Annotated in this window: 40 protein-coding genes, 2 tRNA genes and 1 pseudogene; 5 read left to right on the top strand and 38 right to left on the bottom strand. The window is 64.4% G+C overall.

Annotated elements, in window-relative coordinates:
* The 25 genes from HMPREF2944_RS03860 to rpsB form a co-directional block, all read right to left on the bottom strand.
* The coding region (locus HMPREF2944_RS03860; RefSeq protein WP_083313065.1) for a polyribonucleotide nucleotidyltransferase at positions 1 to 1,384 on the bottom strand (1,384 nt) is incomplete at its 3' end.
* 405 nt (positions 1,385 to 1,789) lie between these two features.
* A complete protein-coding gene (rpsO, locus tag HMPREF2944_RS03855) occupies positions 1,790 to 2,059 on the bottom strand; it encodes a 30S ribosomal protein S15 (RefSeq protein WP_049332781.1) in 270 nt (89 codons plus the stop codon).
* Positions 2,060 to 2,326: 267 nt separating this feature from the next.
* Positions 2,327 to 3,727 carry an amino acid permease gene (locus tag HMPREF2944_RS03850; protein WP_049332782.1) on the bottom strand — a complete coding sequence of 467 codons (1,401 nt, stop codon included), beginning with the start codon at positions 3,725 to 3,727 and terminating at the stop codon, positions 2,327 to 2,329.
* Between the two features lie 231 nt (positions 3,728 to 3,958).
* Entirely contained in the window at positions 3,959 to 4,297 is a 339-nt protein-coding gene (locus HMPREF2944_RS03845) for a hypothetical protein (protein ID WP_049341701.1), read from the bottom strand.
* 220 nt (positions 4,298 to 4,517) lie between these two features.
* Complete coding sequence (gene mtnN, locus HMPREF2944_RS03840; protein ID WP_049346335.1) at positions 4,518 to 5,417, bottom strand: 5'-methylthioadenosine/S-adenosylhomocysteine nucleosidase; 900 nt, start codon at positions 5,415 to 5,417, stop codon at positions 4,518 to 4,520.
* Entirely contained in the window at positions 5,417 to 5,875 is a 459-nt protein-coding gene (locus HMPREF2944_RS03835) for an S-ribosylhomocysteine lyase (protein WP_049332787.1), read from the bottom strand. Before HMPREF2944_RS03835 ends, mtnN begins: the two co-directional genes overlap by 1 nt.
* A gap of 168 nt (positions 5,876 to 6,043) precedes the next feature.
* Positions 6,044 to 7,084: a bifunctional riboflavin kinase/FAD synthetase gene (locus HMPREF2944_RS03830; RefSeq protein WP_070680659.1), complete on the bottom strand. Its 1,041-nt coding sequence runs from the start codon at positions 7,082 to 7,084 to the stop codon at positions 6,044 to 6,046.
* A 164-nt stretch (positions 7,085 to 7,248) separates the two neighbouring features.
* Positions 7,249 to 8,025 (bottom strand): DUF4345 domain-containing protein, encoded by a 777-nt coding sequence (locus tag HMPREF2944_RS03825; protein ID WP_070680656.1) that lies wholly within the window; start codon positions 8,023 to 8,025, stop codon positions 7,249 to 7,251.
* 163 nt (positions 8,026 to 8,188) lie between these two features.
* The gene (truB, locus tag HMPREF2944_RS03820; protein ID WP_070680652.1) at positions 8,189 to 9,280 is read right to left on the bottom strand and encodes a tRNA pseudouridine(55) synthase TruB; all 1,092 of its coding nucleotides are present in this window, start codon (positions 9,278 to 9,280) and stop codon (positions 8,189 to 8,191) included.
* Complete coding sequence (rbfA, locus tag HMPREF2944_RS03815; protein ID WP_049332795.1) at positions 9,281 to 9,721, bottom strand: 30S ribosome-binding factor RbfA; 441 nt, start codon at positions 9,719 to 9,721, stop codon at positions 9,281 to 9,283. It abuts the gene before it with no gap.
* Positions 9,722 to 9,982: 261 nt separating this feature from the next.
* Positions 9,983 to 12,790, bottom strand: a complete 2,808-nt coding sequence (infB, locus tag HMPREF2944_RS03810; RefSeq protein WP_070680649.1) for a translation initiation factor IF-2 — start codon at positions 12,788 to 12,790, stop codon at positions 9,983 to 9,985.
* A 200-nt stretch (positions 12,791 to 12,990) separates the two neighbouring features.
* Positions 12,991 to 13,350 (bottom strand): YlxR family protein, encoded by a 360-nt coding sequence (locus HMPREF2944_RS03805; RefSeq protein ID WP_049332798.1) that lies wholly within the window; start codon positions 13,348 to 13,350, stop codon positions 12,991 to 12,993.
* A gap of 235 nt (positions 13,351 to 13,585) precedes the next feature.
* The gene (gene nusA / locus HMPREF2944_RS03800) at positions 13,586 to 14,692 is read right to left on the bottom strand and encodes a transcription termination factor NusA (RefSeq protein WP_070680645.1); all 1,107 of its coding nucleotides are present in this window, start codon (positions 14,690 to 14,692) and stop codon (positions 13,586 to 13,588) included.
* 109 nt (positions 14,693 to 14,801) lie between these two features.
* Entirely contained in the window at positions 14,802 to 15,473 is a 672-nt protein-coding gene (rimP, locus tag HMPREF2944_RS03795; protein WP_070648937.1) for a ribosome maturation factor RimP, read from the bottom strand.
* A gap of 2 nt (positions 15,474 to 15,475) precedes the next feature.
* Positions 15,476 to 17,308, bottom strand: coding sequence for a proline--tRNA ligase (locus tag HMPREF2944_RS03790; RefSeq protein ID WP_070680642.1), 1,833 nt, complete (start codon positions 17,306 to 17,308; stop codon positions 15,476 to 15,478).
* Positions 17,309 to 17,455: 147 nt separating this feature from the next.
* Positions 17,456 to 18,523: a GNAT family N-acetyltransferase gene (locus tag HMPREF2944_RS03785; RefSeq protein WP_246826247.1), complete on the bottom strand. Its 1,068-nt coding sequence runs from the start codon at positions 18,521 to 18,523 to the stop codon at positions 17,456 to 17,458.
* Between the two features lie 312 nt (positions 18,524 to 18,835).
* Positions 18,836 to 19,978 carry a flavodoxin-dependent (E)-4-hydroxy-3-methylbut-2-enyl-diphosphate synthase gene (ispG, locus tag HMPREF2944_RS03780; protein ID WP_049332807.1) on the bottom strand — a complete coding sequence of 381 codons (1,143 nt, stop codon included), beginning with the start codon at positions 19,976 to 19,978 and terminating at the stop codon, positions 18,836 to 18,838.
* A 174-nt stretch (positions 19,979 to 20,152) separates the two neighbouring features.
* A complete protein-coding gene (locus HMPREF2944_RS03775) occupies positions 20,153 to 21,508 on the bottom strand; it encodes a M50 family metallopeptidase (protein WP_070680638.1) in 1,356 nt (451 codons plus the stop codon).
* Positions 21,509 to 21,936: 428 nt separating this feature from the next.
* A complete protein-coding gene (gene dxr / locus HMPREF2944_RS03770) occupies positions 21,937 to 23,262 on the bottom strand; it encodes a 1-deoxy-D-xylulose-5-phosphate reductoisomerase (protein WP_070680635.1) in 1,326 nt (441 codons plus the stop codon).
* 183 nt (positions 23,263 to 23,445) lie between these two features.
* Positions 23,446 to 24,033 carry a DivIVA domain-containing protein gene (locus tag HMPREF2944_RS03765; RefSeq protein WP_070680633.1) on the bottom strand — a complete coding sequence of 196 codons (588 nt, stop codon included), beginning with the start codon at positions 24,031 to 24,033 and terminating at the stop codon, positions 23,446 to 23,448.
* A gap of 227 nt (positions 24,034 to 24,260) precedes the next feature.
* Positions 24,261 to 25,106: a phosphatidate cytidylyltransferase gene (locus HMPREF2944_RS03760; protein WP_070680630.1), complete on the bottom strand. Its 846-nt coding sequence runs from the start codon at positions 25,104 to 25,106 to the stop codon at positions 24,261 to 24,263.
* Positions 25,107 to 25,185: 79 nt separating this feature from the next.
* Positions 25,186 to 25,743, bottom strand: a complete 558-nt coding sequence (frr, locus tag HMPREF2944_RS03755; protein ID WP_049332817.1) for a ribosome recycling factor — start codon at positions 25,741 to 25,743, stop codon at positions 25,186 to 25,188.
* Positions 25,744 to 26,008: 265 nt separating this feature from the next.
* Positions 26,009 to 26,752 carry a UMP kinase gene (gene pyrH / locus HMPREF2944_RS03750; protein WP_049332819.1) on the bottom strand — a complete coding sequence of 248 codons (744 nt, stop codon included), beginning with the start codon at positions 26,750 to 26,752 and terminating at the stop codon, positions 26,009 to 26,011.
* Positions 26,753 to 26,939: 187 nt separating this feature from the next.
* On the bottom strand, positions 26,940 to 27,770 hold the full coding sequence (tsf, locus tag HMPREF2944_RS03745) for a translation elongation factor Ts (protein ID WP_049332821.1): 831 nt from the start codon (positions 27,768 to 27,770) through the stop codon (positions 26,940 to 26,942).
* A 150-nt stretch (positions 27,771 to 27,920) separates the two neighbouring features.
* A complete protein-coding gene (gene rpsB / locus HMPREF2944_RS03740; RefSeq protein WP_049332822.1) occupies positions 27,921 to 28,718 on the bottom strand; it encodes a 30S ribosomal protein S2 in 798 nt (265 codons plus the stop codon).
* 524 nt (positions 28,719 to 29,242) lie between these two features.
* Between rpsB and HMPREF2944_RS03735 the strand changes: the two genes are divergently transcribed.
* A complete protein-coding gene (locus tag HMPREF2944_RS03735; RefSeq protein ID WP_083313068.1) occupies positions 29,243 to 29,845 on the top strand; it encodes a M23 family metallopeptidase in 603 nt (200 codons plus the stop codon).
* Between the two features lie 167 nt (positions 29,846 to 30,012).
* On the opposite strand, the gene HMPREF2944_RS03730 is transcribed toward HMPREF2944_RS03735, so the two are convergent.
* The 10 genes from HMPREF2944_RS03730 to HMPREF2944_RS03685 all read right to left on the bottom strand — a co-directional run bounded on the left by HMPREF2944_RS03730 (position 30,013) and on the right by HMPREF2944_RS03685 (position 43,398).
* Positions 30,013 to 32,292 (bottom strand): flagellar motor protein, encoded by a 2,280-nt coding sequence (locus HMPREF2944_RS03730; RefSeq protein ID WP_070680627.1) that lies wholly within the window; start codon positions 32,290 to 32,292, stop codon positions 30,013 to 30,015.
* A 10-nt stretch (positions 32,293 to 32,302) separates the two neighbouring features.
* Entirely contained in the window at positions 32,303 to 33,235 is a 933-nt protein-coding gene (locus tag HMPREF2944_RS03725; RefSeq protein ID WP_070680624.1) for a hypothetical protein, read from the bottom strand.
* Positions 33,236 to 33,501: 266 nt separating this feature from the next.
* Positions 33,502 to 33,575 (bottom strand) — tRNA-Ile (locus tag HMPREF2944_RS03720).
* A 179-nt stretch (positions 33,576 to 33,754) separates the two neighbouring features.
* Positions 33,755 to 34,960 carry a glycosyltransferase gene (locus tag HMPREF2944_RS03715; RefSeq protein WP_070680621.1) on the bottom strand — a complete coding sequence of 402 codons (1,206 nt, stop codon included), beginning with the start codon at positions 34,958 to 34,960 and terminating at the stop codon, positions 33,755 to 33,757.
* A gap of 327 nt (positions 34,961 to 35,287) precedes the next feature.
* The gene (locus HMPREF2944_RS03710; RefSeq protein ID WP_049332834.1) at positions 35,288 to 36,160 is read right to left on the bottom strand and encodes a phage holin family protein; all 873 of its coding nucleotides are present in this window, start codon (positions 36,158 to 36,160) and stop codon (positions 35,288 to 35,290) included.
* 740 nt (positions 36,161 to 36,900) lie between these two features.
* A tRNA-Asn gene (locus tag HMPREF2944_RS03705) sits at positions 36,901 to 36,973 on the bottom strand.
* 242 nt (positions 36,974 to 37,215) lie between these two features.
* Complete coding sequence (gene dnaG, locus HMPREF2944_RS03700) at positions 37,216 to 39,312, bottom strand: DNA primase (RefSeq protein ID WP_070680618.1); 2,097 nt, start codon at positions 39,310 to 39,312, stop codon at positions 37,216 to 37,218.
* Between the two features lie 91 nt (positions 39,313 to 39,403).
* Positions 39,404 to 40,576, bottom strand: coding sequence for a tRNA dihydrouridine synthase DusB (dusB, locus tag HMPREF2944_RS03695; protein ID WP_070680616.1), 1,173 nt, complete (start codon positions 40,574 to 40,576; stop codon positions 39,404 to 39,406).
* A gap of 248 nt (positions 40,577 to 40,824) precedes the next feature.
* Complete coding sequence (locus tag HMPREF2944_RS03690; RefSeq protein ID WP_070680614.1) at positions 40,825 to 41,802, bottom strand: GNAT family N-acetyltransferase; 978 nt, start codon at positions 41,800 to 41,802, stop codon at positions 40,825 to 40,827.
* Between the two features lie 216 nt (positions 41,803 to 42,018).
* Positions 42,019 to 43,398 (bottom strand): glycine--tRNA ligase, encoded by a 1,380-nt coding sequence (locus HMPREF2944_RS03685; RefSeq protein WP_070648924.1) that lies wholly within the window; start codon positions 43,396 to 43,398, stop codon positions 42,019 to 42,021.
* A 232-nt stretch (positions 43,399 to 43,630) separates the two neighbouring features.
* Here HMPREF2944_RS03685 and HMPREF2944_RS03680 point away from each other — a divergent pair, with 232 nt between their 5' ends.
* Positions 43,631 to 43,846: an RNA-binding S4 domain-containing protein gene (locus HMPREF2944_RS03680; protein WP_005508828.1), complete on the top strand. Its 216-nt coding sequence runs from the start codon at positions 43,631 to 43,633 to the stop codon at positions 43,844 to 43,846.
* A gap of 346 nt (positions 43,847 to 44,192) precedes the next feature.
* On the opposite strand, the gene HMPREF2944_RS09245 is transcribed toward HMPREF2944_RS03680, so the two are convergent.
* From HMPREF2944_RS09245 to HMPREF2944_RS03670, 3 genes are all read right to left on the bottom strand, one after another.
* On the bottom strand, positions 44,193 to 44,348 hold the full coding sequence (locus HMPREF2944_RS09245) for a hypothetical protein (RefSeq protein ID WP_168165817.1): 156 nt from the start codon (positions 44,346 to 44,348) through the stop codon (positions 44,193 to 44,195).
* 81 nt (positions 44,349 to 44,429) lie between these two features.
* Entirely contained in the window at positions 44,430 to 46,454 is a 2,025-nt protein-coding gene (locus HMPREF2944_RS03675; RefSeq protein ID WP_070680754.1) for a copper-translocating P-type ATPase, read from the bottom strand.
* Between the two features lie 248 nt (positions 46,455 to 46,702).
* Complete coding sequence (locus HMPREF2944_RS03670) at positions 46,703 to 47,029, bottom strand: heavy-metal-associated domain-containing protein (RefSeq protein ID WP_070680612.1); 327 nt, start codon at positions 47,027 to 47,029, stop codon at positions 46,703 to 46,705.
* A 233-nt stretch (positions 47,030 to 47,262) separates the two neighbouring features.
* On the opposite strand from HMPREF2944_RS03670, the pseudogene HMPREF2944_RS09005 reads away from it, so the two are divergent.
* The 3 genes and pseudogenes from HMPREF2944_RS09005 (at position 47,263) to HMPREF2944_RS03655 (ending at position 49,593) form a co-directional block, all read left to right on the top strand.
* Positions 47,263 to 47,593: pseudogene (locus HMPREF2944_RS09005) on the top strand (sensor histidine kinase).
* 189 nt (positions 47,594 to 47,782) lie between these two features.
* Positions 47,783 to 48,052, top strand: a complete 270-nt coding sequence (locus HMPREF2944_RS03660; RefSeq protein WP_210398451.1) for a CueP family metal-binding protein — start codon at positions 47,783 to 47,785, stop codon at positions 48,050 to 48,052.
* 71 nt (positions 48,053 to 48,123) lie between these two features.
* Positions 48,124 to 49,593, top strand: coding sequence for a multicopper oxidase family protein (locus HMPREF2944_RS03655; RefSeq protein WP_070680606.1), 1,470 nt, complete (start codon positions 48,124 to 48,126; stop codon positions 49,591 to 49,593).
* Positions 49,594 to 50,073: the final 480 nt, after the last annotated feature.

Below are 50,073 nucleotides of genomic sequence, written 5' to 3'. Positions count from 1 at the left end.
AAACCTGGCGGATAGCGTAGGGGAATTCTTCGCGCGAGGGCAGCACCGGGGTGATTGCACGCTCGGCCAGGGCGCCGTGACCGATTTCGCGGCGCTTGGGCGAACCCACACGGCCGGTCTCACCGGTGGAGTACGGCGGGAAGTTGTAGTGGTGGATGTAGCGCTTGGACTTGAGCGGGTGCAGGGAGTCCAGCTGCTGCTCCATCTTGAGCATGTTCAGGGTGGTGATACCCATAATCTGGGTCTCGCCACGCTCAAAGAGGGAGGAGCCGTGCACGCGGGGCAGGACCTCAACCTCGGCGGTGAGCTGACGGATATCGGTCAGGCCGCGGCCGTCGATACGCACCTGATCGGTGAGGATGCGCTGGCGCACGATGTGCTTGGTCAGGGCGGCGAATGCCACGTCGACCTCGTCTGCACGCTCTTCGAATTCCTTGCCCTCGCCGGTCAGAGCCTCCTTGAGGTCTTCCTTCAGCTCGGTTGCGGCGGCTTCGCGCTCCTGCTTGCCGGCGATGGAGTACACCTCGACCAGGCGGTCTGCGGCGAATTCCTTCACGGCTGCGTCCACGTCCTCGCCGTGGCCGCCGAAGAAGGGCAGCTCGAGGGCGGGCTTGCCGGCGCGGGAGGCCAGGTCGGACTGAGCCTTGCACAGGGCGGCGATGAAGGGCTTAGCGGCCTCCAGACCCTGAGCGACGACCTCTTCGGTGGGGGCGGTCTGGCCGTCCTCCTTGATGAGCTTCCAGGAGTTGTCGGTGGCCTCAGCCTCGACCATCATGATGGCGACGTCTTCGGTACCGTCGGCCTTGGTGACGATGCGACCGGCCACGGCCATGTCGAACACGGCGTTCTCGAGCTGGGAGTACTTGGGGAAGCAGACCCACTGGCCGTCAATCAGGGCCACGCGCACGCCACCGATGGGGCCGCTGAAGGGCGCACCGGAGAGCGTGGTCGATGCCGAAGCCGCGTTAATCGCGAAGGTGTTGTAGATTTCGTCCGGGTTGTAGGTCAGGACGGTCACGACGACCTGCACCTCGTTGCGGATGCCCTTGGTGAAGGCGGGGCGCAGCGGGCGGTCAATCAGGCGGGCTGCCAGAATGGCCTCGGTGCTGGGGCGGCCTTCGCGGCGGAAGTAGGATGCCGGGATCTTGCCGGCTGCGTACATGCGCTCTTCCACGTCCACGGTCAGCGGGAAGAAGTCGAAGCCCTCGCGGGGAGACTTGCCGACCACGGTTGCGGAGAGCAGGGTGGTCTCGTCATCGATGGTGACGAGCACCGAGCCGTTAGCCTGCTTGGCGAGACGGCCGGTTTCAAAGCGCACGTGGCGCTTACCGTAAATGCCGTTGTCGATTTCGACTTCGGCAAACTGGATTTCGGGACCTTCCACGGTTCCTTCTTTCTCTTGGTCAGCCGGTGCGTAGCGCACGAGTCGGCCTTCGATAGGAAACCACGGCACCGCTCCCCCGCCGTCATCGCGCCGGTTGGCTCCGGCGGTTCCGGGCAGAGTTCCGCACCGTTCGCTATGTGCTGAGGGGTGTTATTCCGTAATTCGCTACCGAGGACCGCGGCGTGTGCGCTCGCGGCTGGTTTTCTGTCATGGTTGGTGGGGTGTGCCCACCGGACGGTCCGGGCCGTCCGACCCGCGACCGGTTGGGGTGAGCGCCCCCGAACGCGGCAGTACGGACGTGCCGACGCCCGCGCCTTACGAAGAAGGCGAGGAACAGCTACAGCACGTCCGCACGAACCGCCGCGGGGCGGTTAATCACCGCGTGAAGCGTCAAACGCTCCCGTTTTATCGGCGCAGGCCCAGGCGCTCGATCAGCGAACGGTAACGCTCGATGTCGACGCTCTTGAGGTAGCCGAGCATGTTGCGGCGACGACCAACGAGGATCATCAGGCCGCGACGGGAGTGGTGATCGTGCTTGTGGAACTTCAGGTGCTCGGTCAGGTCGGAGATACGACGAGACAGAACTGCAATCTGAACCTCGGGCGAACCGGTGTCACCCTCGTGGGTTGCGTATTCCTTGATGATTTCCTGCTTGATAGCGGGATCCAGTGCCACTTTTAACTCCTAGAGTTAGTACCGCATACGTCCCGTACGGACGGTTGCCGCCGGGTGGTGGGCTTGCGCCCTCAATACACGACGTCTGCTGCGGACTGCAGACGCGTTCTTCCCATTCTACGCTACCGGGACGCGTTCGCGGAAGAGCGCACAAAAGCCCGGCGGCAGGTAGCTCATCACACTACCGGCCGCCGGGCTTTCGAGGCGAACGTTCACACGGGCGCTACCCGACAGCCGCTACCGCCGGGTGCCCGATGGCTTGAGTGCCTACGCCGCGGCGCGAGCGCGCACCACCACGAGGCGGTAATAGCCCAGCAGGAACAGGCACCAGAGTGCGCCCATCACCAGCGCCAGCTGGGTGTCGGCGAAGAAGCCGAAGAGCACCACGATAAAAATCATGAACGCCAACGCCAGGTAGCTCAGCCACAGGGGCTGGCGTACCGGCTGTGCCTCGGCGTCCGCGCCGCCCCGCTTGAACGCGATGTGCGCCAGCAGAATCATGACCCACACGAACACGGTCGCGAAGGTAGCCAGGGAGGCAACCACCTCAAAGGCGTTCTCGAAGAGAACGTTCACAATCACGCCGACCGCCATGACCAGCACCATGAGCAGGGTGGTCATCCAGGGAGCGCCGTTCTTGGTGACCTTCGCGAAGGATGCGGGGGCCAGCTTCTGCTTGGCCAGACCGTACATCATGCGGCCGGCACCGTACACATCGGCGTTCAGGGCCGAGATGGCGGCGGTAATGATGACCACGTTCAGAATCGAAGCGGCCGCGGGGATGCCCAGGCCCTCAAAGATCTGCACGAACGGCGAGTTCTCCTTCGAGACCGAGTACCAGGGGTACAGGGACATGATGACCGAGAGAGTCAGCACGTAGAAGATGAGGATGCGGAACGGCACCGTGCGAATCGCCTTGGGAATCGAGGTGCGCGGATCCTTCGCCTCCCCCGCAGCGATGCCGATGTTCTCGATACCGCCGAAGGCAAACATCACCACGGTGAAGCAGGCGAGGAAGCCGGTAAAGCCGTTCGCGAAGAAGCCGCCGTCCAGGGCCCAGAGGTTCGTGACCGAAGGGCCGACTTCCTCGTGCGCCTGCACGCCCACGAAGAGCAGGGCGATGCCGCCGACAATCATGGCGATAATGGCGCTGACCTTCACGAGCGTAAACCAGAATTCTGCCTCGCCGAAGGCCTTGACCTTCGCCAGGTTAATGGCGAGCAGGATCAGCAGCACCGAGACAATCCAAATCCACGAGGGACTGTTCGGGAACCAGAACTTCATGTACACGGCGAAGGCGGTCACGTCCGCGACGGCCACCAGCGCCATCTCTAGGGCGTAGGTCCAGCCGGTCACGAAACCGGCCCAACGGCCCAGGTAGAGGGTCGCGTACTCGGAGAACGCGCCGGCGACCGGGTGTGCCAGGGCGAGCTCACCCATCGCGCGCATCACCATGAACACCGCCGCGCCGCCGATGACGTAGGCCAGCAGTACGGAGGGGCCGGCCAGCTGAATCGCGGAGGCGGAACCGTAGAACAGGCCCGTGCCGATGGCCGAGCCGAGGGCGATGAACATAATGTGGCGCAGGGAGAGGCCTCGCGAGAGCTGTCCGCTCTCGGGGCTGCTCAGCGTTACCGATGCGTCCGGGGTCGGGTTGGTTTGTGCCATTTTCCTTTACCTCGTGGGGTTTGCCCGCTTGTGGCGGGTATGTCTTGCGTGTTACGTGCGGCGCCGGATCGACGTCGCGGTATTCACTCCCCATCGAGTGATGGGGCGTTGCGAGAAGGTGTTGCCTTCGCGCGTCGCCCCGTCGCATCCCCACCCAACCGGTACGGTGGGTGGGAATACAAAAGACGGCGGGAAGGCAACGTTGCCTTTCCGCCGTCTTTTATTCAAAGACTACTTCTGTCGCTTACGTCCAATGACGATAGAGCACAGAGCGGTTGCAGCAGTCACAGTGTAGACTGCAGGCCACGCGCCAAGCTTCTTGGCGAGCGGATGAGCGGCGCCGAACGCGCCGAGGTAGACAGCGGTGAGGAAGGTGGCACGGCCTGCGCCAGCCTTACGCTTCCAATTCTTGTAAGCCACGGCACCGCACAGTGCCAGGACAGCGCCACCGAGCGGGCGGATGCCGGTGCTAGATGCAACCTTGTAGCCACCGAGCAGACCGGTGACGGAGGCGAGAGTCGGGCAGAACTTCACGACATACTCCTCTGTGAGATCGGATAGTTTCCTCATTCATAGTACTCCACGACACACAGAATGTATATTCACCGCGGTTAATATTTCTGCATTTCTTACGGACCGGATACATCAGGTGCCTGATCGCAAAAAGACTGGGACGCAAAAGGACCAGTACAAAAATACCGGCACAAAAGAACCGGGGCGCAAACCCGTCAGGTTCACGCCCCGGCACTTGCCGCATGCGAGCTCACATCGTGCCGCATGCTCTAGAGCTTTAGAGAGCCAGCTCCAGGTCCTCCAGCTCGGCCTCAGTCCACAGCTCTGCGGCCAGCTGCAGGGCGTAACGCGCCGAGCGGGGGGCCACAACATCCACGGAGAGGTGGAAGTCCTGATCGGCCTCCGGGCCGCACAGATCAGACACGCAACGCACCCCGATAAACGGAATCTCGTAGTTGTGGCAGACCTGCGCAATGGCGGTGGTCTCCATGTCGGTGCTGATGGCGCCCTCGAAGGCCTCACGGGTGTCCTTCACGTTGTGGGCGGTCACGAAGGAGTTGCCCGCAAGCATCTGGCCGCGGCGCACCTGCCACGAGCCCTCGGCCTTCTCGGCGGTGCGCGCAGGCTCCAGGGCGGCCAGGGCGTGCTCCAGGGCATCCTGCCACTCGTCCGCCTGGCCGTCGTAGCTTTCGGGCATGCCCGGAACCTGGCCGCGCGCGTAACCGAACGCGGTCGCGTCCGCGTCAGTGTAGGTGTAGTTCTCGCCAATCAGCACGTCGCCCACGTTAATGCCGCGCGCCAGGCCACCGGCGGTACCTGCGCTAATGACGCCCAGGCAGTTTGAGGCGTAGCTAATCGCCTCGGTGACGGCGCTCGCCGCGTTCACCAGACCAATCTTGGAACGAACCAGCAGCAGGGGCACCTGGTCCTCGCCCACCTGCAGGTAACGCGGATGGAATACCGCCGCACCCTCGGTGAAGGAGGGCTGCAGCTCCTCGGTCACCTTCAGGAAGGGTGCGAGCTCCTCGTCCATGGCAACCTGAATGATGATGGCGTTGGACATGCCGTCCATCAGCTCAAACATGCTGTTGAACGCCTCAGCCGGGTCAAAAGCGTTCGGGTCAAAGTCCACCGGGTTGAAGGCGGCGGTGAAGGCCTCGGGAATCTGCTCGCTCACTACGCCATCACCTGCGCCCACTCATCGCGTGCCGCGAGGAACTCGCGGGCCGCAGCCTGCGCACCCTCGAGGGTGTGGTTGGCGCCCCAACCGCACTGCACCTCGTTCGCCGCCGGAACCTCGGTCGCGTTGAGGATGTCGTTGAGGGTTGCCTCCAGAATCGGGAAGAACTCCTCGGGCTCCAGGCCCAGGGTCAGCGCGTAGAAGCCGGTCTGGCAACCCATCGGGGAGAAATCAATCAGGCGGTCGGTGTGGTTGCGCATGTGCTCGGCGCTCAGATGCTCGATGGAGTGCACGGTCGGCATCTCCAGGTGCGCGGTGTTCGGCTGGGTGAAGCGGATATCGTACTTGATGAGGGTGTCGCCACCGGGCAGCACCTTACGGTCGGCGATGCGCACGTAGGGGGCCTTAACGGCACGGTGGTCAAGGTTGAAGGATTCGACGTTCATTTTTTCCATGACTCTATCTTCTCTTAACTTTGCCGTTTCGCGTCCCCGGGCTCGCGAGGGGCTGAGAACGCTTGAGCACCGGGGCCATGCGGGTACGACAAACCCCGGCGGCAGGTACGAAACCTGCCGCCGGGGTTCAAGCGTTCTACGCGTGAGGTGCCGGATGCGACCCGCAGCCTACGCCTCGAGACTCTCCGTCTCGGACTTCTTCTCGGAATCCTTTTCGGCCCGCACGGAACGCTCCGGCGGGCGGTAGGTCTTCGCGTCCTCCGCCAGCACCTCGCGGGTCTTGGCCACGTCATCGTTAATCTGCTCGATCAGCGCCTCCACGCCGGTGTAGGCCACCATGGGGCGAAGTCGCTTCACGAACTCGATGAGCACGTGCTGACCGTACAGGTTGAAGTCTTCCACGCGTTCCTCGGGGCGGTCGATCACGTGCGCCTCCACCTGGCGGTGCTCGATGCCGTCAAAGGTCGGGTTCGTACCCACCGAAATGGCGGAGGGGTGGCGGGTACCCGCCTCATCCACGAGCCAGCCGGCGTACACGCCGTCCGCGGGCAGCAGGCCTCGCGCCTCAAAGTCCAGGTTCGCGGTCGGGAAGCCCAGTTCGCGACCACGCGCCAGACCGTGCACGACCTCGCCGGCCATCATGTGGTGGCGGCCCAACAGCTCGGTCGCGGCCGGCATGTCGCCCTCCAGCAACAGCTGGCGGATGCGCGTCGAGGAGCAGCGGGTGTTCTCGTCCACCATGAGGTCCTCCACGACCACGACCTCGAAGCCGTACTTCTCCCCCAGCTCACGCATCGTGTTCAGGTCGCCCGAGTTGTTGCGGCCAAAGCGCACGTCGTCGCCAATCACCACGTAGCGGGCATTGAGGCCGTCCACGAAGGTGGTCTTCACGAACTCCTCGGGGGTCTGCTGCGCAAACTCCAGGCTGTAGTGCAGCAGCAGGTAGTCCTCCAGGCCCAGCAGGCACATGTAGTGGCGGCGAGTGCCCTGGCCCATGATGTCGTGGTGGGCCACCTCGGGGCGGTGCACCTGAATGGGGTGCGGGTCGAACGAGACCGCGATGGAGCGCAGACCGTGCTCCTCAGCGAGGGACACCACGCGTGAAATCACGCGGGCGTGCCCACGGTGCACGCCGTCAAAGTTGCCGATGGTCACGACCGAGGGGCCATAGCCGGCGGGGACGTCGCTCAAAGCGGTGTAGAGGGTCACGGGCTCTCCTGAAAAGTTAAATGTACCTCTCCATCCTAGACCACGGGCGGCAGGATGAAGAATTAGCGGGCACTCATCGCTAGAGAATGGAACGGGGGCTCGGCAAGCGCCCCGAAAAAGCCCGGGACGAGCCCCTCTCGGGGCCCTCCCGGGCGCATACGAGCCTACTTGCGGCCCTTGGCAGCCGCGGCGGGCTGGGTTCGGGATGCGTTAAGCATCTCCTGGCGGATTGCGTTGGACTTGTTGATCCAGCCGTACCACACCAGCAGGCAGGGCGGGATGACCAGCTCGGTCACCATCAGCACGATAAGAATCCAGTTCGGAGTGCCGAAGTTCACCCAGGACAGGATGCGGCCCACGCCGCCCAGGAACACCACCAGGCACGAGAAGGCCAGCATGTTCACCCACTTGAACTTCAGGGCGATGAACACGAAGGAGAGGCCCACACCCACGTAGGTCGAGGCGAAGAAGACGTAGTTCGACTGCACCGAGGAGTTAGCGAAATCGGTCGGGGCGTCGGGCACGGCCGACACACCGCCGAAGACCTGCCACAGGCCGTAGGCAATCATGAACAGGCCGTACAGGGCCACGGCCGCACGGAACGCCGCACGGTTCTGAGGCTTAGCCGCCTCCTCAATACTCTTGGGACGGGCGAAAGCCTCGCGGGTCGCCTTCTTCTCGGCCTTCTTGTCTGCCTTCTTCTCGGCCTTGGAGGCGGTGGGCTTCGCGGAGGCCGAAGGGCTCACGCGCACGCCCTCGGGAGCCTTCGCCGCCGAAATATTGGTCTCCTGATCGGCGGCACCGACGGTGCCCTTCACCTGGGGAACCGGGGCGGTGTGCGGTTCGGCCTGCGAGGTCTTCTGCGCGGCCTCGCGCTCTGCGGCCTTTTCTGCGGCGGCCTTCGAGACGTTACGCTCGGAGGGCGTCAGGTTCTCGCTCATGTTCTCTCCTTGAGTTGGGCGCCCCACGCGGGGCGTCTGCGAGTGTTTGGCTGTGTGTAGGGGCCTGGCCCCGAGTGTGAGGGGTTCCCCGAGTGAGCGGGGAGGCGTCGAAAGGCGAGCTATCCGATAGGCGCTCTAGGATAAGCTCCCTAGGATAAGTTTCCTAGTCGAAGGAGCGGTTTGCCTCAAAAACCAGCACCGGGGCGGCCTGCACCTTCCCGCGCTGCTTCTTGTTCTCCAGCAGGGCCACCAGGGTGCCGTCAGGGGCAAAACCCGCCACGATACCCTCGACGCTGGCGTGCTGAATCGCGCCCTGCTCGTCGGGGCTCGCGTGGGCGGAACGCTTGACCACGGTGCCATCGCCGCTGGGGGCGATGCGCCGCCCGTAGGAGATATCGCTCGCCTCGGCTGCACTGAGCTCGCGGGCCCCGAAAATACGGCGGGCGGCCTCTTCCAGCGGTAGCAGGGGCAGGTCCTCGAGGGGCCCCTCGGAGGCCTCGCGGCGCGCCGTCAGCTCGGCCAGGTCGGCCGCATCCTGCAGGTGCACCGCGCCCACGCGGGTTCGGCGCAGCGCCGTCAGGTGACCGCCAGTGCCCAGGGCCTTACCCAAATCACGGGCCAGGGCACGAATATAGGTGCCCGAAGAGCACGAAACCGTGACCTCGCAGTCCACGACGGGAACCGAGGTCGCCGCGTGCTCCCCCTCGGGGTCCTCGACGACGTACTCGGCGAAACCGGCAGTTACGGAATGTACCGTGAACTCGCTGATGGTCACCGGGCGGGCGGGAAGCTCAACCTCCTCGCCGCCGCGCACGCGCGCGTAGGAACGCACCCCGTTAATCTTGATGGCGGACACCGCGGAGGGAACCTGCATGATGTCACCGCGCAGGCCGGCCACCGCCTCCAGGATGCGCGCACGCATCTGCTCGGGGCCCATGGCGGTCAGGGCCTCCACGGCCTCGGGGTGGGCGGCGGTGTGCTCGCCCTCGGCGTCCTCGGTCAGCGTCTCGATGCCCAGGCGAATCGTGGCGTCGTAGGTCTTGTCCTGGCCCACCAGGTAGGTCAGCAGCTTCGTCGCCTTATTCACGCCCAGAATCAGCACACCGGTCGCGGCCGGATCCAGGGTACCGGCGTGGCCGACCCGTCGGGTTCCGGAGATGCGGCGCATCCGCGAAACCACGTCGTGGCTGCTCATCCCGGCGGGCTTATCGATAACCATCAGGCCCGAGGGGCCCTGGGGCTGCTTCTTGGCCACTTAGGCGTCCTCGTCCGCTTCGTCCTCGTCCTTCTTGTAGGGGTCGGCGTCGCCGGCGTACTGCGCGCCCTCGGCGGCGGCGGCCAGCTTGGCGTCGCGCTCGCGGGTCTCGCGCAGCAGGGACTCAATGTGGAAGGCGTTCTCGGGCACCTCGTCGGCCACGAAGGTCAGGGTCGGGGTCAGGCGCGCGGTGATGTTCTTACCCACCTCCGAACGCAGAATACCCTTAGCCGATTCGAGGGCCTTCTTGGTGTTGGCGGCGTCCTCTTCGGAGCCGAGCACCGTGTAGTAAATGGTTGCGTGCTGCAGGTCGTTGGTCACGCGGGCATCGGTGACGGTCACGAAACCGAGGCGGGGGTCCTTCACTCGGCGCTCGAGGGCCTTCGCCACGATGACCTTGATGCGGTCTGCAAGTCGTGCCGCGCGGGCTGCGTCAGCCATGTGTTTCTCCTTGTCTGCGGTTGATGGGGCCGCCCGGGCCCCGGTTGGTTCCGGTTGGTTCCGGTGGATTTCGAAGCGGGGTGGGCGGTCGCCTCGAGATGTCGGTATCTCGAGGAGGGAATTCTAGATACAAAAATTCTATGGGTTGGGGGCAGGATGCGGAAAGCGCCCGCCCCCGCTCCCCCCGCTCGCGGGCCTCCGGTCACGGAACCGGGTACCTGCGGGCGGGGTGCGGGTCACGGGCGCATCAGCATGGGAGCCTTAGACGCGCGGCTTCTCGCGCATCTCCCAGGTCTCGATAATATCGCCTTCCTTGATGTCGTTGAAGGAGCCGAGGCCAATACCGCACTCGAAGCCTTCACGCACCTCGGTAGCGTCGTCCTTGAAGCGACGCAGCGACTCGATGGTGAGGTTGTCTGCCACCACGGAGCCGTCGCGCACCAGGCGTGCCTTGGCGTTGCGCTTGATGATGCCGTTCTTGACGATCGAACCTGCGATGTTGCCCCACTTGGAGGAGCGGAAGACCTCGCGGATCTCTGCCGAGCCGAGCTCCACTTCCTCGTATTCGGGCTTGAGCATACCCTTGACGGCCTGCTCGATGTCTTCGATCGCACGGTAGATGACCGAGTAGAACTTCATCTCGACACCCTCGCGGTCGGCCAGCTCGGCCACGCGCTCTGCCGGGCGGACGTTGAAGCCGATGATGACCGCGTTGTCCACGGTTGCCAGGTTCACGTCGTTCTGGGTAATAGCACCCACACCGCGGTGGATGACGCGCAGCTGAACCTCGTCGCCACCGGCGTCGATCTTCATCAGGGACTCTTCCAGTGCTTCCACGGCACCGGAGACGTCACCCTTGATGATCAGGTTCAGGGTATCCATCTTGCCCTCGGCCACGGCGGCGTCGAAGGACTCCAGGGTGACGCGCTTGCGACGCTTAGCCAGCTGGGCGTTACGGTCGGCTGCCTCACGCTTCTCAGCGATCTGGCGGGCGGTGCGCTCTTCCTCGGTGGAGAGGAAGGTGTCACCTGCGCGCGGCACGGTGGACAGACCCAGCACCTGCACGGGGCGGGAGGGGCCGGCTTCCTTCACGGCCTGGCCGTTCTCGTCGAACATTGCACGGACGCGGCCGTGTGCCACACCGGCAACGATAGCGTCGCCAACGCGCAGGGTACCGGACTGAACCAGGACGGTGGAAACCGCACCGCGGCCCTTGTCCAGGTTGGCCTCGATGGCCACGCCGCGGGCTTCCTTGTTCGGGTTAGCGGTCAGCTCGAGCACGTCGGCGGTCAGGGTGACCGCCTCCAGCAGCTCGTCGATGTTGGTGCCGTTACGTGCGGAGACGTCCACGAACATGGTGTCGCCACCGTACTCTTCGGGGATCAGACCGTACTCGGTCAGCTGGCCACGGATCTTGTCCGGGGACGCGCCTTCCTTATCGATCTTGTTCACGGCAACCACGATCGGCACGTTAGCTGCCTGGGCGTGGTTCAGTGCCTCAACGGTCTGGGGCATCACGCCGTCATCCGCTGCGACCACGAGGATGGCCACGTCGGTGACCTTCGCACCGCGGGCACGCATAGCGGTGAACGCCTCGTGGCCGGGGGTATCGATGAAGGTGATGGCGCGGTCTTCGCCCTCGACGGTGGTGTGGACCTGGTACGCACCGATGTGCTGGGTAATGCCGCCGGCCTCACCCTCGATAACGTTGGTGTGGCGGATAGCGTCCAGCAGGCGGGTCTTACCGTGGTCGACGTGACCCATGACGGTCACGACCGGGGGACGAATCTCGAGAACGTCCTCGCCCTCAGCCTCAAGCTCTGCTTCGAGGTTGATGTCGAAGGACTCGAGCAGCTCGCGCTCCTCGTCCTCGGGGGACACAATCTTGATGACGTAGCCCAGCTCGGCGCCCAGCAGCTCGAAGGTGTCCTCGTCGAGGGACTGAGTCTGGGTAGCCATCTCGCCCAGGTGGAAGAGCACCGTAATCAGCGAGGCCGGGTTTGCGCCAATCTTCTCGGCGAAGTCCATGATGGACGCGCCGCGGCGCAGACGAATCTCGGTCGAGCCGTCGCCGCGAGGAACAACCACGCCACCGGGTGCCGGTGCGTTCAGCTGTTCCTGCTCATGGCGGCGAGCTGCCTTGGACTTGCGGCCCTTACGCTTGGAGCCACCGCGACCGAATGCGCCCTGGGCGTTGCCGCGGCCGCCGGGGCCGGGACGACCCGGACCGCGGTTGAAGCCGCCGTTACCGCGACGTGCGCCGCCGCCGTTACCGCCACCGTTGTTAGAGCCGGATGCGCCGCCACCAACGTTGGATACCTTCGGCATCATCGAGGGGTTCGGGCGTGCACCACCGGAGGAACGCTGTGCACCGGGACGTGCGCCACCGGCGGGACGGGGACCGCCGTTACCACCGGGACGTGCGCCACCGGAGGGACGCGGACCGCCGTTACCACCGGGACGTGCGCCGCCCGCGGGACGGGGGCCATCGTTACCACCGGGACGACCGTTACGTGCCGGGCGGGGACCGCCTGAACGCTGCGAGTCGCCACCATTGCGCTTCATGCCCTGCTGGGGTGCGAAGGGGTTGTTGCCGGGGCGCGGGCCGGGCTTGGGGCCGGGCTTCGGAGCGGCAGGCTTGGGTGCTGCCGGCTTCGGAGCGGCCTCGGGGCGGGCCATACCCTGCTGCGGGGCAAAGGGGTTGTTGCCGGGGCGGGGGCCACCGGGCTTGGGTGCTGCAGACTTTGCGGCCGGCTTCGGAGCGGCCGGCTTGGCGCCGGGCTTCGCTGCGGGCTTGGGGGCCGACTGTGCGGCTGCGGGCTTGGGTGCTGCCGGCTTTGCGGCGGCGGGCTTCGCGGCCGGCTTGGGAGCCGGCTTCGCTGCCTTAGCCTCTGCCGCGGGAGCGGACTGCTTGGCGGGGTACGCCGCGCGCAGCTTCTTCAGCACCATGGGGTTCAGGGTGGAGGAGGAGCTCTTAACGAACTCGCCCATCTCCTTGAGCTTGGCGATAACTTCCTTGGAAGGTACGCCTACCTCTTTAGCAAACTCGTGTACTCGAGGCTGAGCCAAATTTTCTCCTATCCCGGTCCGCACCGGGATAGGTGCGGACTCTAATGTATACGGGGTGCGCGCCGAGGGGCGCGCCAATTCGTGAAGTTACCGGTGGGTGAGCACGGGAAGGTACTCATTTCGCGGCACTCATTAGATATCCATCAGTTTTCTGACTCGCTTTCAGATAAGAAGTCGTCAAACTCGTTGACTAACAGGGGCTATACGGTGCCGGGTGCGGCTTCTGGCGAGGACTCGCGCGCCGTCAGGACGGCTCGAATCTGCTCGCAGCAGGCCTTCAACGCGGCGGCGGGTACCGCCCTCTTGAAGGCGCGGGCCAGGCCGTTCTTCTTCTCAAGAGCGGCCACGCACGCTTCGCTCGGGTGAATCCAAGCGCCTCGCCCGGGCATCGTTCCCGCGGTATCGGGTAGATATCGCGGGGTGCCGGCCTCATCGGAGGCGGGCTGAACGCTCACGATGCGCAGCAGATTTCGCCGTTCATCGCGAGTGCGGCACCCAACGCAGGTGCGAATCGGGGGTTCCGGCTGAGCGGAGGCGTCGCTGGGGACCGGTTGGGTCACGGCTCTGCCCTCCTTATGTTCTGTCGGAGCCCGATACGATGCGCGTTTAATGCCTGGGCCGGAGCGAATCCAGGGCGCGCGAGAGCGTCCGGTGTGTTCCGGCACATCTTAATAGTGTATCCCGTTTTTGATTTTTGTGGGTAAAAATGTGAGGTAGGCGCAGGGCGCGGGGTCTCCCCCGGCGCCCTGCGCCTACCTCCCCTCCGCGGTTTACGCGGACGGATGCTAGTCTGCCTTACTCGGCGTCGGCGGCCGCCTCAACGGCTGTTACCTCTGCCTCTTCACCGGCCTGCTCGGCGGCGGCTTCCTCGGCGAGGCTACGTGCCACGCGTGCGGCGACCTCTTCCTCGGCACGCACCTGGGCGTACTTCGATTCGGAGAGAATGTCGATGCGCCAGCCGGTCAGCTTCGCGGCCAGGCGGGCGTTCTGACCCTCGCGACCGATAGCCAGGGATAGCTGGTCATCCGGCACCACGGCACGGGCGGAGTACTCGCGCGGGTTCGCGATGATTACCTCGGTGACCTTGGCCGGGGACAGCGCCGCAGCAATGAAGGTTGCCGGGTCGGTCGAGTAGTCAACAATGTCGATCTTCTCGTCGTTCAGCTCGGCGGCCACGGCGCGCACGCGGGCGCCCATATCGCCGATGCAGGCACCCTTAGCGTTGATGGTCGGGTTCTTTGCCGAAACGGCAATCTTCGAGCGGTGGCCGGCCTCGCGGGCGATGGAGTTAATGGTGACCAGGCCCTCGGAAATCTCGGGGACCTCGTGCTCGAACAGGCGCAGCACCAGGTTCGGGTGCGAACGGGAAATCACGATCGAGGGGCCCTTGGGGCCGCGGCGTGCCTCCACCAGGTAGGCGCGCAGGCGGGTGCCGTGCGGGTACTTCTCGCCGGGAACCTGCTCGTTACCGGGCAGAACGGCCTCGACGGTGCCCAGGTCGACCTGGACCATGCGGGGGTTGTTGCCCTGCTGAACCACGCCGGACACCAGGGTGCCCTCGCGGTCCTTGAACTCGCCCAGCACGGAGGCGTCCTCGGCGTCGCGCAGACGCTGGGACAGCACCTGGCGCACGGTGGCGGCGGCGATACGGCCAAAGTTGTTCGGGGTGTCGTCGAACTCGTCAATCTTCTGGTTGTTCTCATCGAGCTCCGGGGCGAGAATCACGAACTCGCCGGTGGTGCGGTCGATGACGGCACGCGAACCCTTGATGGCGCCGGGCTGCTTCAGGTACGCGAGCAGCAGGGCGTTCTCAACCAGGGTGAAGAGCTCCTCCATGACGAGAGAGCGCTGCTTCGCCAATGCGCGCAGTGCGCCCAGGTCAATAGTTTTAATATCCTCCACGCTTTTCAGCCTTTCCCAGTTAGCACGGCGCCGGGACGCTCTCCGCGCCCCGGCTCCCGAACGGTATATACCCGGCACGGAACAGCCCGTGCCTAGAGCTTTAGTGTCTCTATTCTACCGGTTCAACCGGAGAATTGAAGTCAATTTCGACATGCGCAGAACCGATATTTTCCCACGCAACCAAAGCCGGTTCGTGGTACGACTCCTTCTGCCCCTTTTTGGTGTTCTTCTTACGCGCCAGGACCGGGCCCTCGTCCTGCACCTCGAGGAGGCGGGCCAGGTACTCGGTGCCGTCGGGTGCGGTGACCGCAACCAGGCGGGTGCGGGCGCGCTCCCAGTGGCGGCGCTCCTTCAGCGGGCGGGTTGCGCCCGGCGAGGAGACCTCCAGCTCGTAGGGGAAGAACTCGTCGTTCGCATCCGCACGATCGAGAGCACCCGAAATCGCACCGGAAATCTCCGCGAGGGAATCCAGAGACAGCGAATCGGTACGTTCGGCGGTGTAGTCCACCGTAATCTTCACGGTGCGGTTGGCGGCCGGGCCCGAAATCTTCAGGCCCTCCAGCACGAGCGAGAACTCCTCGAGGACGGGGGCAATCGCCTCGGCGACCTCCTCCTCGCGGATCGCGCGGGTGCCCACGCGCACCGGCGCATCCACCACGGGCTCACGCTCGGCGCGGGTGCGCGAGGTGTTCACACCGTTCGCGGCGCGGGATGCTGCGCGGCGAGCGCGCGCATTGGGGGCGCTCTTCTTGGTTCCGGAACGCTTCGGCTTGTACGCCACGGTTATTCTCCCTTGACCTCTGCGATGACCTCGGCCACCGCGTTCTCAGCGGACACCTCGCGAGCCTCGCCGCTACGGCGGTCCTTCAGCTCGAGCACGCCGTCCTTGAAGCCGCGGCCAATCACCAGGATGGTCGGAACGCCCAGCAACTCGGCGTCGCCGAACTTCACGCCGGGGCTGGTCTTGGGGCGGTCGTCCAGCAGAACCTGCACGCCGGCGGCCTCGAGGGAGGCGCTCAGCTCGTCGGCGTAGGAGTGAGAAGCCTCATCCTTGCCGGTGACGACGATGTGCACGTCGGCCGGGGCCAGGTTGCGCGGCCAGATCAGGCCCTTCTCGTCGTGGTTGCCCTCGGCGACGGCACCCAGCGCGCGGGTCACGCCCACGCCGTAGGAGCCCATGGTCACGGTCTGCAGCTTGCCGTTCTGGTCCAGAACCTTCAGGCCCAGGGACTCTGCGTACTTGCGGCCCAGCTGGAAGATGTGACCCATCTCGATACCGCGGGCTGCCACCAGCTCGCCGGAGCCGTCCGGTGCCGGGTCACCCTCGCGCACCTCGCAGGCCTCCAGCACGCCGTCGGCGGTGAAGTCGCGGCCGAAGACCAGGTTCACCACGTGCTTGCCCTCTTCGTTTGCGCCGGTCACCCAGCGGGTACCGCGTACCACGCGCGGGTCCACGAAGAAGGGGATGCCGGTTGCGGAAGCCGCGGCGTCCTCGTCTTCGGAGTGCGCGCCAAGCAGGGGCGTATCCAGGCTCAGGCCGGGGCCAACGTAGCCCTTGACCAGCTGCGGGTAGGCCTTCAGGTCCTCCTCGCTGGCAGCCTCAACCTCGACCTCGCCGCCGATGCCCAGCAGCGCGCCGATGTTGACCTCGACGCGGCCCAGGTCCACGGAGCGGTCGCCGGGAACGCCCACGGCGAAGACCTTGCGCTCGCCGGAGGGGGTGATGACGGTGCCGAGGAAGCACTTGAGGGTCTGGGAGGCTTCCAGGGTGCCCTCGAGCTTCTCGGAGTGCAGCTCGTTCATGCGCTCGACGAGAGTCTCGATGGTTGCGGAATCGGGGGTATCCACAACGATTGCCGCCGGGGTGGACTCGGTGATCTCGATTTCCTCGGGAACCACGGTGGTCACGGCCTCGACGTTTGCCGCGTAGCCGCCGGCCGAACGCACGAAGGTGTCCTCACCGATGGGGGTCGGGTGCAGGAACTCCTCGCTACGGGAGCCGCCCATCGCACCGGACTGTGCGGTCACGATGACGATCTCCAGGCCCAGGCGCTTGAAGATGCGCTGGTATGCGGCGCGGTGAGCCATGTACGCCTCGTTCAGGCCCTCGTCGTCGATGTTGAAGGAGTAGGAGTCCTTCATGACGAACTCGCGGCCGCGCAGCAGGCCGGCACGGGGGCGCGCCTCGTCGCGGTACTTGGTCTGAATCTGGTACAGGTAGACCGGCAGGTCCTTGTAGGAGGAGTACAGGTCCTTGACCAGCAGGGTGAACATTTCCTCGTGGGTGGGGGCCAGTAGCATGTCGGCGCCCTTGCGGTCCTTGAGGCGGAAGAGGTTATCGCCGTACTCGTCCCAGCGGTTCGTGGCCTCGTAGGGCTCGCGGGGCAGCAGCGCGGGGAAGTGCACCTCCTGCGCGCCGATGGCATCCATCTCTTCGCGAATGATGTTCTCGACCTTGCGCAGTACCTTCAGGCCCAGGGGCAGCCAGGTGTACACGCCGGGAGCGGCTCGGCGAATGTAACCGGCGCGAACCAGCAGCTTGTGGCTGGCGACCTCGGCATCTACGGGATCCTCGCGCAGGGTGCGCACGAAGAGATTGGAAAGGCGAAGTACCACGATTCTCCTTGAAAAGGTCGGTAGGTGAAGTCTGGGTGCCTCTCGCACGGGCGGCACGCCCGCCGGAGGGCACAGTCGTCTTTAATTCTATAGCGTTTTCGTAAAGCCCGGGAACGGCGGCGCGGTGCCCCGCAACCGTCCGAGCGGCTAATTCTCAAAGATGATGGTCGAGAACCGGCCAATCGGCACCCAACCGGTGCCGCTGTACAGGGCCACCGCCGCCGCGTTGTAGTCGTTCACGTAGAGACTCAGGTGCCTGTAACGGCGCTGCAGCACCCGCGAGGCCGCCGCGAAGAAGGGTTTTGCCAGGCCCAGGCCGCGGTAGTCCGGGTGCATCCACACGCCCTGCACCTGCGCGGTGTCCAGGCTCGCGATGCCCGCGTCCGCCTTAAAAATCACGCGGCCGGAGGCGTCCGTCACGATTGCGCACCGCTTCGCGCGAATCAGCCCGTGCAGGCGGGCGCGGTAGCCGTCACCGTAGCGGGCAATCGGGTCGAAGCCCACCTCCTCGGTGAACATGGCGGCCGCCGCGACCAGCAGCCGCTCCTCGTCCTCCACGGTGGCCAGGCGCGCGTAGCCGACGCTCTCGACCGGGCGGTCAAGCTCCAGCGGATCCTGCGGGGGCGGCAGGTTCTCCGGCAGGGAGGGTAGGGGCGCCTCGTAGAGGGCCGTGAGGTCCTCCTCCGGGGGCAGGTAGAGTAGCGGTTGCACGGGCCGTTCCGAAAGCACGCGCGTGCGCGGATCGTAGACATCGCTCAGGCTCGGCTGAATCAGGTGTAGCAGCGGAACGCTCGAGGAAGGCCTCTCCGTCTCTTCCGCCATCTGCTGCATCCGCTCCCACAGGGGCATCACGTAATCGCTCTCGCCAAAAATCGAGTCCGTGCGCGCCCCCACCTGCAACAGCAGCTGGGCCAGGGCGTCACGGTGCAGCGCGCCGATGCTCCCCTCCTCGGCGCAATCACCGCCTCCGGGAACCTCCTCGTAGGCGCAGCACAGGCGCACCGGCACCACGTTCGAGCCCAGCAGCACCACGCAGCACAGCGTGTCGCCGCGGGCGCACCCCACGAACCCCTGGTAGTGCTGCAGGGGGATGGGCGGAGCCGACTTGGGCAGCGGAACGGCCGCGTAGTGCTCGATGGGGTACAGGTTCGGAATCGGGTCCCCGAAGAGAATCTCCTCCAGGCCGTCGCGCCAGTGCGTATCCAGGACGAACACCTGGTGTTTCAAGGGGTCGTGCGGCTCGGGAATGGGAGGGGCCTCCTGTGCGTGCCGCGGCCTGCGGCGGAAGGGAGAGCGGGAGAAAAAATGAGTGAACATGAACGGATAACGGGTGAGAGTGAGCGGATACACGCGTCCAAAAGCGCGTACTCCAAGAATACGCTGTCGCCGCCGGGCAAAGCACCTTCGGCGACCTGGTTTCTTCCACGGGGACGAAGAAAACAGCCGGGATGAAGAAAAACAGCGAAGGCGCCCTCGCGTGGAGGACGCCTTCGCGTGCATGAATTTTATGGGTTGGGGGCTAACCGATTAGCTCACCGAAACGGCCGGGGAACCCTCGGGAACGTACTCGCCCGAAGCTTCCATCTCGGCGGCAATGCGGGTTGCCTCCTCAATCAGAGTCTCAACGATCTGATCCTCGGGCACGGTCTTGATGACCTCGCCCTTCACGAAAATCTGGCCCTTACCGTTACCGGAGGCCACGCCCAGGTCGGCCTCGCGAGCCTCACCCGGACCGTTCACCACGCAACCCATCACGGCCACGCGCAGCGGAACCTTCATGTGCTCCAGGCCCTTGGTCACGTTCTCGGCCAGCTCCCACACGTTCACCTGCGCACGACCGCAGGAGGGGCAGGACACGATGTCCAGCTTGCGGGGGCGAAGGTTCAGCGACTCCAGAATCTTCGAGCCCACCTTCACCTCCTCCACCGGAGGGGCGGAGAGGGACACGCGAATCGTGTCGCCGATGCCCTCGGACAGCAGAATACCGAACGCAACCGAGCTCTTAATGGTGCCCTGGAACGCCGGACCGGCCTCGGTCACGCCCAGGTGCAACGGCCAGTCGCCGCGCTCAGCCAGCTGGCGGTACGCCTCCACCATCACGACGGGGTCGTTGTGCTTCACGGAAATCTTGAAGTCGTGGAAGCCGTGCTCCTCGAAGAGCGAAGCCTCCCACACGGCGGACTCCACCAGGGCTTCCGGGGTGGCCTTGCCGTACTTCTCCAGTAGACGCTTATCCAGCGAACCGGCGTTCACGCCGATGCGCAGAGAAGTGCCGTGGTCCGAAGCCATCTGCGCGATTTCCTTGACCTGGTCGTCAAACTTACGGATGTTGCCCGGGTTCACGCGCACGGCACCGCAGCCAGCCTGAATAGCGGCGTACACGTACTTCGGCTGGAAGTGAATGTCGGCAATCACCGGGATGCGGGACTGCTTGGCGATGATGGGCAGAGCCTCGGCGTCCTTATCGGTCGGGCAGGCCACACGCACGATATCGCAGCCGGCAGCGGTCAGCTCCGCAATCTGCTGCAGGGTCGCGCCAATGTCGTGGGTCTTCGTGGTCGTCATCGACTGCACGGAAATCGGAGATTCAGAGCCAACACCCACGGAGCCCACCTTGAACTGGCGGGTTTTACGGCGCGGCGACAGAACCGCGGGAGCGGGCTTCGGCATACCAAGGCTGACCGACAAGGTTTTCCTCCATACATGAGTTGTGAAAGACGGTTATGCGTCTTTCTTTCAGCTTTTTATTGTGCCACTGACGCGAAAGAAACCACTAATACGGGTACCCTTACCGCGCGTAACATCACATCTTTTAGGCAGTGCGAAGAGAGCGAAACTTCCCCTTTAGAAAAGGGTGATCGGTTTGACGACGTCGGCGATAATCAGCACCACCGACATCAGGATGAACGCGCCCGCCACCACGTAGGTCAGCGGCAGAAGCTTCACCGGGTCGAACGGGCCCGGATCCTTACGCCCGGTCAGGCGCGCGAAGAAGCGACGCACGCCCTCCCAGAGGGCGCCCAGCACGTGGCCGCCGTCCAGCGGCAACAGCGGAATCAGGTTGAACGCGAAAAGCATCAGGTTCATATTCGCCACCAGCGAGACCAGCATCGCGGCCTTCGACTTCAGGTCGATGCGGTCGGTGGCCGTCACCTCACCGGCAATGCGGCTCACACCCACCACCGACACGGGCGACTCGGCGCTACGCTCACCACCGGTCACCAGGGTCACCGCCAGATCCCACACGCGCTGCGGCAGCGACAACATCGACGAACCCACCTTGGCGAGGGTATCCCCCACAATTCCGGGGACCTCGGTAATGGAACCGGGCACCAGCTCGCTCGACGGGGAAACGCCCACGAAACCGCCGCGGGTCGTCGCAATCGAGCCGTCCTCGGCGCGCGCATACTGGCCCTTACCGTCAGAGACCGGGCGAATCATCTCGACCGGAGTCACCGACAGGTCCAGGCGCTGGCCATTACGCTCCACCGTCAGGGTGCTCGGGTGAGAACCCGCCGCACGAATCGCCGAAGACACCGCCTCCCACGAACCCGTCGACGTGCCGTTCACGGCAACCACGCGGTCACCCACCTGCACGCCGGCAGCCTTCGCGGGCGAGGGGGTGGACTTATCCGTGCACTCGCCGTAGCTAATCGAATCATGGGTCACGCTCACGCTCGGCACGCACTCAGACACCGCCGAAACCTTATTCGTCACCTGCGCCGTACCGAAACCGCACACCAAAATAGCCGTGCAGACCACACCAATCAGCAGGTTCATGGTCGGGCCGCCCAGCATAATCACCATGCGCTTGAGCACCGGCAGCTTATAGAACAGGCGGTCCTCATCACCGGGCTTCAGACGCTCAGCATCCGCCGCACGCGCCTCCTCAGCCAGGGACGCGAAGGGGCTCGTACTCCCCGAATGACCCTCCGTATGGTGCTCCTTCACCTCGGTGGGGCTCGGCGGGTACATGCCAATCATCGAAATGTAACCGCCCAACGGGATCGCCTTGAAACCGTACTCGGTCTCGCCGCGACGGAAAGAGAACACGGTCTTACCGAAGCCAATCATGTACTGCGGAACGCGCACATTGAACAGCTTCGCGGGCACCAGGTGCCCCACCTCGTGCAGGGCAATCGAGACGGCAATAGCGATTGCCATGAGGATAATGCCCACAGCGTACAGCAGGATTTCCACGCTTTTTCTCGTTTCGGTTCGGGGATACGAAGCTTCTAGGATACTCGCTTAGCCTGTGAAGGCACCCTCCCCCGCCTCATGTGACCATGCAGGACGGTGTGGGTGGGTACGCTATACCCTTCCCTCCGGTGAGATGCGGGCATGTGGAGGGGCGGTGTTCGTCCTCGTTCTTACAGGGGCACCCGCCCTCGCTTCGCTTCGGGCACCCTGATGTCACTTCGGACGACACCGCCCCTCCGCGCACCCAAGCACTGCCAGAGCGAGCCGGTGCACCTTCCGGAAGCGACATCAGGGTACCCTCTCGGGTGCTCTCCGCAGCGAAGCAAGGAGAGAGCGGAGCGCCCGAGAGGGTGGGTTCCCCTGTAGGAGCGTAGGAAGGTCCGCACCGGCCGCATCCCATAGAAATGCGAATACCGCCTCAGAACCGGCTAGTTGCCGGTCATGCCCAGCAGCTCATTCGCGCGAACGCGAGCCCAACGCTCCGCGTTCAGCACAGCTTCCAGCGTCAAATCAGCGTCAGAAACAGCCTCGGCGCTGCCGGTGTGCTCCTCCAGCACGCGTGCGACCGAATCGACAATGTCGGTAAAGCGAATCGCGCCCGCGTGGAATGCTGCCACGGCTTCCTCGTTGGCGGCGTTGAACACAGCAGGGTGCGTGCCGCCGACCTTACCGGCGTCCTTGATCATGCGCACGGCGGGGAATGCTTCCTCGTCCAGCGGTTCGAAGGTCCAGGATGCGGCCTTCGACCAGTCACACGCGGGCACGGCGCCGGGGATGCGGTGCGGCCAGGTCAGACCCAGCGCGATGGGCAGAACCATGCTCGGCGGCGACGCCTGCGCGATGGTGGAGCCGTCCACGAACTGCACCATGGAGTGCACGATGGACTGCGGGTGAACCGCCACGTCGATACGGTCCAGGTCCACGCCGAACAGGTGGTGTGCCTCAAGCACCTCGAGCGCCTTGTTGACCATGGTTGCCGAGTTGGTGGTGACGACCAGACCCATGTCCCAGGTGGGGTGTGCGAGCGCCTGTGCGGGGGTCACGTCGTGCAGCTGCTCGCGCTTGTAGCCGCGGAACGGGCCGCCCGAGGCGGTGAGGATCAGTCGGTCGATTTCGGCGTCGGTTCCGGAGGCGAGCGCCTGCGCGATGGCGGAGTGCTCCGAGTCGACGGGCACCATGGGAATGTCCAGGGCCGAGGCGTCCACGGCGGCGCGTACGAGCGGGCCGCCTGCGATGAGGGATTCCTTGTTGGCGAGTGCCACGCGGTAGCCACTGTTGAGGGCGGTGAGGGTCGGTTCCAGGCCGATGGAGCCGGTGATGCCGTTCAGGACGGTGTCTGCCGGGTGCGCTGCCGCCTGTACGGAGGCTTCGGCGCCGTGAGCAATCTGCGGGGCGTAGCCGGTGAGGCAGGCTTCGGAGGCTGCCGCCTCGATGAGTTCGCGCAGGCGCTGTGCGTCTTCGGCGGTGCCGCTGGTGGCGACCAGTTCGGCTCGCACGTGCACGGCCTGGCGTGCGAGCAGCTCGAGGGAGCGAGAGCCCGCCGAGAGGGCGACGACCTTCAGCGGTGCGTCGGCTGCGGAGGCGCTGGTGCCCTTGAGCGCGGCGAGGTGGTCGATGACCTCCATGGCCTGGGTGCCGATGGAGCCGGTCGAGCCGAGGAGGGTGACGCGCTGCGGTGCGCGGGTGAGTTCTGTGAGGGCGTCGGTGAGGCGGTCGCGGCTGCCGCCGACGCGTTCTGAGGATCCAAACTTCATGGTTCTAGTGTCTCACGAGCTCGCGGCTTCGCTGCGGCACGCTGGCTCGCCTCCGCATAGACCCTTCCGCGTAGAAGACCTCAATACATAAGACCTCAGCATAGAAGACCTCAGTACATAAGACCTCAGCATAGAAGAATCCCCCACCCTGTCGTCCGGGGCGGGGGATTCAACACATACGTTTTAGAGCAGGTCCTGCAGTAGCTCGATGCAGCGGTCCAAGAAGGCGTCCACCTGCGCCTCGTCGTAGCTGACGGTGCCCGATGCCGGGCGGAACATCGCGTGGCGCACGACCGAAGGGTCGAGGGGCTCTTCGCTGTTGAGCTGGGCATACACGCGGTCGCAGACGGCGTCCACATCGCCAACGAAGTAGCCCATGTAGCGGCGCTTGCTGGGGCGGCGGAAACGCTCACCGGCGGGACGCTCCAGGCGGCCGGCGAGCAGCTCACCGGTCTCCACGAGGGAGCGTTCCCAGTTGTCCAGGCCGTACGCCTCGATGTAGCGGCTGCGCTCGAGCTTGGCGAAGCGCTCCTCAATCTTTTCGAGGGCGCGATCAACCACGTCGAGCTTGTAGCCGCCGGGCTCCTCGCGGAAGATGACCTGACGAATCCGTCGGGAGGTGTAGAGATCTTCGGGGAGCTCGGCTGCTCCGCTGAGCTTTTCGTAGTCCTCGGCGAGGCGGGTGAAGAGGCGGTCTACTTCGCTGCGCTTGTAGCCGGGTTCGGTTTCTCCGGCGCGGGCAAATCCGCCTCCGCGGGTGGTGCTGGCCAAGGTGACTCCTCTCAACGATTGAGCTTTAAGAATACCAACGTCAAGGCCGCATCGTGCAAGAACCTGCGGGCCATGTCTCAGATGCACACCGTGCATCCGCCGCCGCGCGCGCCAACGCCTACCCAGACCGCCCGGATGCGCAGGACCCGGTACGAGCCTTCCGGCACGCAAAGCGGGGTGCCCTTCCCCCGCTGTGGGAGAGAAACACCCCGCTAAACGTCACGCCCTTAGAGGGGCATCACGAAGGCGAAGATGAGGCAGCCGGCGGCGGCCGCGAACAGAACCGAGTCGAGGCGGTCCATCATGCCGCCGTGGCCGGGTAGGATATTCGACATGTCCTTCACACCCATGCGGCGCTTGAAGACGGATTCCACCAGGTCGCCGGCGGTGGAGGCAATCACCATCACCGCGGCGAAGGGAATACCCCAGAACCAGGGCGAACCCATCACGGCAAAAGCGATGGAAGCAACCAAGGCCGAGCCGACGAAGGAACCGGTCAGGCCCTCCCAGCTCTTCTTCGGCGAAATTCGCGGCGCCATGGGGTGCTTGCCCCAGTTCACGCCGGCGATGTAGCCGAAGGTGTCGTTGCTGACGGCCATGAGCAGGATCATGAGGATTCCCTGCACGCCGTGCTCGCTCCGGAAGTACACCATCGCGGTACCCATCATGAGGGGAATCCACAGCACGGCCAGCAGGCCGCCGGCCCAGGACCTCAGCGGCGACACCCTGCGGTCGGCCCGAGAAGCATACGAAGCCAGCAGAAGCAGCAGCAGGGTCGCGCCCACCGCAAGCCACAGTCCGCCGAATCCCGCGGCGTAACCGCAGGCCACCGACACCGTCGAGAGGACCCCCAGCGGGACGGCGGGGATGCCGTAGCCGCGGCGGGTGTTGAAGACCGTAGCCACTTCCCAGACGCCTATCCCGACGGCCACGGCGGCAAAAGCCACCAGGACCGGCTGGATGAAAAGGCCCAGCACCAGGACGAGGCCGAAGCTCACACCCACGCCAATGGCGGCGGGTAGGTTGCGGCCTGCCTTGGAGGCGGGCTTAGCATTCTCAGAAGTAGTGTTCATTCTCTGTCCCCGGTTGGCGGGGCAGAGCGGCGTGCGCTGCTGTCCCTTCCTTCGCTTCGTTGCGTGTCGTGATGAGGATTTAGACCTCGAGGAGCTCGGCTTCCTTGTGCTTGTACAGAGCGTCGATCTGCTCGACGTGCTTCTTGGTCAGAGCATCCAGATCCTTCTCGGCGCGTGCGCCCTCGTCCTCACCAATCTCGCTGTCCTTGACGAGCTTGTCGATGGAGGTCTTGGCATGGCGGCGCACGTTACGGATCGAGATGCGTGCCTCCTCAGCCTTCTGGTTAACGAGCTTGGTGTACTCCTTGCGGCGCTCGGCGGTCATTTCGGGCATGACCACGCGGATTGCGGCGCCGTCGTTGCTGGGGTTAACGCCCAGGTCGGAGTCGCGCAGTGCCTTCTCGATGGCGGCCAGGGCGGTCACGTCGAAGGGAACGATCTTGACGGTGCGTGCGTCTTCAACGTTGAAGGACACCAGCTGCTGCAGAGGGGTGGGAGCGCCGTAGTACTCGGCGGTCAGGCCGCTGAAGATGGCGGGGTTCACGCGGCCGGTGCGGACCTTTGCGAACTCGGTCTTGGTTGCTTCGATGGTCTTTTCCATCTTCTCGCCGGCTTCGGCAAGGATTTCTTCGATCACGGAAGGATCTCCTTAGTCGTAATTCTGGTGTGCAGAATTGTCGGTGGGGCGCGTTCCTCACCCTCCCGTTTCTCTGCCGCACGCACTCCGGGGCGTCAGACCCCAAATATGCGGAGGAGGCATGAACACATACGAAAGATGATGAACGCCGTGGTTTCTATCAGTTTAGACGGTACCGGCGGGCAGGGCGAGTTAGGCTCTACCCGCTCGGTACCGTGACGTTATTGCGCGCCCGAAAGCGCGGTTTGGCGGGCCGGATGCGCCCCTAGCGGGTGACGAGGGTACCCATCTTCTCGCCCAGAATCGCGCGGGTCACGTTGCCCTCGCCCTGCATGCCGAACACGCGCATCGTCACGTTGTTGTCGCGGCACAGGGAGAACGCGGTCTGGTCCAGCACGCGGATGTTGCGCTGCATTGCCTCGTCGTAGGTGAGGTTGTACAGGCGTTCAGCGTTGGGGTCCTTGTTGGGGTCAGCGGTGTAGATGCCGTCCACACCGTTCTTGGCGACCAGCACCTCGTCGGCGTGGATTTCCAGGGCGCGCTGGGCGGCCACGGTGTCGGTGGAGAAGTAGGGCAGACCCGCACCGGCACCGAAAATCACGACGCGGTCCTTCTGCATGTGGCGGATGGCGCGGCGGGGAATGTAGGTCTCTGCAACCTGCGGCATGGTGATGGCGGACTGAACGCGGGTGTCAATGCCCTCCTGCTCCAGGAAGTCCTGCAGGGCCAGGGAGTTCATGACGGTGCCGAGCATGCCCATGTAGTCCGCGCGGGAGCGGTCCATGCCGGCCTGCGAGAGCTCGGCGCCACGGAAGAAGTTGCCGCCACCGATCACGATGGAGGTCTCAACCTCGCCGACGGTTGCGGCAATCTGCTTGGCGATGCTGCGAACCACCTCGGTAGAGATGCCAACTTCACCGCCGCCAAAAACCTCACCGGAGAGCTTGAGCAGCACGCGGCGGCGGCCGGTATCATCACGGTGCATCGGGCGGGGATTCGCTTCAGTCATGGTTCCTCCAGTGGCTTTTATTCGAAGAGTTATGAGGGCGGGTTTAGGCCGCCCGGTCCCTATCAAGGATACAGCAAAGCCGGGTAGCCACCACTGGTGACTACCCGGCTCAACGCTATAATCCAAACCTCAGTTTTCGCCCCTTATCGAAGCGAATCGGTTTAGACGCAGAACGTGCGGTCGTTCCTTATGCACCCACGCGGAAACGAGCGAATGCGGTTGCGGTTGCGCCAGCCTCGGACAGGACCTGTGCAACAGACTTCTTGGAGTCCTTTGCGAAGTCCTGATCCAGCAGGGTGTTCTCCTTGAAGAAGCCCTTCAGGCGACCCTCAACGATCTTGTCCAGAATCTTCTCGGGCTTGCCCTCGGCGATTGCGGTCTCGCGAGCAACGCGCTTCTCGGTCTCAACCTGGTCGGCGGGGATGGACTCGGAGTCCAGGTACTTGGGGCTCATTGCAGCAATGTGGACTGCAACGTCGTGTGCGATCTCGTCGGTGTTCTCACCGGAGACAGCCAGCAGAACGCCAACCTGTGCGGGCAGGTCCTTGGAGGTCTTGTGCAGGTACACTGCAACGTTCTCGCCCTCAACGCGTGCAATGCGGCGGACAACAATCTTCTCGCCCAGCAGTGCGCCAGCGTCGGTGGTCAGCTCCTCAACGGTCTTGCCCTCGTAGGTTGCAGCCTTCAGCTCTTCCAGGGTGGAAGCGTCTGCGGCAATAGCGGCCTCGAGCACGTTCTGGCCGAAAGCGATGAAGGGGTCGGACTTTGCCACGAAGTCGGTCTCGGAGTTGACCTCAACCATGTAGCCAACGCCGTTCTCGACGCGTGCAGCCACCAGGCCCTCAGCGGTTGCGCGGCCCTCGCGCTTGGTGATGCCCTTCAGACCCTTAACGCGGATAATCTCGGCAGCCTTCTGCTGGTCGCCGTTTGCCTCGTCCAGAGCCTTCTTGACGTCGAGCATACCTGCGCCGGTCTTCTCGCGCAGTGCCTTGATGTCTGCTGCGGTGTAGTTCGCCATTGTGAACTCCTTGTGTTGCTGTAATAATCGGGAAATTTCCCGGTGGTACTATGGCGGACGGCGCCGCGCCCAGGTCAGGGCGGGCGCCGTCCGAACGTGGTCCCCGCGGGCGGGGGCCACAAAGCATAAAGCTTAGTGGGCTAAGAAAGCTTACTTAGCGGCCTCTTCAGCCTTTGCAGCCTCGTGCTGCTCCAGGAGCTCGCGCTCCCAAGCTGCCATGGGCTCCTCAGCTGCTTCGGTCTTGCCGTTCTTCTTAGCGTTGCGCTCGATCAGGCCGGCTGCAACAGCGTCAGCAATCACGCGGGTCAGCAGGTTGACGGAGCGGATAGCGTCGTCGTTACCGGGGATCGGGAAAGCAACTTCGTCGGGGTCGCAGTTGGTGTCGAGGATAGCAACAACGGGGATGCCCAGCTTCTGAGCCTCGTTAACTGCCAGGTGCTCCTTCTTGGTGTCAACGACCCACAGGAGGGAGGGAACCTTGGTCAGGTTGCGGATACCGCCGAGGGTCTTCTCGAGCTTCTCGAACTCGCGACGCATCAGGAGCAGTTCCTTCTTGGTGTAGCGAGAGCCCGCCACATCGTCGAAGTCAATCTGCTCGAGTTCCTTCATGCGCTCGATGCTCTTGGAGATGGTGCTGAAGTTAGTCAGCATACCACCGAGCCAGCGGTGGTTCACGTAGGGCATGTTCACGCGGGTTGCCTGCTCAGCGATAACTTCCTGAGCCTGCTTCTTGGTACCCACGAACAGGATGTTGCCACCGTGTGCGACGGTCGACTTAACAGCCTCGTATGCCTTGTCGATGAAGGCGAGGGACTGCTGCAGGTCGATGATGTAGATGCCGTTGCGCTCGGTCAGGATGAAGCGCTTCATCTTGGGGTTCCAACGGCGGGTCTGGTGACCGAAGTGAACGCCGGAGTCCAGCATTTCACGCATAGTTACGACGGGCATGTCGTCTCCTTTGTGGTGCCGCGCGGACCTCCCATTCGGGCTAGCCCAACGCGCGCATAGTAGTTATCAGTTTTTCCTGGCGGCGGTTAGCGTTCACGGTTACCCGTTCAGCTCAGGCCCTAACCACCCCGTATGGGTGGACTGAAGGTCCCTTATCGGCTCCCCGTTTGAGGATGCCGCTCACGCCGCGCGTCGTCAGTGATGCTGTGCGGAATCCCTCGATGAGGGAGAATACCCGCGCAGGCGCACTGCAATACGACATTGTACCGTATATTCCGCGATTAATCCGCAAGAAGAGGCTTAACGCCCTTCCCTGCCGTTCCGCTGTGTTGAGCGGCACTGTGGATCAAGGATTTTCTACCGAAACCGGCGGGTTTATCCACATTTCTCGACGCGGTGTGGCGGCTCCATCGGATACATGATGAGCTCGATCTATGAAGACCGCATTGAAAACCCTAGAGCGAGCGCTACGATGTCTTGCCCTCCTGACCTGCTGCCTGCTGGGTGCGGGCAGCCAGAGCTATATGAACGAAACGGGTGCTGAGGTAGCCGAGGCTGTTGCCGCCTCGGTAACGGAAGCGCCGGGCCCCCACGCTTCGGGCGGTGCAGGTCCACACGCCGTTGAGCTCGTCGCCGGCCGCACGCGCTACCGCTCCCCTACCGCGGACTCCGCCCCGCGGGTTATCCACCCCTTCGAGAAACCCGCCCAGCGCTGGAGCGCCGGGCACCGCGGGGTGGATCTGGCCGTGCCCGACCGCGACCGGCACGTCTACGCGCCGGCGCCGGGAAAAGTGGTGTTCAGCGGTACGGTCGTCAACCGAAAAGTGCTGGTCATCGCCCATCCGGACGGGCGGCGCAGCACCTTCGAACCCATGGATGAGGCGCTCCCGGTCGGCACCGAGGTAACGGCCGGGGATGCCGTCGGCACCGTCGCCGTCCCGGAGAGCGCTGGCGAGAACGGTGAGCGTCCCTACCGGCGATGCTCCACCCCGTGCCTGTACTGGGGCGTGCGTCAGGGAGGTGCCCGCGGGGACGGCAGCGGGCGCGAGGCCGAATACGTGAACCCCATGAGCCTGCTGGGTTCGCAAGATCCCAGTATTTTGCTTCCGGTACCGGGCGGGTACTAGCCCCGGCCGCGGTGATGTTCTCTCTCCCCTCCCCCGGGAGTGGGTGATTCCCGTAGGCTGCTGGATACAGCGATGGCCCGTCGTCTCCCTTTGGGAGACAACGGGCCACAAACCTCGCACTGAACTACGCTCCCGGTGGGGAGCTACGTCCGGAGGTTGGTCGCTACCTATTGGAGCACATCGCCGTCAGTATCGCCGAACTGAGTCGGCTGGGCGGGCTGCTGCTGACCGTACTGCGGCTGAGCAGGCTGCTGCGGAGCATCCTGAGCGGGAGCCTGAGCGGGCATGGCAACCGTAGGGTCGGCCTCGCCCTGCGCGGGCTGGGCCGCACCGGGCTGGGCCGCACCGGGCTGGGCTGCACCGGGCTGGGCTGCACCGGGCTGGGCTACGGCCTGGGGGCTGAAGACCTGCGTGGGCGAGTCGTCCCCGGCAGCGTAAGCGGCACCCTGCTGCGGCTGGTAGCCTCCCTGTGCCGGGTATGCCGCCTGCTGCTGGTATGCATCCTGGGCCGGAGCACCCTGAGCAGGAGCGGCGTAACCCTGAGCGGCGCCATAGGCTGCGCCAGCAGCACCGGCCGCGGCGGGAGCGGTCGCAGCGTAAGCGGCGGCAGTTGCCTCACGACGCTCACGGCCCTTCGCGCGGGCGGCCGCAATCTTCTTGCGGAAGAGGAACAGCAGAATCAGGCCGGCCAGAACCAGAGCCAGGATAATGCCGTTCACGATCAGGTCGGTCATGCTCAGGCCGGAAGCCGGAATCTGCAGGTCGCGAGTCGCGAACACGCCGCGATCGCTCTTCATGCTCAGCTCGCCGCCGTTGACGGTGAACTCGATGCCCGCCTCCACGTATCGGGGGTTCGCGGTGCGCACCTTCTGCTGATCCAGCGAGGAGAAGGCCGGGGCCTTGAAGGTGAACTCGAAGGGCACCTGGTAGTAGCTACTACCCATCTTCGAAGCCGGGTTGACCTCGGGGCGCACCGTGTAGTCGGAGCCGAAGGGGTGGTAACCGCCCTCGCGAGTCACGGTAATCTTCGAGCCGTTCAGGTAGGAGCCCAGACGCTGGTTGAACTCATCCTGGTCCTTGCCACGAATCTTCACGCTCACGATGGTGGAGTCGCCGTCCTGACGAACCTCGGTCTCGTCATCGCCGCCACCGGCCAGGGAGTCCTTGAGCTTCTGCTCAGCACCGGCGATGTCGCTCGTGGGGAAGGAGTAGAGGATGCGTGCCTCCATCGAGCCGTCCAGACCCAGGGAGGTCGCCATCTTCACGTTCTTCATCGTCACGGTCTTCGAAGAGACGAGGGTGAAGGTGGGCATCGTCTTGTTCGAGGTGCTGGACGAAGAACTGGAGGAGCTCGAGGAAGCGCTGCTGTAGCTGTCACCATCGCTGTTCTTCAGCGAGAGGGCAACGCCGTAGCCCTCCGGGGAGCACAGCAGGGAGCAGTCCAGGGTGCCGGAGACGGTCTTCTCAACCTTGAAGACGTGGGATTCCTCGGTCACGTCGCGAGTGAAGGTCAGGTCGGTGGTGCTTGCGCCGAGCACCTTCTTGATCTTATCGCTCAGGTCCTGCGAGGAGGAGGCGTGGAAGGTCATGGTGCGACCAATCTCTTCCTTGGCGGCGTTCGTCGAAGCGGAGGGAGCGTAGCTCTTTGCCTCGGAAGCGTCCAGGCCCTTCTTCAGCTCAGCACCGTCGGGCTTGACCTGGTTCAGGAATGCGTCGACCGCAGAGGAAGTCTCGGAGCTCATAATTTCCTTAGCGATGAAGGAAATCACGACGTCGTAGCCGCCATCCTTCTCGGACGCCTGAATCAGAACGCCCTTGAAGCCGCGGTCCTGCACGTCCTTAGCGGAAATAGTGGAACCGCCGGAGTTCTTCACTTCCTTATCGCCGAACTTCACGGTGGTGTCGCCGTCGCTGCTGAACACGCTGCTCTTACGCGAGGACTCAATCACACCGTCGACCACGAGGGCCTCCGGAACCCAGCCCAGCAGCTCCTTCGAGGTGAAGTTCTCCTTCACCTGGATGCCCTGCACCAGGCCCTGGCTGGAGTTGATGATGCTAATCTGCGGTTCGGTATCGGTGCCGGAAGCCTTCAGGATGCTGGCCACCTTGGAGCGGTACTCGTCAATCGACGAGAAGGGCAGGGTGAAGGTCGCGCGGGCCTTGTCGCCCTCGGACTGGATACCGCCGTACTCAAGGCCGCTAGGCAGGTGCTTGCGGAGGGAGGCGTCCAGAGCCTGGGTGCCGCCCTTGATCTTGTCCTGGTTGTCCTTGAGGTCGAAGGAAACCTGCATGGTGCGAACACCCTTATCGGCGCTTTCGAGGCCAAGCTGGGTCTCAATCTTCGCACCGCAGGCGCTCAGAATCAGGGCCGCAATGGTCAGCAGAACGGCCAGGAGCATCCAGCGCTGGCGGGAGCCGCGCTGAACGGAATAAGTCAGAGTCTGCATACGGGTTTCCTTAGTTGAGCATGCGGAAGGTAATGAAGTACACAACCATCACGGCGAGCACCCACGCGGTGCTCAGCAGCGCGTGCATGATGACCGGAGACTTAGCGAAGCGGCCCAGACGGTTCAGACCCAGGTAGATGAGTGCCTCACCCGAGAACACTGCGAAGGACATCACCAGGCCCAGCAGCACAAAGATGAACCCGAAGCCCTCGTTGCTGCTGACGCCGCGCATGAAGAGAGCCACCAGGCTCAGAAGAATGTACGTGGGGATTAGGGGCAGGCACGAAACCGCCACTACCTGCATCGAGGACGAGAAGTTCGCCGGAGCCTTACCGATGCGAGCGGTCAGCAGAATCTGCACGCCGCGCAGAATCAGCACCACGGCAGAAACTACGAGGAACACCAGGAAGGCAAGGAAGACCTGACCGAAGGTAATCTTGTAAGCCACCAGGGCGTAGGCATCACGCACTGCGAACTTCACGAAGCCCAGCGACAGCTGGGTGAGGAAGAACGCCGAGATAATGGCCTGCAGAAGGCTGGGGATAGCCCAACCCCACAGGCCGGAGGCGGCCAGACGGGACTGTGCGGGGCCGGGCTTGCCGGCGAAGACCTCCAGGAACGCATCCCAGCTTGCACGCAGAGCCGTCACGAAGGGGTTCGGCGCGGCGGGTGCGTAGACCGCCTGCGCGGGCTGACCGGGCTGAGCACCCGGGTAGGCCTGGCCCTGGACCGGCGGAATCGGCTGGCCGGCGGGCTGCTGAGGCTGCGCGCCCTGGGCGGGAGCACCCTGCTGAGCCGGCTGGGTGGGCTGCGCCGGCTGAGCTGCCTGCGCGGTCTGGCCCGCCAGCGAAGCATCCTGCGTGGGTCGGGCTCCAGCATCGTAGCCGTAGCCCGCTGCGGCAGAATCTCCCTGCTGCGGGTTGTGGGGAGTGTTCTCTGACATTGAGATCCTCTCGTATGGTGTGTCTGTCAATGATGCGAGCCTACCGGTATCTTCCGTACCCAAGGTGCAATCACGGTCTCTCTTTACATGAGACTCTTCCACAGTACCTTATCAACCGCAGGTGCGCTCTCCGCGCGGTCATTTATCTAAACCTAGGGCGGGACTAGGGGGGGGTCACCTCAACGCCTACCGATACGAGCATCCTATATCTCAGACGCAGAAAGCCCCGCCCGTCGACAAGTGGGTGAAGTCGACGGACGGGGCCGTAGGGAGTGCGGGGCTCGAACCCGCGACCAAGGGATTATGAGTCCCCTGCTCTAACCGGCTGAGCTAACTCCCCATCCGGTGCAGGCATCGCCTATTATCTCGCGAGCGCACCATCTTCTAGGGTACCCGAAGGCACTCCCAGAGTGAAAAACATTGCGATCCGGTCCTCGGCGCTCCGCTCCCCCGCTCGCCGACCACGACGAAGCGGGCTGGGAACGGGCCGCCCCGGGAGCCCTGAACCGTTCGGGACCGTTAGCGGCGGGAAGCCAGGTAACGCTCGTAGGGCGCGTCGCTCACGTAGAGCTCCTCGAAGGTACGCCAGGTGTTCTCTGCGCTGTGGAATCCCACGATGCGGCGGGATTCGCGGCCCATCTGCTCGCGCTCCTCAGCGGGCAGGGAGATGATTGCCTCCAGCTTCTCCGCCAGGTCCTTCGCGTTATTCGGCTCGAAGAGGTAGCCGTTGACGCCCTGCTCGACCAGGTGGGGCAGGGCCAGGGCGTTAGCGAGAACCACCGGGGTGGAGGCGCTCATTGCTTCCAGTGAGACCAGGGACTGCAGCTCTGCGGTGCCGGGCTGGCAGAAGATGTCGGCCATCTGGTAGACCTCGGGCAGCTGATCGTCGGGCACGAAACCGCGGAAAATCACGCGGTCGGCCACGCCGCAGTCGTGCGCCTTCTGCTCGAGGGCCTCGCGCAGCTCGCCGTCGCCGGAGATATCCAGTACCACGTGGTCGTACGAGTCGGGCAGCATCGAGAAGGCCTCGATGAGAACGTCCACGTTCTTCTCCTCGGCCAGGCGGCCCACGAAGGCGATGCGCAGCTCGCCGGGGACCTTGCCGATATCCGTGCCCTCGGCCAGCTCGTAGTCGCTAATTTCGATACCGTTCGAGACGGGCATGACGGGGTGGGTAAAGTGGCCCAGGTCGCGCATTGCATCGGCACCAATCTGGGTGGGAGTCGTGACCACGGCGGTACGAGCGAAGCAGAAGCGCATGTCCTTCCAGGTGCAGCGGTCAATCAGACGCTTGACGGGTGCGGGGAAGGGCAGGAACGGGTCCAGGTTGGCGGGCATGAAGTGGTTGGTGGCGATAACGCGAATACCGCGGCGCTTCGCCTGGAAGATGAGGGCTCGGCCGATGATGTAGTGGCACTGCACGTGCACGACGTCGGGGCGTACCTCGTCAAGAATCTTGCCGACCTCGGACCAGATCTCCCAGGGCACGCAGATGCGGTTGGTCTCGTGGGTCGGGGGCAGGTGTGAGCGCAGACGGTGCTCAACGATGCCGCCCTCGACCTCGGTGCGGTAGCTGGGGCCGGGGATGGGGCTGGCGGCTACCACGTGCACGGAGTGGCCTCGCTTGAGCATGGCGTTTGCGAGGCGGTGCCCGAATTGTGCCGCGCCGTTAATATCCGGCGGGTAGGTCTCTGCGCCAATCAGAATCGTCTTTGCCTGGTCCATGACGGGGCTCCTCATCGGGTGTAGTGTGTCGGTGACTGGGTTGGGTGGCGGCTAACGCCGGAACCGTTCCTGTGTGCCGTATCTGCCTGTGGTCGCCGCGCGCGGAGGGGGCATCCTGTGGTGCACGACATTTGTCCATTCTACCGGGGACTCGCCGCGTTATCCGACCTGCGGGGCGGGTTGGCCCCTGGGAATTGCCCCAAAAAGGTAGCTACCGCCCCCGCGGAGGCAGGTTGCGGGTTTCTCGGGTACGACAACGCCCCGACGGGCGGGGCCTGTCGGGGCGTTTGTTACTCGACCGGTGGTCGCGCGTGGGCGGTAATTCGCTTAGCGGCGGACCAGGCGGTTGAGGAAGTGCAGGACGGTCGCAATGGATGCACCCAGCGCTGCGAAGGACTTCCAGCGAGCCTGCAGAACCTCGGGCTTGCGCACGTTCTCTGCCAGGCCGCGGCCGGTTGCTGCTGCACCTGCGGCAACCTCGGAGGGCACTGCCTTGAGAGCGTCCAGAGCCTGCTGGGTGTTGGCCTGAACGTCGCCGGTGTAGGACTGCAGGTCGTCGCGCAGGGCGGCCAGGTGCTGACGGCGCTCTGCGGTGCGCTGCTTGAGCTCTTCGAAGGTCGGCGGCTTGGGCTCCTCTTCGCCGCGAGCCTTGCGTTCTTCGGCTTCCTTGCGGGCGCGTTCTGCAGCCTCTTCGGCTTCCTTAGCCTTCTGAGCGGCACGCTCTGCCTGTTCCTTCTTCAGGCGCTCAGCGGACATGGCGGTGCCTTCCTTGAGCACGCCGAGGTCGAAAAGCAGACCGAAGATTGCGGATTCAGGCTTGAAGGGCAGCTGCGCCTTGACCTTCTTGAGGCCGACCAGCGCGCAGATGGCCACGACGATCAGGAAGATGAGGGCAAAAATCAGTGCCGATGCCCAGTACGGCATGACGGTGCCGAGACCGAGGATTGCGGCAGCAACCAGGGCGATGATGAGGAAGAGACCGAAGACGGCAGCAACGCCGAAGAAAGCTGCGCCCTTACCAACGGCAATGCCCTTGGTCTTCAGCTCGTGCTTTGCAATCTGGATCTCGTCCTTGACCTGGCTGGGGCCGAGGGACTTGAAGGTTTTGCCAGCGTCGATGATGTTCGCGACGCCGGACTTAATCCCGCTGATGCCAGCAAAGAACCCCTTGGGTGCCTTGGGATTAGTAGTAGTGGTCATGACCACCTCTCCGTGACTCGTGTTTGGAGGCTTCTGATTCGCACTCCACCTCCTATATTTTAGCCCCTCGCCCCAAGTGTTCGTGACCGTTTGAACGGAGGTTACGGCCATCTCTTGGGGTATTTTCGACTTTTTGAGGGGTGAGGTTCAGCCGCGAGCTGAGAAACAGACTGCCCGCGACCTGCGCTAAGAGGGCCGGAGGCGGGTGCTCACCGGCGGCGGGAACCTGTCGGAGTTCGGCGACGGCGGCGGGCGAAAAACGGTTCGCCGTTCCCTTTCTTCGACTGGGCTCGACACAGCGGGGTGACGGTTTTTCCGAGCGCGCGAGGAATCATCTTTGTTTCCCTCCGTAATTCGCTGTTGCTCTGGACTCGATACAGCGGGGTGACGGTTTTTCCGAGCGCGCGAGGAAGTAAAAACCGTTATCCCGCCGAGGGCGTAAGCCCGAGGGCCCGAAGGGAGCGCCCCAGCGCTCACGTAGGGTGGAGTGGTTACTGGTTCACGGCTTAGAGGGAACGTTCCGACTGGACTCGAACCAGCGAGGCGAAGATTTTCCGAGCGCGCGAGGAACCAAAAATCTCAACCACCCCGTATGCCACTGTTGCGCTGGACTCGAACCAGACGGAGCCTGGAGCAGGCGCCCCAGCGCCTGCGTATGGCGGAGTGGTTACTGGTTCGAGCCAGAGGAGCAGATATAGCAAGAACCCCGGAACTTCGTTCCGGGGTTCTTGCTATATCTGCTCCCCCGACTGGACTCGAACCAGTAACCCTTCGATTAACAGTCGAATGCTCTGCCAATTGAGCTACGGGGGAATATTTTGTTTTCGTTGCGCGGTTTCCCTTGCAACGAGTAATAACTATACCGGGGGTCTCGGGGCTCCGCAAGCCGAAATATGATGAAGTGCATCACATTTCGTGGTGGCGGTGCGGAATCGCCCGCAGGGCGCCCTGCGGACCTCCGGGCTACGCCTCTGCCCCGTCGTCCCCTTCCCCATCGCGCCCGCATCGGGGGGGGCGTAGATGACACGCGGTCATAGGCGCGTTGGGCTGCGAGTTTAGGCGCGCTGGGCTGTGAGCTGACGGCGGCGCATCTCGAGCTCGAGGAGCTGCCGCTGCACGGCCTCGTACTCCTCATCGTCCGGGTTGGCGCTCAGCTGCTCCAAGCGCATCATCAGGTCGGACTTCTGGCGGGCAATCTGCTGCTCGAACAGGGCGTTGAGCGCACCGGTCACGAAGCCGGGCAGGCGCTCGGCGCTGCTGACGGGCAGGGGCGAGACGGCCAGCTCCGCAATGGCGGGGTGAACCCCCTCCACCGCGCCGGAGCGCACACAGTTGATCCACTCGATACCCGGCGTGGGCGCCATGACGGTTGCGGCGTGAATAATGCCGGCGGCCACCTCGCGGTGGGTGCGGTAGCGGAACTGCACGGTGGCGAGGTTACGCCACTGCTCCACGCTGATGAGCTCGGGGTGCTGCAGGGCAATCTCCAGGGCGGCCTTTTCGAGGCGCGCGACCGGGTCGTTGGGGTCGGGAGTGAGGAACTCCTCCGCCGCGGGAGCACCCTGAGCGGCACCCGGTTCCGCGCCGTTCTGTCCACCCGGGGCCTGCGCGTAGGGGATGCCGTAGTTCGCGGCGGGAGCGGGCGGATGCGCGGCGGCGTTATAGCCCGCGTAGGCGCTCTGAGCCGGGTACTCCTCGGGCGGGGGTGCGTCGTAGCCGGGGTCGTAGGGCGCATCCGCGGGGTACGGTCCGGCGGGGCCGCGCTCGGGCAGACGCTCGTAGCGGGGCGCCGCGGGGGCCTCTTCCCGGTAGCTGCGCTGGGTTTTGGGGTGGTTCTGCGCGTACGCCACGGCGCGCTGAATCTCGTCCAGCTCCAGGCCGAGCTGACCGGACACCTTGCGCATATAGGCGGGGCGCAGGTCGCGGTCCTTGATACCGGCAATAATCGGGGCGATGGCGCGCATCGCCAGCACACGGCCCTCCAGGGTCGCCAAATCGTACTTGGCGAGGGTCGTGTCAATGGCGAACTCGAAGAGCGGACGGCGCGAGGCAATCAGCGAGCGCACCGCGGCGTCCCCCTTGTGCAGGCGCAGGTCGCAGGGGTCCATGCCGTCCTCGGCCACCGCCACGAAGGTCTGCGCGACGAAGCGCTGGTCCTCCTGGAACGCGGCCATGGCGGCTTTCTGACCTGCGGCGTCACCGTCAAAGGTGAAGATGACCTCTCCGCCGGAGCCGTCGTCGGTAATCATGCGGCGCACCATCTTGATGTGCCCGGGGCCGAAAGCGGTACCGCAGGTGGCCACGGCGGTGGTGACGCCCGCCAGGTGCGCGGCCATCACGTCCGTGTAACCCTCCACGATGACGACCTGCTTCTTCTTGGTCATCTCGCGTTTGGCCAGGTCGATGCCGTAGAGCACCTGGGACTTCTTGTACAGCTGCGTCTCGGGGGTGTTGAGGTACTTGGGGCCCTGGTCGTCGTCGAAGAGGCGGCGGGCGCCGAAGCCGATGGTCTCACCGGCAATGGTGCGGATCGGCCAGATGATGCGGCCGCGGAAGCGGTCGTACAGGCCGCGGTTGCCCTCGGAGAACATGCCGGTCGCCTTCAGCTCCTCATCGGTGAAGCCCTGGGAGCGAAGGTGCTTGAGCAGGTGGTCCCAGCCGCGCGGGGCGTAGCCCACGCCGAAGTGGCGGGTGGCGGCGGGGTCGAAGCCGCGGGCACCCAGGAAGCGTTGCGCCTCCTGCGCGTCCGGCGAGTAGAGGTTGCGTTCGAAGAACTCGGCGGCAATCTTGTGCGCGTCGAGCAGGCGGCGACGCATGCCCGCCTCGTAGCGTTCGCCGGGGTTACCGCCCTCGTAGTGCAGGGTGTAGCCAATGCGGGCGGCCAGACGTTCCACGGTCTCCACGAAGCCGGTGTGTTCCATGGCCATGACGAAGGAGTACACGTCGCCGGACTCACCGCAACCGAAGCAGTGGTACGAACCCACCTGCGGGCGCACGTTGAAGGAGGGCGTGCGCTCGTCGTGGAACGGGCACAGGCCCTTGTACGTGCCGATACCCGCGCTTTTGAGGCTCACGTAGCCTTCAATGATTTCGCGAATATCGGTGCGAGCACGTACTTCGTCGATGTCTTCTTTGCGGATTAATCCAGCCATGAACTCAATTCTACGGTGGTGATGCGTGAGCCCCGGGGACGACCCCGGGGCGGGTTGGCTGAGGGTTCAGCCGCGATGGTTCGGACGGGGTTTAGCCGCCCGAGATGTCGAGCTCAGCCTCCACTAGGCCCAGGCGTTCGGCGTCGCCCAGGATGCGCGAGTCAAGCCAGCCATCGGGCAGGTGCGGCTGCTTGGGGCTGCCGGCGCGACCTCGAGAGCCCTCCACGGCGGCGCCGGGGTAGCCGATGGTGTGGTCGAGCTGGGCCAGCAGCTCGCGGAACGTCGCCAGGTCGGGCACCTGAGCCATCTTCGCGCGTAGCTCGCCGCCGACCGGGTAGCCCTTGAAGTACCAGGCCACGTGCTTGCGAATCTCGCGCAGGCCGCGGGTCTCGTCACTGAAGGTCTCGACCAGCAGTTCTGCGTGGCGGTAAATCATGTCGGCCACTTCTGAGAGGGTGGGGCGCACGCGCTCCGGGGAGCCTTCAAAGGCGTTCTGCAGGTCACCAAACAGCCACGGGCGGCCCTGGCAGCCGCGACCAATCACCACACCGTCCACGCCGGTCTGCTCGACCATGCGCACGGCGTCCTCGGCGGAGAAAATATCGCCGTTGCCCAGAATCGGCACGTCGGGAATCAGCTCGCGCAACTGCGCAATGGAATCCCAGTCAGCCTTACCCGAATAATGCTGAGCGGCGGTGCGGCCGTGCAGGGCAATCGCGGCCACGCCGGCATCGCGCGCAATCTTGGCGGACTCGAGGAACGTGATGTGGTCATCGTCGATGCCCTTGCGCATCTTAATGGTCAGCGGAATATCGTTGCGGGACGCCTCCTTGACCGCCGCCTGCACAATCGCGGTGAACAGGTCGGTCTTCCAGGGCAGGGCTGCGCCGCCGCCTCGGCGGGTCACCTTGGGCGCCGGGCAGCCGAAGTTCAGGTCAATGTGGTCGGCACGGTCCTCTTCAACGACCATGCGCACAGCCTTACCAACGTTGACCGCATCAACGCCGTAAATCTGAATGGAACGAATCTTCTCGTCCGGGTCGTGCTCGATGATGCGCAGGGACTCGGGCTTTCGTTCCACGAGGGCGCGCGCGGTCACCATTTCGGTCACGTACAGGCCGCCACCGTATTCGCTGCAGAGGCGGCGGAAAGCCTTATTGGTCACGCCGGCCATGGGGGCGAGGACCACGGGGGTGTCAACGGTCAGTTTGCCCAGCTTCAGGGGCGGAAGAGTCAGGCGGGGTGCTTCAGAATTCGCCCCTATATTGTGGCATACGGGGGCAAATCGGGAACCGCACTCAGCTGACGGGGTACAGAGCTATCGGGGTACGGCGGCGCAGTACAGCAACACAGTACGGCGGCACGGCACAGACTTAACAATGGTGGTGAGGCGCAGGCACGCGAAAGGGGCGGGAGAGTATTCCACTCCCCCGCCCCTCTCGGCAAGAACCAGCCGGCAGGCTCGGTGCCGAGAATATACTCGGGAATATACTCGGGAACCTACCCGAGAACCTACTCGGTCACGTAAATATAGGTCGGGTCACCCTCCACCGAGGCGGTACCGGCGCGCAGTAGCACGTCGGTCACCTGAACCAGCGCCTCCATGGCGTCGTCGACCTCCACCGTCACCGGGTACTTAGCGCTCAGCAGGGACAGCACCTGCATAATCGCCTCCACGGCGCCCTCATTATCGAAGTCGTAGCCCAGCAGCAGTTCGGTTGCGGTGTTCTCATTCACCAGGGCCGCCTCCGGGTCGGTCTCGAAGGGATGGTAGCTCACGGCGAAGGCCACGATCGGGCCCTTCTTACCCTCTGCGGCAGCCTCACGAATGTGGTCGCGAAGCACCACGGCGCCAAAAGCACGCACCTCATCCGAGAGGAAGTAGCGGTTCACCGTGCCCATACCCACCTCAGCGGGAACATCCCACTGATGCGAACGGCGGTAGAACTCCCAGAGGGCGGCGGTCAGCTCCACCGAGCCGGTCGCCAAATCCTCAATGGCCTGAGTCTCGTTACCGTCGGCGTCCTCGCGCAGAGACACCGGAGGAATCGCTCCCGGTTCCACGCGCACCATGCGGGAACGCTGAATCAGCTTCATGCCGGTCGCCTGCGCGAACTCCTCACCGTCACTAAACGGCGACAGCTTCACGCGCAGGGCGGTCGTCTGGCCGTTCGCCGCGGCCACCTCTCGCAGGGCGTCCATCAGGGCGGTGCCGATGCCCTGGCGGCGGTGGTCTGCCGCCACCTCAATGTAGGACCACAGGCGAGTCGGATGCAGGGTCGAGGCCACCACCGAACCGGCGGCAATCGGCACGCCGGATGCGGTCACCACCAGGGTGCTGCTGAACGGCGCATCCGTATCCGGGCCAAAGAGGCCACGCTGGCGCTCCTCAACCTCATTGCGGGCAGAGTTCCAAATCTCAAGCAGGGCGAGGTCGTCGCCTTCCTGCCAGGGGCGAATCTCAAATTTTTCGCTGAGGCGTTCTGCCATGTCTGTATGCTCTCCTTCACCTATACCCGTACGTGCCTGAGCCGCCGACGGGTTCCAAGCCGCGGCCCGCCCCGTCCGGCGTGACGACCCGCACTATCGCGTCTAACCAGGGTAGCCTAAATACACTGCGGCGGGTAGCCTCTTTCGCTCTCAGAGGCTACCCGCCGCAACGTAATGGTCAGTGGTTCGCGGGAATACTCCCGCCGCGGGCCGGTACTAGCCGGCCAGGCGTGCTGCCAGGTAGGACTTCACCTGGTCCAGGGCCACACGCTCCTGGCTCATGGTGTCGCGTTCGCGAATGGTCACGGCCTGATCCTCGAGGGTGTCGAAGTCCACGGTGATGCAGAACGGGGTACCGATCTCATCCTGGCGGCGGTAACGGCGGCCAATAGCGCCCGCCTCGTCGTAGTCCACGTTCCACAGGCCGCGCAGCTCCTCGGCCAGCTTGGTTGCCGGCTCGGACAGCTCAGCCTTCTTGGACAGCGGCAGCACCGCGGCCTTGACCGGTGCCAGGCGCGGGTCGAGCTTCAGCACGACGCGCTTGTCCACGCCGCCCTTGGTGTTGGGGGCTTCGTCCTCAACGTATGCGTCGACGAGGAACGCCATCATGGAACGGGTCAGACCGAAGGAGGGCTCAATCACGTAGGGCACGTAGCGTTCGCCGGTGGCCTGGTCGAAGTACTCGAGCTTGGCGTTGGAGTGCTCGTTGTGAACGCCCAGGTCGTAGTCGGTGCGGTTCGCGACGCCCATCAGCTCGCCCCATTCCGAGCCCTGGAAGCCGAAGCGGTACTCGACGTCGATGGTGCCGGCCGAGTAGTGTGCGCGCTCCTCCTTGGGAACGTCGAAGCGGCGCATGTTGTCCGGGTTGATGCCCAGGTCAACGAACCAGTTCCAGCAGTCCTCAACCCACTCGTTGAAGTACTTGTCAGCGTCGTCCGGGTGCACGAAGTACTCGATTTCCATCTGCTCGAACTCGCGGGTACGGAAGATGAAGTTACCGGGGGTGATCTCGTTACGGAAGGACTTACCGATCTGGCCGATGCCGAACGGCGGGCGCTTGCGGGAGGCGGTGACCACGTTGTTGAAGTTCACGAAAATGCCCTGAGCGGTCTCGGGGCGCAGGAAGTGCAGGCCCTCCTCATTATCGACCGGGCCCAGGTAGGTCTTCATCAGACCGGAGAAGTTCTGCGGCTCAGTCCACTCACCACGAGTACCACAGTTCGGGCAAGCAATCTCGCTCATGCCCTCGGCGGGGCGGCCCTTCTTCGCCTCAAAGTTCTCCAGCAGGTGGTCCTGGCGCAGGCGCTTGTGGCAGGAGAGGCACTCGACCAGCGGGTCGGTGAAGGTCGCGACGTGGCCGGAGGCCTCCCACACCGCGCGGGGCAGGATGACGGAGGAGTCCAGGCCGACCATGTCCGCGCGGGAGCGGACGAAACGCTGCCACCACTGCTGGCGGATGTTTTCCTTCAGCTCCACGCCGAGGGGACCGTAGTCCCATGCGGAGCGGGAACCGCCGTAGATTTCACCGGCCTGGAAAACAAAGCCGCGGCGCTTTGCGAGCGCAATAACGTTATCGAGGGTGGACTTTTCAGCCATAGTTACTCCTTCTGCCCCGCCACCGGCTGTGGCGTGCGTGAGTTCGGGTTGATGGGGGCGCTACCCAGAGCAGGGCGCCCGGTGTTCGCGCTCATCGGCGCAATATGCACACTTTTTGATGCAAGACACCAGGGTACCATCACCAACCCGCCCCTGGGTATGCCTACCCGGCCCACCACTCCCTCATTTTTGCCAGGCACCAGGATGCACCCGGCGGGATAAACTAGGAAGCATGGAAGAAATTTTTATTCGCGACGACATGATCCGCCTCGGCCAGTTCCTCAAGCTCGCCAACCTCGTAGAGGACGGTGCGCAGGCACGCGAGGTCATTCAGCACGGCCTGGTTAAGGTCAACGGCGACATTGAAGAAGCACGCGGCAAGCAGCTGCACCCCGGAGATACCGTGACGTTCAACGGCGTGACCGTGAAGGTTGCGCACGAGGACTAACCCGACCTCTTATTCCGTTTGAGATAGGCCTTTGTGGCAAGGCTAGGAGGCAGTGCTCGTCCTCGTTCCTCTCCCCCGGCCCAAGGAAGCAGCCGGTGCGCACCTTCCTACGCTCCTACAGGGGAACCCACCCTCTCGGGCGCTCCGCTCTCTCCTTGCTTCGCTGCGGAGAGCACCCGAGAGGGTACCCTGATGTCGCTTCCGGAAGGTGCACCGGCACGCTCCGGCAGCGGGGCCGAGGGCGGGTGCCCTGTAGGAACGAGGACGATAACCGCCTTCAGCGCGGAAAATAAGGCTAAACGTAAAGCCCCCGAATCGTCAGACCCGGGGGTTTTCTGCATGTCGATTAGGCGTCAGAGCCTTCCGCGGCGCCGGTCGCCTCCGCAACCTTCTGCGCACGAATACGCGGCTCCTTACCCTGCACCTTCGCCTCCAGGAACTCGCCTACATGGCGAATCTCCATGGCGCTCACGCCGTGATCCATTCCACCCATCTCGTCCATGGTCCCCATATGACCCTGAAAGGGTGCGCTTCATGGTGAAGCCTTTCAGGGTCATATGGGGCAGTGGAGAGAGGTGGTGAATCAGTGGACGGCGGTGGATGCCGGAGCAGGCGTGGTGTGTTCTTCCTTCGGACTGGTGGGAGCCAGGTGGGCCGGGTCCAGATCAATCCGGCGCAGCAACTGAGCGTTAAGCGCCACCACAATCGTCGACAGCGACATCAACACCGCAGCAGCAGCCGGGGGAAGCAGAATGCCGCTAGAGGCGAGCACGCCGGCGGCCAGGGGCACGGACAAGATGTTGTAACCGGACGCCCAGATGAGGTTCTGGATCATCTTGCGGTAGCTGGCCTGCGAGAGCTCAATCATCGACAATATTGCCCGGGGATCGTCACTGGCCAGGACCACTCCGGCGGATTCCATCGCCACATCCGTGCCGGCCCCGATGGCGATGCCGACCTCGGCGCGGGCCAGGGCCGGGGCGTCGTTGACACCGTCGCCGACCATGGCCACGCTCAGGCCACGCTCCTGTAACTGGGTGACCTTGGTGTCCTTGTCCTGGGGCAGGACCTCGGCGAAGACCTCATCAATCCCCAGGTCCTGGCCAACCGCATGGGCCACCTGCTGCGCGTCACCGGTAATCATCGCGACCTTCACCCCGCGGTCCTGCAGGGCTTTCACAGCGGCGCGGGATTCGGGGCGGATCTTATCCTCGACGGCCACCGCACCGATAATCTGACCGTCGCGGACAATATGGAGTACACCGGCCCCACGCCCGGTCCAGGCGCTGGTGGTGTCGGTGAGCTCGGCCGGGGTGGTGAGGTTGAACTCGCGCAGCATGTTCGGCCCGCCCACGAGGATCTCAGCGCCATCGACAGTGGCCCGGACCCCCCTGCCGGAGGCGGCGCTGAAACCAGTTGCACGGATTTGCCGACGAGAGGCCTCGGGATGGGCGGCCGCGGCCGCCACGATGGCGCGGGCCACGGGGTGCTCGCTGTCGGCCTCCGCGGCGGCGGCCAGGGCCAGCAGCTCGCCCTCGGTGACGCCGACAGTTGCCGCGACACCGGTGACCGCGTGCGCGCCCTCGGTCAGGGTGCCGGTTTTATCGAAGAGCACCACGTCGATGGTGCGCATCCGCTCGAGCGCCATCCGGTCCTTGATGAGCACCCCGGATTTCGCGGCCCGCTCGGTGGAGATCGCAATGACCAGCGGAATCGCCAGGCCCAAGGCGTGCGGGCAGGCGATGACCAGCACCGTGACCGTGCGCACCACGGCATCGTCCGGGCTGCCGATGGTGGTCCACACCACCGCGGTGATCAGAGCAGAGATCAGCGCGAACCAGAACAACAACGCCGCCGCCCGATCCGCCAGGGCCTGGGCCCGGGAGGAGGACTCCTGTGCGTCGGCAACCATGCGTTGGATCCCGGCCAAGGCGGTGTCCCCGCCGGTAGCCTCCACCCGGACGCGGACGGTGTTGTCGGTGGCCACGGTACCGGCGACCACCTTGTCACCGGTGTCGCGGAAGACGGGACGGGATTCGCCGGTAATCATCCCCTCATCGAATTCGGCGGCTCCGTCGATGATGGTTCCGTCGGCCGGCACCCGGGCACCGGCCCTCACCAGCACGACGTCGCCGACGACCAGCTCGGAGATGTCCACGGTGCGGGTGGTCCCATCGATGACTTTCTCGGCCTCATCCGGCAACAGGGCAGCCAGCGCGTCAAGCGCGGAGGACGCACCCCCGAGAGCGCGCATCTCCAGCCAGTGGCCCAGCAGCATGATGGTCACCAGCAGGGCCAGCTCCCACCAGAAGTCCAGGTCAAAACCGCCCAGCCCCAGAGTGGTGACCCAGGAGGCGACAAACGCCACGGTGATGGCCATGGCAATCAGGAGCATCATCCCGGGTTGGCGGGATTTCACTTCCTTCCATCCGCCCTTGAGGAAAGGCGTTCCGCCGTAGACGAAGATAATCGTGTCCAGTACCGGGGGAACCCAGGTGGATCCGGGGAATTCCGGGAGGGGGTAGCCGAGCAGGTGGGCGACCATGGGGCTGAAAATAACGACGGGAATGGACAGAATCAGCGACCACCAGAAGCGTTCCCGAAACATTGCGGTGCTGTGCCCGGCGTGTTCGCCGTGACCATGAACCTGGTGGTCTTCGTCCAGGACGGAGTGCGGGTGACCGTGGTGCATCGCCTGGCCGTGGGTGTCGGCGTCTGCGTGGTGTTCGTGGCTGGCATGATCCGGGTGGTGGGTGTGGTCTGTTTCCGGAGCGGGGTGATCGCCGGAATGGTGGGGAGTGTTCATGACGTTCCTTTCGCTCAACCCGGTCGGGGTCGAGATGATGGGTAAATCGATCAGGATAAGACGGTGTAGCCGGTCGCCTCGATAGCCCGGCGAACCATCTCCGGAGGTACGACACCGGTGACCGTGACGGTGGAAACACCACCAGCAGCGAGATCAACCTGGACGTCGTGGACCTGGGGGAGGGCCTGAAGGGCCTGGGTCACACTTTTCGCGCAGCGCCCGCAGGTCAGGCCGGTGACTTGGTAGCTAGAGGAGGACCCTCCTGCTGACGAGTCGCTGGCGGCAGGGTTGGAGACGGTGTCGGCACGTGAGGCAGGTCCGCAACAGCTGCAGCCGTGGGAGGCCATCGGCAAGAGGCGGGGCGGGGCGGTAATCATGGGAAAGCTCCTACGGGTCGATGGGATGCGGGGATACTACTCTCCAGCATATACCCCCCTGGGGTATGTTTTGAAGGACGGCGATGTTGCTCTCCAGTATATACCCCCTGGGGGTATATTTTCAAGGGGTGGAGGGCACAGCCCTCACGCGGGGCAGGACGTGGTCACCGAGGTCTGGGACACCACCTGGATCGGTGATGAACGCATCGTCGATGTCCACATCGGCAACTTGCATCGCAAGCACGGCACCGACACCCGGGGCCGGCGGGCAGGTCCGGATTAGCGTCCACCGACAGGGGGCGTCCACCACGCTCATCCACGTCGCCAATGACGGCGAGGGCATCCCACCTGGCCAGCTCGGACACATCTTCGAACGCTTCTACCGGGGGGGCTGCCCGCAATCGGGACAACGGCGGGGCCGGTATCGGTCTGATCATCTCCAAGGCATTGAGCGAGGCCCACAGCGGCACTCTCACCATCACCTCCTCCGGGCCCGGTCGCGGAGCGGTGTTTACCCTCCGTCTCCCGCTGTCCCCTCCCGACAGTGAGGAGGCTGCTCGGTGACCACGCCCTGCCCCGCGTGAGGGCCGTGCCCTCCACCCCTTGAAAATATACCCCCAGGGGGTATATACTGGAGAGCAACATCGCCGCCCTTCAAAATATACCCCAGGGGGGTATATGCTGGAGAGTAGCATCCCCGCATCCCACCGACCCGTAGGAGCTTTCCCATGATTACCGCCCCGCCTCTTGCCGATGGCCTCCCACGACTGCTTCTACCACAGCCTCACGACCTGCCTGGGGGAACTCGACAATGAGGATATCCAGGTCACGATCACCGATGAGGCGACCGGTGAGGCGCTGGTGGACGAGGCGACAACCACCTTCGACAATGGGTTTGGCTTCTGGCTTCCCGATGATGCCACCGGCCTGATTGAGGTCAGCTCCCAGGGGCGTACCGGCACCACGGAGTTTTCCACCACCGACGACGGTGCCACCTGTGTCACAGACCTGCGCCTGACGTGATGGCTCAGCAGAGTCCTCACCTGCGCCTGTCTTCCGTATCACTGAAATCTTGCACCAAGAAAGGTTAAATCATGACGAACACGTTTCCCCGACGACAGTTTCTGCTCGGCGGGCTCGCCCTCGCCGGCACCGGGGTCTTGGCCGCCTGCACCAGCAACCCTGGACCCGCTGCCTCGACACCAGGTCCCTCCCTTCACCCCACTCCCACCCTCACTGCGCTCGGTGAGCCGACGGTGCGCCGGACGCTGACCGCCCGGCCCCTCTCCCTGGATATCGGCGGCATCGAAGCCAAGACGTGGGGATACGTCTCTAACACCGGGGATGCGGCCATTGAGGCTACCGCCGGCGACGTCCTCCAGGTCGATATCACCAATGAACTGCCTGAGAGCACCTCCATCCACTGGCATGGCATCGCACTCCACAACGCAGCCGACGGTGTGCCCGGCATGACCCAGGACCCCATTGAACCTGGCAAGTCTTTCTCCTATGTTTTTAAAGTCCCCCACGGTGGCACCTACTTCTACCATTCCCATGCCGGCCTGCAGCTTGATCGCGGCCTCCACGCCCCACTGATCATCCGTGACCCGCAAGACGCTGAGGACCATGACGTCGAGTGGACCATCGTGCTCGACGACTGGGTCGATGGCATTCAGGGCACTCCCAATGATGAGCTCGACAAGCTAACCGGAATGGGTTCGGGCGACCATCACGGGAAGATGGGAATGGGAAATCATCACGGCACCCCGGACCGGGTACTGGGCGGGGATGCCGGCGATGTGATGTATCCGTACTACCTCATCAACGGACGTATCCCCCGTGCTCACCGGACCTTCGAGGCTCGCCCGGGCAACAAGGCCCGCCTGCGGTTTATCAACTCCGGCGGTGACACCATCTTCAAGGTGGCCCTCGGGGGTCATCGCATGACCGTTACCCACACCGACGGCTTCCCTGTCCAGCCCTTGGAGACCGAATCGATTTACCTGTCGATGGGCGAGCGTGTTGACGTCGAGGTCATCCTCGGCGACGGCGTCTTCCCGCTCACGGCTTTGGCGGTGGGTAAGAACGACCGCGCCTTCGCCGTCATCCGCACCGCCGGCGGCCAGGCCCCCAGCCCCGATGTCGACTTCCCCGAGTTGTCGTCCACCGGACTGCTTCTGTCCTCCCTGAAGCCAGCAGACCGTGCACTCCTGCCCGAGGGCACACCAGACCGAGAAGTCAGCATCGACCTGGACGGGCAGATGATGCCGTATAAATGGAGCATTCTCACCGACGGCCAATCCTCCTCCGCGACCGTGCAGGAGGGCCAGCGCCTGCGGATGGTCATGCGCAACAGGACCATGATGCCCCACCCCATGCACATCCACGGCCACACGTGGTCGCTGCCCGGCAGCGGCGGGCTACGCAAGGACACCGTCCTTCTCCGCGGCGGTGAAACCATAATCGCCGACCTGATCGCTGAGAACCCCGGTGAGTGGGCATTTCACTGCCATAACGCCTATCACATGGAAACCGGGATGTTCAGCTCGCTTCGCTACAAGTAACCCCCACAGCAGGGTTGAGTGCCGAGGTGGGCAGAGTCGCTACAGGCCACCCACCGGGCAGCACGATGACCTTCCTCGGTGTTGTGCTCTTCCGGGACAACCAGAACACCGTCTTCTTCCCCACCGCCCCGGAATAAGAAGATCTAATCCGTGCCGAGCACACCCCGCAGAGCCGCCATCGTGGTTGCCGCGGTGCTCCCCCTCGTTCCTCCCCTCACTAAGCAGGGGCGGGGCGCCGCATATTTCCTCATGCTGAGCGCTGGAGGCGCTGGTGACCGTCCTCGTTCCTACAGGGAACCCGCCCTCGCTTCGCTTCGGGCACCCTGATGTCACTACGGACGACACCGCCCCTCCGCTCACACCAAATCGCGTACCTCGGACAGCCGGGGTAGCTATACCCTCCGGAAGCGACATCAGGGTGCCGCCCCGGGCACTCTCCGCAGCGAAGCAAGGAGAAGCGGAGCGTCCGGGTGCGGCGGG

Origin of the sequence: Rothia sp. HMSC072E10 (genome assembly GCF_001813965.1) — a bacterium.
In the GTDB taxonomy this organism is placed as follows: Bacteria; Actinomycetota; Actinomycetes; order Actinomycetales; family Micrococcaceae; genus Rothia; species Rothia mucilaginosa_A.
This window is presented reverse-complemented; position numbering and strand designations above follow the sequence as displayed.

What these genes read in the sequence shown, in the direction of transcription:
- HMPREF2944_RS03825 (WP_070680656.1), bottom strand. Translation starts at nt 8,025, where the DNA reads ATGAGCGAGAACCTGACGCCCTCCGAGCGTAACGTCTCGAAGGCCGCC.
- HMPREF2944_RS03680 (WP_005508828.1), top strand. Translation starts at nt 43,631, where the DNA reads ATGGAAGAAATTTTTATTCGCGACGACATGATCCGCCTCGGCCAGTTC.
- HMPREF2944_RS03660 (WP_210398451.1), top strand. Translation starts at nt 47,783, where the DNA reads ATGGCCTCCCACGACTGCTTCTACCACAGCCTCACGACCTGCCTGGGG.
- HMPREF2944_RS03730 (WP_070680627.1), bottom strand. Translation starts at nt 32,292, where the DNA reads ATGCAGACTCTGACTTATTCCGTTCAGCGCGGCTCCCGCCAGCGCTGG.
- ispG (WP_049332807.1), bottom strand. Translation starts at nt 19,978, where the DNA reads ATGCCGAAGCCCGCTCCCGCGGTTCTGTCGCCGCGCCGTAAAACCCGC.
- HMPREF2944_RS03760 (WP_070680630.1), bottom strand. Translation starts at nt 25,106, where the DNA reads ATGAACACTACTTCTGAGAATGCTAAGCCCGCCTCCAAGGCAGGCCGC.
- HMPREF2944_RS03690 (WP_070680614.1), bottom strand. Translation starts at nt 41,802, where the DNA reads ATGGCAGAACGCCTCAGCGAAAAATTTGAGATTCGCCCCTGGCAGGAA.
- HMPREF2944_RS03835 (WP_049332787.1), bottom strand. Translation starts at nt 5,875, where the DNA reads ATGGAAAAAATGAACGTCGAATCCTTCAACCTTGACCACCGTGCCGTT.
- HMPREF2944_RS03710 (WP_049332834.1), bottom strand. Translation starts at nt 36,160, where the DNA reads ATGACCACTACTACTAATCCCAAGGCACCCAAGGGGTTCTTTGCTGGC.
- HMPREF2944_RS03725 (WP_070680624.1), bottom strand. Translation starts at nt 33,235, where the DNA reads ATGTCAGAGAACACTCCCCACAACCCGCAGCAGGGAGATTCTGCCGCA.
- dxr (WP_070680635.1), bottom strand. Translation starts at nt 23,262, where the DNA reads ATGAAGTTTGGATCCTCAGAACGCGTCGGCGGCAGCCGCGACCGCCTC.
- HMPREF2944_RS03685 (WP_070648924.1), bottom strand. Translation starts at nt 43,398, where the DNA reads ATGGCTGAAAAGTCCACCCTCGATAACGTTATTGCGCTCGCAAAGCGC.
- HMPREF2944_RS03845 (WP_049341701.1), bottom strand. Translation starts at nt 4,297, where the DNA reads ATGAGGAAACTATCCGATCTCACAGAGGAGTATGTCGTGAAGTTCTGC.
- HMPREF2944_RS03675 (WP_070680754.1), bottom strand. Translation starts at nt 46,454, where the DNA reads ATGTTTCGGGAACGCTTCTGGTGGTCGCTGATTCTGTCCATTCCCGTC.
- rpsB (WP_049332822.1), bottom strand. Translation starts at nt 28,718, where the DNA reads ATGCCCGTCGTAACTATGCGTGAAATGCTGGACTCCGGCGTTCACTTC.
- HMPREF2944_RS03850 (WP_049332782.1), bottom strand. Translation starts at nt 3,727, where the DNA reads ATGGCACAAACCAACCCGACCCCGGACGCATCGGTAACGCTGAGCAGC.
- HMPREF2944_RS03670 (WP_070680612.1), bottom strand. Translation starts at nt 47,029, where the DNA reads ATGATTACCGCCCCGCCCCGCCTCTTGCCGATGGCCTCCCACGGCTGC.
- rbfA (WP_049332795.1), bottom strand. Translation starts at nt 9,721, where the DNA reads ATGGCTGACGCAGCCCGCGCGGCACGACTTGCAGACCGCATCAAGGTC.
- HMPREF2944_RS03735 (WP_083313068.1), top strand. Translation starts at nt 29,243, where the DNA reads ATGAACGAAACGGGTGCTGAGGTAGCCGAGGCTGTTGCCGCCTCGGTA.
- dnaG (WP_070680618.1), bottom strand. Translation starts at nt 39,312, where the DNA reads ATGGCTGGATTAATCCGCAAAGAAGACATCGACGAAGTACGTGCTCGC.
- tsf (WP_049332821.1), bottom strand. Translation starts at nt 27,770, where the DNA reads ATGGCGAACTACACCGCAGCAGACATCAAGGCACTGCGCGAGAAGACC.
- HMPREF2944_RS03655 (WP_070680606.1), top strand. Translation starts at nt 48,124, where the DNA reads ATGACGAACACGTTTCCCCGACGACAGTTTCTGCTCGGCGGGCTCGCC.
- pyrH (WP_049332819.1), bottom strand. Translation starts at nt 26,752, where the DNA reads ATGACTGAAGCGAATCCCCGCCCGATGCACCGTGATGATACCGGCCGC.
- HMPREF2944_RS03715 (WP_070680621.1), bottom strand. Translation starts at nt 34,960, where the DNA reads ATGGACCAGGCAAAGACGATTCTGATTGGCGCAGAGACCTACCCGCCG.
- HMPREF2944_RS09245 (WP_168165817.1), bottom strand. Translation starts at nt 44,348, where the DNA reads ATGGACGAGATGGGTGGAATGGATCACGGCGTGAGCGCCATGGAGATT.